The 57,195-nt window shown below is 65.9% G+C and carries 48 protein-coding genes and 2 tRNA genes (2 of these 50 running past the window's edge); 25 read left to right on the plus strand and 25 right to left on the minus strand.

The annotated features are described in order from the left end of the window. Window positions 1-962 carry the start of a polyphosphate kinase 1 gene (ppk1, locus tag F6X37_RS07515; RefSeq protein ID WP_187610852.1) on the minus strand. Its footprint begins 1,102 nt before the window's first position, so the window shows 962 of its 2,064 coding nt (coding positions 1-962); the start codon lies at window positions 960-962; its stop codon lies off the left edge, out of view. 204 nt (window positions 963-1,166) lie between these two features. Between ppk1 and ppx the strand changes: the two genes are divergently transcribed. Then, window positions 1,167-2,819, plus strand: coding sequence for an exopolyphosphatase (gene ppx / locus F6X37_RS07520; protein WP_187610853.1), 1,653 nt, complete (start codon window positions 1,167-1,169; stop codon window positions 2,817-2,819). Window positions 2,820-2,912: 93 nt separating this feature from the next. On the opposite strand, the gene F6X37_RS07525 is transcribed toward ppx, so the two are convergent. The 5 genes from F6X37_RS07525 to F6X37_RS07545 form a co-directional block, all read right to left on the minus strand. Beyond that, complete coding sequence (locus tag F6X37_RS07525) at window positions 2,913-3,725, minus strand: GNAT family N-acetyltransferase (protein WP_184028352.1); 813 nt, start codon at window positions 3,723-3,725, stop codon at window positions 2,913-2,915. A 155-nt stretch (window positions 3,726-3,880) separates the two neighbouring features. Then, a complete protein-coding gene (locus F6X37_RS07530) occupies window positions 3,881-4,339 on the minus strand; it encodes a SixA phosphatase family protein (RefSeq protein WP_018421227.1) in 459 nt (152 codons plus the stop codon). A 212-nt stretch (window positions 4,340-4,551) separates the two neighbouring features. Then, window positions 4,552-4,628 (minus strand) — tRNA-Pro (locus F6X37_RS07535). Window positions 4,629-4,738: 110 nt separating this feature from the next. Further along, the gene (locus tag F6X37_RS07540; protein WP_090801093.1) at window positions 4,739-4,897 is read right to left on the minus strand and encodes a DUF3309 family protein; all 159 of its coding nucleotides are present in this window, start codon (window positions 4,895-4,897) and stop codon (window positions 4,739-4,741) included. 385 nt (window positions 4,898-5,282) lie between these two features. Next, window positions 5,283-5,459 (minus strand): hypothetical protein, encoded by a 177-nt coding sequence (locus F6X37_RS07545; RefSeq protein ID WP_018421224.1) that lies wholly within the window; start codon window positions 5,457-5,459, stop codon window positions 5,283-5,285. 178 nt (window positions 5,460-5,637) lie between these two features. Here F6X37_RS07545 and F6X37_RS07550 point away from each other — a divergent pair, with 178 nt between their 5' ends. Beyond that, window positions 5,638-5,805 carry a hypothetical protein gene (locus F6X37_RS07550; protein WP_167368601.1) on the plus strand — a complete coding sequence of 56 codons (168 nt, stop codon included), beginning with the start codon at window positions 5,638-5,640 and terminating at the stop codon, window positions 5,803-5,805. A gap of 214 nt (window positions 5,806-6,019) precedes the next feature. Here the strand turns inward: F6X37_RS07550 and F6X37_RS07555 are convergent, their stop codons facing one another. From F6X37_RS07555 to F6X37_RS07575, 5 genes are all read right to left on the minus strand, one after another. Continuing rightward, entirely contained in the window at window positions 6,020-7,387 is a 1,368-nt protein-coding gene (locus F6X37_RS07555) for an MATE family efflux transporter (protein ID WP_187610944.1), read from the minus strand. A 26-nt stretch (window positions 7,388-7,413) separates the two neighbouring features. Further along, window positions 7,414-7,722, minus strand: coding sequence for a DUF2288 domain-containing protein (locus F6X37_RS07560; RefSeq protein ID WP_090801091.1), 309 nt, complete (start codon window positions 7,720-7,722; stop codon window positions 7,414-7,416). 997 nt (window positions 7,723-8,719) lie between these two features. After that, window positions 8,720-9,046, minus strand: coding sequence for a hypothetical protein (locus F6X37_RS07565; RefSeq protein WP_090801089.1), 327 nt, complete (start codon window positions 9,044-9,046; stop codon window positions 8,720-8,722). 94 nt (window positions 9,047-9,140) lie between these two features. Continuing rightward, window positions 9,141-9,863 carry a peptidoglycan DD-metalloendopeptidase family protein gene (locus F6X37_RS07570; RefSeq protein WP_187610854.1) on the minus strand — a complete coding sequence of 241 codons (723 nt, stop codon included), beginning with the start codon at window positions 9,861-9,863 and terminating at the stop codon, window positions 9,141-9,143. Window positions 9,864-10,016: 153 nt separating this feature from the next. Further along, window positions 10,017-10,925: an aldose epimerase gene (locus F6X37_RS07575; RefSeq protein ID WP_187610855.1), complete on the minus strand. Its 909-nt coding sequence runs from the start codon at window positions 10,923-10,925 to the stop codon at window positions 10,017-10,019. A 585-nt stretch (window positions 10,926-11,510) separates the two neighbouring features. On the opposite strand from F6X37_RS07575, the gene F6X37_RS07580 reads away from it, so the two are divergent. From F6X37_RS07580 to F6X37_RS07600, 5 genes are all read left to right on the plus strand, one after another. Next, window positions 11,511-12,341 carry an undecaprenyl-diphosphate phosphatase gene (locus tag F6X37_RS07580; protein ID WP_187610856.1) on the plus strand — a complete coding sequence of 277 codons (831 nt, stop codon included), beginning with the start codon at window positions 11,511-11,513 and terminating at the stop codon, window positions 12,339-12,341. A gap of 119 nt (window positions 12,342-12,460) precedes the next feature. Then, a tRNA-Arg gene (locus tag F6X37_RS07585) sits at window positions 12,461-12,537 on the plus strand. A 190-nt stretch (window positions 12,538-12,727) separates the two neighbouring features. Beyond that, entirely contained in the window at window positions 12,728-14,293 is a 1,566-nt protein-coding gene (locus F6X37_RS07590) for a methyl-accepting chemotaxis protein (RefSeq protein ID WP_187610857.1), read from the plus strand. Window positions 14,294-14,407: 114 nt separating this feature from the next. Then, a complete protein-coding gene (locus tag F6X37_RS07595; RefSeq protein ID WP_090801080.1) occupies window positions 14,408-14,791 on the plus strand; it encodes an RT0821/Lpp0805 family surface protein in 384 nt (127 codons plus the stop codon). Window positions 14,792-14,837: 46 nt separating this feature from the next. Continuing rightward, entirely contained in the window at window positions 14,838-15,287 is a 450-nt protein-coding gene (locus tag F6X37_RS07600; protein WP_090801079.1) for an NUDIX hydrolase, read from the plus strand. Window positions 15,288-15,303: 16 nt separating this feature from the next. Here F6X37_RS07600 and F6X37_RS07605 read toward each other — a convergent pair whose 3' ends face one another. Together F6X37_RS07605 and F6X37_RS07610 are read right to left on the minus strand one after the other, a co-directional pair. Next, window positions 15,304-16,293 carry a transporter substrate-binding domain-containing protein gene (locus tag F6X37_RS07605; RefSeq protein ID WP_410451212.1) on the minus strand — a complete coding sequence of 330 codons (990 nt, stop codon included), beginning with the start codon at window positions 16,291-16,293 and terminating at the stop codon, window positions 15,304-15,306. Between the two features lie 105 nt (window positions 16,294-16,398). Continuing rightward, a complete protein-coding gene (locus F6X37_RS07610; RefSeq protein WP_187610858.1) occupies window positions 16,399-18,108 on the minus strand; it encodes a glutamine--tRNA ligase/YqeY domain fusion protein in 1,710 nt (569 codons plus the stop codon). A 350-nt stretch (window positions 18,109-18,458) separates the two neighbouring features. Here F6X37_RS07610 and ggt point away from each other — a divergent pair, with 350 nt between their 5' ends. Next, window positions 18,459-20,255: a gamma-glutamyltransferase gene (gene ggt / locus F6X37_RS07615; RefSeq protein ID WP_187610859.1), complete on the plus strand. Its 1,797-nt coding sequence runs from the start codon at window positions 18,459-18,461 to the stop codon at window positions 20,253-20,255. A gap of 55 nt (window positions 20,256-20,310) precedes the next feature. Next, a complete protein-coding gene (locus tag F6X37_RS07620) occupies window positions 20,311-20,871 on the plus strand; it encodes an RBBP9/YdeN family alpha/beta hydrolase (protein ID WP_184061461.1) in 561 nt (186 codons plus the stop codon). An 18-nt stretch (window positions 20,872-20,889) separates the two neighbouring features. On the opposite strand, the gene F6X37_RS07625 is transcribed toward F6X37_RS07620, so the two are convergent. Next, complete coding sequence (locus F6X37_RS07625; protein ID WP_187610946.1) at window positions 20,890-22,110, minus strand: CaiB/BaiF CoA transferase family protein; 1,221 nt, start codon at window positions 22,108-22,110, stop codon at window positions 20,890-20,892. A 289-nt stretch (window positions 22,111-22,399) separates the two neighbouring features. Between F6X37_RS07625 and alaS the strand changes: the two genes are divergently transcribed. Continuing rightward, the gene (alaS, locus tag F6X37_RS07630) at window positions 22,400-25,036 is read left to right on the plus strand and encodes an alanine--tRNA ligase (protein ID WP_187610860.1); all 2,637 of its coding nucleotides are present in this window, start codon (window positions 22,400-22,402) and stop codon (window positions 25,034-25,036) included. A 160-nt stretch (window positions 25,037-25,196) separates the two neighbouring features. Here alaS and F6X37_RS07635 read toward each other — a convergent pair whose 3' ends face one another. After that, window positions 25,197-26,117: a LysR family transcriptional regulator gene (locus tag F6X37_RS07635; RefSeq protein ID WP_187610861.1), complete on the minus strand. Its 921-nt coding sequence runs from the start codon at window positions 26,115-26,117 to the stop codon at window positions 25,197-25,199. 101 nt (window positions 26,118-26,218) lie between these two features. On the opposite strand from F6X37_RS07635, the gene F6X37_RS07640 reads away from it, so the two are divergent. The 9 genes from F6X37_RS07640 to F6X37_RS07680 all read left to right on the plus strand — a co-directional run bounded on the left by F6X37_RS07640 (window position 26,219) and on the right by F6X37_RS07680 (window position 34,940). Next, window positions 26,219-27,532, plus strand: a complete 1,314-nt coding sequence (locus F6X37_RS07640; RefSeq protein WP_187610862.1) for a YbfB/YjiJ family MFS transporter — start codon at window positions 26,219-26,221, stop codon at window positions 27,530-27,532. A gap of 87 nt (window positions 27,533-27,619) precedes the next feature. Beyond that, window positions 27,620-28,651 (plus strand): threonine aldolase family protein, encoded by a 1,032-nt coding sequence (locus F6X37_RS07645; RefSeq protein WP_187610863.1) that lies wholly within the window; start codon window positions 27,620-27,622, stop codon window positions 28,649-28,651. Window positions 28,652-28,777: 126 nt separating this feature from the next. Further along, on the plus strand, window positions 28,778-29,308 hold the full coding sequence (locus F6X37_RS07650; RefSeq protein ID WP_090801064.1) for an NUDIX domain-containing protein: 531 nt from the start codon (window positions 28,778-28,780) through the stop codon (window positions 29,306-29,308). 183 nt (window positions 29,309-29,491) lie between these two features. Then, window positions 29,492-30,640 (plus strand): iron-containing alcohol dehydrogenase, encoded by a 1,149-nt coding sequence (locus tag F6X37_RS07655; RefSeq protein ID WP_187610864.1) that lies wholly within the window; start codon window positions 29,492-29,494, stop codon window positions 30,638-30,640. A 28-nt stretch (window positions 30,641-30,668) separates the two neighbouring features. Further along, window positions 30,669-31,118, plus strand: a complete 450-nt coding sequence (locus F6X37_RS07660) for an acyl-CoA thioesterase (protein ID WP_187610865.1) — start codon at window positions 30,669-30,671, stop codon at window positions 31,116-31,118. 4 nt (window positions 31,119-31,122) lie between these two features. After that, window positions 31,123-32,067: a branched-chain amino acid ABC transporter permease gene (locus F6X37_RS07665; RefSeq protein WP_187610866.1), complete on the plus strand. Its 945-nt coding sequence runs from the start codon at window positions 31,123-31,125 to the stop codon at window positions 32,065-32,067. Continuing rightward, the gene (locus tag F6X37_RS07670; protein ID WP_262419832.1) at window positions 32,060-33,421 is read left to right on the plus strand and encodes a branched-chain amino acid ABC transporter permease; all 1,362 of its coding nucleotides are present in this window, start codon (window positions 32,060-32,062) and stop codon (window positions 33,419-33,421) included. Before F6X37_RS07665 ends, F6X37_RS07670 begins: the two co-directional genes overlap by 8 nt. Beyond that, on the plus strand, window positions 33,418-34,218 hold the full coding sequence (locus tag F6X37_RS07675) for an ABC transporter ATP-binding protein (protein WP_187610867.1): 801 nt from the start codon (window positions 33,418-33,420) through the stop codon (window positions 34,216-34,218). Before F6X37_RS07670 ends, F6X37_RS07675 begins: the two co-directional genes overlap by 4 nt. Further along, complete coding sequence (locus F6X37_RS07680) at window positions 34,215-34,940, plus strand: ABC transporter ATP-binding protein (protein WP_187610868.1); 726 nt, start codon at window positions 34,215-34,217, stop codon at window positions 34,938-34,940. Before F6X37_RS07675 ends, F6X37_RS07680 begins: the two co-directional genes overlap by 4 nt. A gap of 22 nt (window positions 34,941-34,962) precedes the next feature. On the opposite strand, the gene iolB is transcribed toward F6X37_RS07680, so the two are convergent. The 7 genes from iolB to F6X37_RS07715 all read right to left on the minus strand — a co-directional run bounded on the left by iolB (window position 34,963) and on the right by F6X37_RS07715 (window position 44,008). After that, a complete protein-coding gene (gene iolB, locus F6X37_RS07685; protein ID WP_187610869.1) occupies window positions 34,963-35,763 on the minus strand; it encodes a 5-deoxy-glucuronate isomerase in 801 nt (266 codons plus the stop codon). Continuing rightward, the gene (gene iolE / locus F6X37_RS07690; protein ID WP_187610870.1) at window positions 35,760-36,668 is read right to left on the minus strand and encodes a myo-inosose-2 dehydratase; all 909 of its coding nucleotides are present in this window, start codon (window positions 36,666-36,668) and stop codon (window positions 35,760-35,762) included. Before iolE ends, iolB begins: the two co-directional genes overlap by 4 nt. Before the next feature lie 19 nt (window positions 36,669-36,687). Beyond that, window positions 36,688-38,667 (minus strand): 3D-(3,5/4)-trihydroxycyclohexane-1,2-dione acylhydrolase (decyclizing), encoded by a 1,980-nt coding sequence (gene iolD / locus F6X37_RS07695; RefSeq protein WP_187610871.1) that lies wholly within the window; start codon window positions 38,665-38,667, stop codon window positions 36,688-36,690. Continuing rightward, a complete protein-coding gene (gene iolC / locus F6X37_RS07700; protein WP_187610872.1) occupies window positions 38,664-40,688 on the minus strand; it encodes a bifunctional 5-dehydro-2-deoxygluconokinase/5-dehydro-2-deoxyphosphogluconate aldolase in 2,025 nt (674 codons plus the stop codon). The genes iolD and iolC overlap by 4 nt, the downstream gene beginning before the upstream one ends. 86 nt (window positions 40,689-40,774) lie before the next feature. After that, on the minus strand, window positions 40,775-41,581 hold the full coding sequence (locus F6X37_RS07705) for an ATP-binding cassette domain-containing protein (protein ID WP_090801043.1): 807 nt from the start codon (window positions 41,579-41,581) through the stop codon (window positions 40,775-40,777). A 13-nt stretch (window positions 41,582-41,594) separates the two neighbouring features. Next, window positions 41,595-42,785, minus strand: coding sequence for an ABC transporter permease (locus tag F6X37_RS07710; protein WP_187610873.1), 1,191 nt, complete (start codon window positions 42,783-42,785; stop codon window positions 41,595-41,597). 176 nt (window positions 42,786-42,961) lie between these two features. Further along, window positions 42,962-44,008, minus strand: coding sequence for a sugar ABC transporter substrate-binding protein (locus F6X37_RS07715; protein WP_187610874.1), 1,047 nt, complete (start codon window positions 44,006-44,008; stop codon window positions 42,962-42,964). Window positions 44,009-44,284: 276 nt separating this feature from the next. On the opposite strand from F6X37_RS07715, the gene F6X37_RS07720 reads away from it, so the two are divergent. From F6X37_RS07720 to F6X37_RS07735, 4 genes are all read left to right on the plus strand, one after another. Further along, entirely contained in the window at window positions 44,285-45,169 is an 885-nt protein-coding gene (locus F6X37_RS07720; RefSeq protein ID WP_090801038.1) for a MurR/RpiR family transcriptional regulator, read from the plus strand. Beyond that, window positions 45,162-46,181, plus strand: coding sequence for an inositol 2-dehydrogenase (gene iolG, locus F6X37_RS07725; protein WP_187610875.1), 1,020 nt, complete (start codon window positions 45,162-45,164; stop codon window positions 46,179-46,181). Before F6X37_RS07720 ends, iolG begins: the two co-directional genes overlap by 8 nt. Continuing rightward, window positions 46,178-47,248: a Gfo/Idh/MocA family oxidoreductase gene (locus F6X37_RS07730; RefSeq protein WP_187610876.1), complete on the plus strand. Its 1,071-nt coding sequence runs from the start codon at window positions 46,178-46,180 to the stop codon at window positions 47,246-47,248. The genes iolG and F6X37_RS07730 overlap by 4 nt, the downstream gene beginning before the upstream one ends. Window positions 47,249-47,384: 136 nt before the next feature. Continuing rightward, window positions 47,385-47,612: a sulfurtransferase TusA family protein gene (locus F6X37_RS07735; RefSeq protein WP_026225937.1), complete on the plus strand. Its 228-nt coding sequence runs from the start codon at window positions 47,385-47,387 to the stop codon at window positions 47,610-47,612. 99 nt (window positions 47,613-47,711) lie between these two features. Here F6X37_RS07735 and galU read toward each other — a convergent pair whose 3' ends face one another. Together galU and F6X37_RS07745 are read right to left on the minus strand one after the other, a co-directional pair. After that, the gene (gene galU / locus F6X37_RS07740; RefSeq protein ID WP_090801031.1) at window positions 47,712-48,593 is read right to left on the minus strand and encodes a UTP--glucose-1-phosphate uridylyltransferase GalU; all 882 of its coding nucleotides are present in this window, start codon (window positions 48,591-48,593) and stop codon (window positions 47,712-47,714) included. Between the two features lie 62 nt (window positions 48,594-48,655). Further along, the gene (locus F6X37_RS07745; RefSeq protein ID WP_187610877.1) at window positions 48,656-51,535 is read right to left on the minus strand and encodes a valine--tRNA ligase; all 2,880 of its coding nucleotides are present in this window, start codon (window positions 51,533-51,535) and stop codon (window positions 48,656-48,658) included. Between the two features lie 883 nt (window positions 51,536-52,418). Here F6X37_RS07745 and F6X37_RS07750 point away from each other — a divergent pair. Then, window positions 52,419-54,782, plus strand: a complete 2,364-nt coding sequence (locus tag F6X37_RS07750) for a UvrD-helicase domain-containing protein (protein ID WP_018421183.1) — start codon at window positions 52,419-52,421, stop codon at window positions 54,780-54,782. Further along, window positions 54,779-55,573 carry a 5'-methylthioadenosine/adenosylhomocysteine nucleosidase gene (locus tag F6X37_RS07755; protein ID WP_187610878.1) on the plus strand — a complete coding sequence of 265 codons (795 nt, stop codon included), beginning with the start codon at window positions 54,779-54,781 and terminating at the stop codon, window positions 55,571-55,573. Before F6X37_RS07750 ends, F6X37_RS07755 begins: the two co-directional genes overlap by 4 nt. Before the next feature lie 44 nt (window positions 55,574-55,617). On the opposite strand, the gene F6X37_RS07760 is transcribed toward F6X37_RS07755, so the two are convergent. Further along, window positions 55,618-57,195, minus strand: the 3' portion of a protein-coding gene (locus F6X37_RS07760) for a propionate--CoA ligase (RefSeq protein WP_187610879.1). It continues 327 nt past the right edge of the window; the window shows 1,578 of its 1,905 coding nt (coding positions 328-1,905); its start codon lies off the right edge, out of view — the gene reads right to left on this strand; it ends in the stop codon at window positions 55,618-55,620.

Below are 57,195 nucleotides of genomic sequence, written 5' to 3' on the forward strand. Positions count from 1 at the left end.
GACGGAATGTGCGGCACGAACTTCAGATCCGGCCGGTCGACCATCTCGGGCAGCTGCATCAGCCGCACCAGATTGACGGGGCCGTTCACGTAGTAGCAGTCCTTGTTCGACAGACCGCTTTCGTCGAGCAGGCGCCGCACCACATGCGTGGGCGTTTCCGCCGACACTTCGAGCCGCACCGCATTGCCCAGATGCCGCGCCGGCAGTTCACCCTGCAACGCGACGCGCAGATTGGTGATTTCGTCTTCGTCGACGAACAGCTCGCTGTTGCGCGTGATGCGAAACTGATTGCAGCCGCGCACGAAGAGATTCGGAAACAGCTCGCCGACAAAGTGTTGGAGCAGCGAGCTCAGCAGCACGAAGCCATGCGGATAACCCGACAGCTCCTGCGGCATGCGCACGAGTCGCGGCAGCGCGCGCGGCGCCTGCACGATGCCCATCATCGCCTGACGGCCGAACGCGTCCTTGCCCTCGAGCTCGACGACGAAGTTCAGGCTCTTGTTCAGCACGCGCGGAAACGGATGCGCGGGGTCGAGACCGATCGGCGTGAGCACCGGCAGCAGTTCGTTGAAGAAGTAGTTGCGCGCCCATTCGGTCTGCGCGTCGCTCCAGGCTTCGTTGCCGTGGAAATAGATGCCTTCCTGTTCGAGCGCGGTGAGCACCGTGTCGTGCAGCATCGTGTACTGGCGATGCACGAGCTTCTGCGCACGTTCGACCACGAGGTCGTACATGTGAAGCAGCGACATGCCGTCGGGCGACAATGCGCCGGGGTTGTCGCCCATCTGTTCCTGAAGCCCGGCCATGCGGACTTCGAAGAATTCGTCGAGGTTGCTACTGGTGATGCAGATAAAGCGGAGACGTTCGAGCAAGGGGACGGCGGGATCGGCGGCATGCGCCAACACACGCTCGTTGAAACCCAGAATGCCCAGCTCGCGATTCAATAGGGGATAGCGGACGGACATCGGCGGCGAGATTGGAATGTCTGAAATGGAGACGGAAAGACGCTCGGAAATTCTCACGGTTTGATGACGTGCTGATGACATCGGCGATTTTTTTAACATTTTATGCCGCAATCGTCGTCTGTCGTCAATATGACGCGCTACCTATGCGACGATACCGAACTCCCTGCGCCGCGAGGTGACACCGTGAAGGCTGCTACGCTTAGAATGGCGTCTTTGAACAGTGCGGCTGGCCGCGACGCGCACCATGCGCCGAAGGCGCCGGGCAGGCGCGTGGCGCTGCCGGAGTCCGCCGCCACGCCCTCGGCCGCAGCCGCGGCGCTCGCGCGCATGGAGTACGCTTACCCGATGGTCAATCTTCCTCATCTCCTCGCCGCCGTCGATCTCGGTTCGAACAGCTTCCGGCTCATCGTGGGCCGGGTCGAGGAAACCGACGCGGGCAGCCAGATCTATCAGGTCGACGCCTTGCGCGAGCCGGTGCGGCTCGCGGCCGGACTATCGAGCGACAAGATGCTCGATCGCGCATCGCAGGTGCGTGGCTGGGATGCGCTGAAGCGCTTCGGCGAGCGGTTGCGCGATTTTCATCCGGACCACGTGCGCGCGGTCGCGACCAATACGCTGCGCATCGCGAAGAATGCGGGCGAATTTCTCGGCGAAGCGCAGGCCGCGCTCGGTTTTCCGATCGAAGTGATCGCCGGGCGCGAGGAAGCGCGCCTGATTTATGCGGGCGCCGCGCACTCGGTGCCGGCGAGCGCGGGCAAGCGGCTCGTCGTCGATATCGGCGGTGGCTCGACGGAATTCATCATCGGCTCGCACTACACGCCGATCATGATGGAGAGCTTGTATATCGGCTGCGTGAGCCATAGCCGCGCGTTTTTCCCGGCCGGCAACGTCGACGAGTACACGATGCGCCAGGCCGAGCTCGCCGCGCGCCGCGAAATCCAGATCATTTCCGCCGAATACAAGAAGACCGGCTGGGAGCAGGCGATCGGCTCGTCGGGCACCGCGCGCGCGCTCGCCGAACTGGTCGAGGCGAACAATTTCAACGATGCGGGCGTCACCCACGGCATTTCGCGCGGCGGCCTCGAGCGGCTCAAGCGCGCGCTGATCAAGGCCGAAAACGTCAACCGGCTGAAACTGATTGCGCTGAAGAGCGACCGCGTGCCGGTGCTCGCGGGCGGGCTGTCGATCATGATCGCGGTGTTCGACGAACTGGGCGTCGACTATGTCGACACCACCGACGGCGCGTTGCGCCTCGGCGTCATGTACGACCTGCTCGGCCGTTCGCAGCACGAGGACATGCGTACGGTGACGGTCGAGGGCTTCATGCGCCGCTATGGCATCGATCGCCCGCAGGCGGGGCGCATCCGCGATCTGTCGACGAGCTTCTACGACCAGTTCGTCGAACCGGACGAGGAACGCCGCGCGGAAAACCGCATGTTCATCGGCTGGGCGGCGTCGCTACACGAAATCGGGCTGTCGATCTCGCATAGCGCGTATCACAAACACTCGGCTTATATCGCGAGCAATGCCGACATGCCGGGCTTTTCGCGTACCGACCAGGCGCGCCTCGCCGCGCTCGTGCTCGGCCACGCGGGCAAGCTCGGCAAGCTGTCGCAGACGCGCGACGTCGAATGGCCGCTGCTGTTCTGTCTGCGGCTCGCGGCGTTGCTATGCCGTCGACGCGCGGACGTCGGCCTGCCGGGCATCACGGTTGCTCAGGCGAACGGCGGTTACGAGGTGCGTTTGCCGAACGAGTGGGTCGCCAACAATCCGTTGACGGATTACAGCCTGATCCAGGAGGCGGCGGAGTGGGAGAAAGTCGGGATTCCGTACCGTGTCGTTTATACGGACGATTGACGCGATGCGGATCGACGCACGCGTCGATTCGCGGCGAGTGCACGAACAAAAAAAGCCCTGCAAATGCAGGGCTTTTTCGTATCTCGGCGCAGCTTATCGCGGCAACGCATCGCCGAGGAAGTGCCGCGCATAGCGCGCGTTGATATCGGACAGACGGAACAGCGTCAGGAAATCCGCGGTATTGAAGTCGGGGTCCCACGCCGGTGCGCCGCAAATCTTCGCGCCGAGACGCAAGTAGCCCTTCACGAGCGGCGGCGGCGCGACGGCGGCACCCGTCTGCAGTTCGTCGACCGGCAGCGGCGTATGCGGGAACGCGCGATATTCGGGCGCGGTCAGCGCGTTGTCGCGCAGCGAGCAATACAGGTTCGCCGCATAGTGGCCGCCGTCGGCCATCGCGACGCTCGCGCAGCCGAGCATCGTCTCGTAGCCGTTGTGCTTCATGTACGCGGCGAGCCCAGCCCATAGCGACATGATCACCGAGCCGCTGCGATAGTCGGGATGCACGCACGAGCGGCCGACCTCGACCATCTTCGCGCGCAGATGCGTGAGACGCGACACGTCGAACTCGCTTTCCGCATATAGACGGCCGATGCGCGCGGCCTGATGCGGCGGCAGAGCGCGATACGTGCCGACTACTTTCAACGTGTCGAGATCGCGTACCAGCAAATGGTCGCAGTACGAATCGAAGGCATCGACGTCGAGGCCCGCGGGGCCGCTGAGGCGTGCGCCCATTTCGTCGGCGAAGACGCGATAGCGTAGACGCTGCGCTTCACGCAGCTCTTCGTCGGTACGCGCCCACGACACTTGCAGGCGATGCTGCGCGGTGACCGTTTCCTCGGCGCGCGGCAGACGGCGCGGTTCGAAAAGCGAGGCGAAGGGCAGGGTGGGCGTCGGCAGTTCTCGCATTGGCTGTCCTGGTCGAAAAGAGTGAGGATTTCTTTTTTCGCCAATGTAGTAACGCGCGGTGACGCTCGCATGGCAAAGCCGTGACGATTGGATGACTGCCCGTAAGCCCTCGCGTGGGTGCCTGTAATGTCGGAGGCGTGGCGCGACACGCGCGCTCAGATCAGATCGGGGCTGATGGCGGCGCGCAACACCGCCTCATCTTCGCCGTTGCGCTCGCGGCTCTCGATCCACCAGATGCCGGCTTTTTTCAGTGGCCAGCTCGCGCGGCTGTCGCCGAGCAGTTGCGCGGCGACGTGGCCGAGCGTCGGTTGATGGCCGACGATCACCACGGTTTGCGCGATTCCGCCGGGCCAGCCGGCCGCTTCCAGGACGTCGTTCGCGCTCGCGTTCGGCGCGAGTTCGCGCACGACGCGGTACTGGTCGCTCAACGTCTCGGCGGTCTGGATGGTGCGCACGGCGGGGCTCGCGAGTATGACCGCGTCGTCGGGCAAACGGGCGCGCAGCCATTTCGCGGCGTTCTGCGCCTGCTTGCGGCCGCGCGTGGTGAGCGCGCGGGAGAGATCGCTCGCGGCGACATCTTCTGCTTCGGCGTGACGCCAGAGGATCAGGTCCATGGGAGTCTCCTTTTAGAGCGGCTTGGGATGGCGTTGCGGCGGGCTTGCGCGTCTTCGCAGCGAGGTACCTGCCTCAAGCACTGTCGCATGCGCAGGTGATGATTTGCAAGGCGAGTGCCTGACGGGTCGGCTGTCGGCGTCCACGTGAACGCGAGCCCAAAAAGCAAAAACCCGCGAAGCCGGAGGCTTCGCGGGTTTCGACCTGCTTTTCGTGGTCGGAGCGATAGGATTCGAACCTACGACCCTCTGATCCCAAATCAGATGCGCTACCAGGCTGCGCTACGCTCCGACGAATCCGAGAGTATAGGGGGTGCGGGCAGGAGCGTCAATCCCTTGGCGGCACCAACCGCACGGGCAACGACGTTCACCGTAGCGGGCTCGCGCCGGCCTCGCGGTGGGCTATATACGCCCCATCAACAGCAGAACGATCACGATGATCAGCACGACGCCGACGAGTCCAGTCGGCCGATAGCCCCAGCCGCTGCTATACGGCCAGCTTGGCAACGCGCCGATCAGCAGCAGAATGAGCACGATTAGCAGAATGGTTCCGACGGTCATGGCGTTCTCCTTTTTGAGGGGGCCGCGAAATCGCTGGCCGCATCTTCACGCTGGTTTGGCGCGCGCCCCGCGACAATCGACGCGCGTGTCGCGCGTCTGTTGCTGGATCGGAACCAGCAAGGCATGTGCCCATCACCCGTTAAGCTCGATGCAGTGAGGCCTTGGACGAAAGCGCAGAAGGAGAGAGCGACGCAGGAAGCGTCGTCGTTCGATGTAGGTATGCCCAAAGAACCGGAAAGGCGTTGCGCCACGTCCAGCGGACCTCGATGCGCGCAGGCGCCGCAACGCCGGTCAACGCGTCATCGAGCGGACGCGCGACTGACGCACCGTGGCATGCCGGTGCCGCGGCCAGAGGCCATTCGGTCAGAGTCGAAGATCACCCGCATCAATGCCTTGGACGCCTCCAATGCGGCATATGTAGATGCTGATGCGTCCAGTGATGCAGCATGCCCTCGCCATCGTGTTCACGCCGGTAGGCCCGCGATTCGAAAATCGACAACGCCACCAGCACGATCAGGCCTATTGCGAGCCCGATCAGGCCCGCGATCGATTCACCGTCCATGGCAGTCTCCCGGTAGGTTCAGCCATGAACCCATAGTAGCGCAGGTCCGGCGAAATCTCACGAATTGGAACGGGCGACGCACAAGGTGTGTAATGGCGTCGCCGAACGCGCTTTGCGGTTAGACTCTCGGCGCGCCGGCGGACGTCCGCCATCGCTTTGCCCCGGAGACGATTGCAAAATGACCCGCGTTCTGACTCTTGCCTTGCTGTTGTGCGCCGGCGTCGCCGGCTGTGCGGACAATCCGTCCGCGCATCGCGGCAGCCCACCACATGATCCCGCCGACTACCACGGCGTGCCCACCGACGATCGGCCGCCCGCGATGGTGCCCGCGCCCGTCGCACAGTGAGCGCTCGTTGAAGTGAAAACAATCGGGAAAGGGCGGGGAAAGCGAAGCACCGGCGCGGGCACGCCGGCACTTCTGACCCGTGCCGACGGTTCGCGCGGAGAGCACGGGCTGAGAGCATTCCAGGACGCGCTCGTTATGCGATATGTATGCGCTTGTTTCAAGCCGTAACGGTCTGTCGTCCGCCGAGTAGCCCAACGGTGCGCAGCGCACCGCGCTAGGCAGCCGCAAGCCCCCGCGACACGCCCGGCAGGTAACGCGCGAGCGTTGCGCCACGCGTGGCCATGAAGATCAGCAGCGCGATCCACAGTCCGTGATTGCCGTGCCACGCGAGCAATGCCGACGACGCCGCCACGAACACCGCAAGCGACACCGCCATCGACATCATCAGCTCGCGCGTTCGCGTCGCGCCGATGAACACGCCGTCGAGCAGGAAGCCCCACACCGAAATGACCGGCGACAGCGCCGCCCACGGCAGATAGGTTTCGGCCGCGGCACGCACGGCGGCCTGATCGGTCAGCCGCTCGATGATCCACGCGCCCGCGCCCCAGTACACGCACGAGAAGCCGATCGCGCCGAGCGCCGACCACAGCGCGGTGACCTTGACCGCCTGCGCGAACGCGTGACGATCGCGCGCACCGATCGCCGCGCCGACCAGCGCCTCGGCCGCGTGCGCGAAACCGTCGAGCCCGTACGCCATGAAGGTCTGGAAATTGAGTAGCAATGCATTCGCGGCGAGCGTCGCGTCGCCTTGCCGCGCGCCGAGATGCGCGAACCAGCCGAACGACGACAGCAGGCACAGCGTGCGCACGAAGATGTCGCGATTGAGCACGACGAGCCGCTTCAGCGCGGCGGCGTCGAACAAGGCGGCGCGATTCAGCGCGGGCAGGCCGCGCGGCCTGCCGTGCCATAGCAGGGCGAGCCCGAGCACGAAGCCGAGCGCGTCGGCGGTCGCGGTAGCCGCGCCGATGCCGGCCACGCCCCAATGAAACGCGTACACGTACAGCAGCACCGCGGCGATGTTCACGCTGTTGATGAAGACCTGCGACAGCAATGCGAGCCGCACCTGCTGTGTGCCGAGCAGCCAGCCGAGTATCGCGTAGTTGCCGAGCGCGAGCGGCGCGGCCCAGATGCGCGCGTGGCAATAAATCTGCGCGTGTCGCTGCACGGCGTCGCTGCCGCCGATCGCCCGCAGCGCATAGTCGATCAGCGGTTGCTGCACGACCAGCACCAGCGCGCCGATCGCGGCCGCCATCAGCAGTGCGCGCACGACGGTGTTGCGCAACTCGTCGCTGCGGCCCGCGCCGTGCGCCTGCGCGACGAGGCCGGTCGTGCCCATGCGCAGAAAGCCGAAGCCCCAGAACACGAAGTTGAAGAAGAGCCCGCCGAGCGCGACGCCGCCGAGGTAAGAGGCGCTGTCCAGATGACCAGCGACGGCGGTGTCGACCGCGCCGAGGATCGGTTGCGTCAGATTCGCGAGGACGATCGGCAACGCGAGCGCGAGCACCCGGCGATGCCAGCGCACCGGCAGCGCGGGCGCGCTGGCTGGGTGTGAGGCGGTTTCGGATCGCGCGGCGGGGGGCATACCGGCATCGGGCGTCCTCGCGTCGTTCAAGAGCGCTCCTGCACGCACACCCAAGGAGAGACGACGACGGCCCACAGCTCGGGGTCGCGCGCGGCGAAATCGGCGGCCGTCTCCGACTGAACGCGCACGACGAGGCCGGAGGACAACCATTGGGCGACCCGGGTGGTGTCGTCGTTGGCGATTGCCTCGGCGACGCTCACGAGATCGAGGTCGCGCGCGACGTGCAGCAGTATGCCGCGCGCAAAAAAACGTTCGAGTTCGCTCCAGCCGATCTTGGCGGTTTCGCCGAGCAGCTTCGCATAAAGGGGGCTTTGGGAGGCGTCGTTGGAAGTCATCGTGGACAGGGTCGGACGGGGCCGTCACTATAAACTATTGGCAAGGACCGGCGGGCCGCGTGGCGGCCTTGCGCAACGCGCCGGGCGGCCTTTTATGCAGCGCGGACTGAATCGGATTCTGAACCTGGATGCCGGCGGATTCAACGACGGCGGCACACGAGGCGTGCCGCCCATCAGCACCGGCTATTAATCGTCCGAATATTCAAAACTGAAACGAGTTTGAATGCGGTTTCAATATTGTCGGCGGAATTGTCAATGTTAAAGATTTCACTATTCGCGAATTTGTTGTGAAAACGTATCGGCGCTTATTCGGAAGAGCTGCCGCGACTAATCGATGCGTTACGTGCGTTTGCGCACCAAGTTAATATTCGCAAGCCAAAGCGGCGTTATTGCCGAATGAGTTAGTGTTATTCGGCCAGACGTCTTTCCTCTGCTGGTTCGGCGGGACTTTCCGCCGATAGCCCAGGAGCATTAGCCGGTGCGATACTCCGACATTCCTGGTTTGAATGATTTGGCGTGTGGAGTATCCCAGCTGCGGCGCATTAAGCCGGTCTGATTCCGACATTTCCGATTCACGGATTGCGGAATCCGTACGCCGTGTAACATTGGCCGCAAAATTAATCCATTGCGCTTGGAAATGCAGATTGTTAGATTTCGTTCTGGCGCATGGTGAACCGGTCCTTTGCCGATATGCGCCGAACCCCCGTTAGCCCGGCCTCGTGCCGGGCTTTTTTTTGAATGGATTTACGCGGATGTTTAACCTGCCGCAGCGATCTTCACCGCGAATTCACATGTGCGGCCGATGATGGCGGATTATTTGTTTCGGCGTGAGACTCATGACCGGGGTGATCATTTTTGTCGGCGTGTGGCTAATCGCGCTCGCGTTGCTGGTGCGCTTCGCCGCGCGCATCGATCCGCGCTCCGGGCGCTGGCGACGCCGCTAAGCGGTGACGCTCTGCCGCTCGGCGGCCGCGCGGGCCGCACGGCGCGCGGCCTTTTACTGCTTGCAGCGGATGACCATCGAACGGTTTTTCACATTCGCGCCGAAAATCCCACCGATCGTGCCGCCCGACGTCGCGCCGTTGTCGACGTCTTTCGAAACCACGTCGTAGCCGTAGTTGCCGCAGGTTTCGCCCGCGCGCTTGTAGCACTCGGCCCAGCTCGTGCTGGCATCGCTGCCGCTGCAGTTGATCGCGAAGCCGGTGTCGCCGCTCGGCAGATAGGTCATCGTGGTCGTGGTCGAGCAGCCGCCGAGGCCGCCGAGCGTCAGGAGGCCAAGACTGATCGTCGCAGCCGCCGCGACGCGCGCCAATGGGCTTTTCATTTCAGATTCCTTGCAAATAACGGAAGGGCGTGGCGCGCAGCCACGCCGCTTCGAATTGAGCGTTTATAGCATGGCGGGTTCCCGCGCCCGCCGCCTAGCGCGGTGGCAGTTGTTTCGACGGATCGATCGAACGGCCCTGGTAGCGCAGTTCGAAATGCAGCATTACGCGATCGGTATCGGTGTCGCCCATTTCGGCGATTTTCTGGCCGCGCTTGACCGATTCGCCTTCCTTCACCAACAGCGCGCGGTTATGCGCGTAAGCGGTCAGATAGTCGGCGTTGTGCTTGAGGATCAGCAGATTGCCGTAGCCGCGCAGACCGTTGCCCGCATAGACGACGGTGCCAGGCGCCGCCGCGACGATGGGCGTGCCGGCCGCCGCGGCAATATCGATACCCTTCGAGTTGCCGCCGTCGAAACGGCGGAACACCGTGCCGTCGGCCGGCCATACCAGCGAGATCGGCGCGGGCGCGGTCGCCGGCGCAGTGTCCGCGGGCGCAGGACGCGGCGCGACCGCCGCGCTCGCGCTGCCACTGCTGGTACCGCCACCGCCGCTGCGGATCGCGCCGCTCGTCGACGCCGCGCCGCCCGGTGGCGCGACGCGCAGCACCTGGCCGACCTCGATACTGTCGGGATTGGTCAGGTTGTTCCAGCGTGCGATGTTCTGCACCGATTGCCGGTTGCCGCGCGCGATTTTCGACAGCGTGTCGCCCCGTTCGACCCGGTAGTAGCCCGGCCCCACCGGCGCCGACCCGCACGCGGCGAGCAGCGCGAGCAATGCCGCGCAGCCGAGTCGTTTGATTCTTGTCGTTTCCAGCATTGGACCTCGCAAAGCACTGCCGCGCGCTGATCCCGATCACGCGGCACAGACTGACAAAGCGTTCGATTCTAACGGTTTTGTGTTGCGCCCCCCGGCGAGGGGAGCGAAGTGGCGGGCGGCCGCTTCGAGCGGCTCGCCGCCGGCGCCGGCGTATCAGTTGGTTTTCTCGACGGTAATGCGCAGTGCCGCCGTTTCGGTTTGTCCCGGCTCGAGCCAGCGCAAACCTCGGCCGTTGTGGATCGCATCGGGCAACCCGAGCCACGGCTCCACGCAGTAAAAGTCCGACTGCGGCGTTTCAGTCCACGTCGTCACCGCGTACCAGGGCACCGAGCCGGGCCGCTGCAGATCGATCGTGATCACGCGATCGATGCCCGGCGCCTCGACCCTCACCGGTCGATCGGGCGTGCCGGTCAGGCAATGGAAGCGGTCGTAGATCCGGTCTTCGTCGAGCGTGTAGCTCGCTTCGCCCGGCTCGGCGGGGCTGATCGAGCCGTCCTCGAGCTGACGGCACCGCTCGGTGCGCGGCAGTTCGAGCGTCGTTTGCGCGCGCTGCATGTGCGGCAGCGTGAAGTAGAAGTGATGGCCGGCGTAGTAGGGCAGGCGCGCGTCGCCGGTATTGGTGGTGGTCAGCGTCACGTCGAGCGTGCGCGGATCGATGAGCTCGTAGGCGGCCTCGAAGCGGAAGCCGAACGGATAGGAGCCGCGGGTCGCTTCACTGTCGGTCAGCACCATCCGCAGGCCGGCGCCATGCACGTCGGCGTGAGGCTCGAACGGCAGGTCGCGCGCGAAGCCGTGCATCGGCAGCTCGCGCACGGTGCCCCGCGCGTCACGCCAATAGCCGATCTTGCCGTCGACGCGATGACGGCCGAGAAATGGAAACAGCAGCGGATTGCCGCCGCGAATCCGCGCGGGCACGCTCCAGTCGGCGTGCTCGGGCCAGTGAATCACCTCTTCGCCGTCGATCGTCCACGACAGCAGACGGCCGCCGGCTTGCGGCGAAAAACGGAGCACCGAGGCGTCCTGGGCGATCTCGAGAATGTCCTGTTCCGGGGAGAGGGGCATGGTCAATAGCTAGCCAGATAGAGGTTGAGGGTCGCGCAAAGCGGCCGCGTGGGTCGGCCGTTGCATCTGCATGGAAGCGGCGTTTTGCGCCATTCGCTGCGACTGCGTCTCGCGCGGCGAAACCGCGATTTTGCGCTGCTTTGCGCTACGGGGAAACCCTTCCCGGGAAATTGCGGGTGTCGGAAAAGGGAGAATCCTATTGATAATCCGTCGGAGCGTCCGGTCCATCCGACTCCCGGGCGAATCGGCTCAGGAGGCATCATGGATCTCGCAACGGCAATGGCGGTGGCCTTATTCGGTATATTCACCGCCAGCACGTACTACTTCTTCCACTCTCTCAAACGCTGATCCGCTGGTTTCATTCCCTGCTTTCGCAGCACGCGCGCGACGAATCCGCCGCCCGCTTTCTTGCTCTCGCGTAACAACGGTGTCGAGTTGTGACGCGGCGCGTCAATATCTCTCCGAATGTGGCCTAACCGCTTGGCGCTGGGTGTGTAGCCAGGCATAATCGGTGCGCCTTTGACGCGCCGGCTCCCCTTTTGTGCGGCGCGCAGTTCTCGACACTTTGCTTACAAGGACCGCCGCGTGAACCTGTCGTTTCTCATTTTTCTGAGCGTGCTGCAAGGCGTTACCGAACTGTTTCCGGTGAGCAGCCTTGGCCACACGCTGCTCGTGCCAGCCCTGTTCGACATGCATATCGACAAGCATGCGCCGCAACTGCTGCCGTTCCTCGTCGCCCTGCATCTCGGCACCGCGTTCGCGCTGCTGTGGTACTTCCGCGCGCGCTGGTACGCGCTGGTGCGCGGTTTCTTCGCGTCGCTCGGCGGCCGCCGCAACGACGACGGTCACATGATGTGGGCGCTGATCATCGGTACGATTCCGGCGGGCCTCGTCGGTCTCGTGCTGGAAAAGCGCCTCGAGGCGCTTTTTCATGATCTGCGGATCGTCGCGATTGCGTTGATCGTGAATGGCGTGCTGCTGTGGTTCGGCGATCGTCTGCAACGCGCGCGCGCGCATCAACCGCCGGAAAAGCTGACGTTGCGCCAGGCGTTCTTCGTCGGCCTCGCGCAGATCGGCGCGCTGATTCCGGGCTTCTCGCGCAGTGGCCTGACGATGATCGCCGGCAACGCGGCCGGCCTCACCACCGAGAAAGCCGCCGAGTTTTCGTTCTTGCTCGGCACGCCGATCATTTTCGCGGCTGGCGTACTCGAACTGCCGAAGCTGCTTCACGCGCCGAGCCAGCTTGCCGACGCAGTGCTCGGCGGCGTGCTGACCGCGATCGCAGCGTACCTGAGCGTGCGTTTCCTGATGCGCTATTTCGAAGGCCGCGGACGTCTCGCGTCGTTCGGCGCGTACTGCGCGATCGCGGGGATCCTGTTCCTCGGCTGGTTCATGCTGCATCCGCAGCCGGTCTGAGCGCGCCGGGCGATCGGTTATAATCCGGGCCCGGTTGGTTGCAGGTCAGTTAGAATTTTAGTTTGTGGGAAATCGGGCGGCTCGCCGCGAGTGCCGGTTTCATGCAGATATCGATCCATACGGCAGTAGCTCAGCTGGATAGAGCATCGGCCTTCTAAGCCGAGGGTCGGGGGTTCGAGCCCCTCCTGCCGTACCAGAATCATCGAAGGGTTACAGGTTTCGCGCCTGTAACCCTTTTTTGTTTTTGTGCCATGTTGCGCGCCCGGTGGCTGTCAGGCTGTCGCGTGTTCGTACGGCTCGCTTCGGGTGTTTCCCGACTCAGGAAATCGCGCGCGGCGCCGTTAATCCAACAGAACCGTGTGACGCGCCGCGATGGAGGAATCAGCGTGAACCGACTTAGCCTCAACACCAAACTCTGGCTCGCGCTGCTGATTACGTGGCTCGGCCTGCTCGGCCTCGGCGGCTGGGCCGCATGGCAGTCGCGCGCGACGATGCTGGCCGAGCGCAAGTCGGCGGTGCAGAACGTCGTGGAAAGCGCCTACGGCATCGTCGCCGACTACGCGCAGCGCGCCGACCAGCACGAGCTGACGCCCGAACAGGCGCGGCAGCAGGCGCTGGCGCGGCTCTCCGCGATGCGCTACCCCGGCAGCGGCTACATGATCGTGTCGACTGCCACGCCGGTCGTGATCATGCATCCGATGCTCGCCGATCTGCGCAACAAGGACGTGTCGCACTACGCGGACAGCGACGGCAAGCTGCTGTTCGTCGAAATGGTAAAGGTCGCGCAGGCGCACGGGCAGGGCTTCGTCGATTACATGGGCCGCCTCGCCGGCAACAACGAGCGCGTGCCGAAGATCAGCTTCGTCAAGCGCTTTGCCGCGTGGGACTGGTATCTGATTTCGGGTGTCTACGTCAACGACATCGACGCGGCGTTCCGCGCCGACCTGCTGCGCTATCTGCTGACGATCCTCGCGATCGGCAGCTTCAGCACCGTCGCGCTCGTGCTGATCATCCGCAACGTGAAGCGCAGTCTCGGCGGCGAGCCCGCCTATGCAGCGAGCGTCGCGGAGACGATCGCAGACGGCGATCTGTCGTGCCCGGTCACGCTGGCCGGCGACGATCAGGAAAGCATGCTGTTCGCGATGCAGCGCATGCAAAGCCGCCTCGCCGACGCGATCCGGCGCATTCGCGGCGGCACCGAAACGATCACGGTCGCGGCCGAAGAGATCGCCGCGGGCAATCTCGATCTGTCGGCGCGAACGGAACAGCAGGCGTCGTCGCTCGGCGAAACGGCCGCGAGCATGGAGCAGCTGACGGCGACCGTCAAGCAGAACGCCGACAACGCCCTGCAGGCCAATCGCATGGCGCGCTCGGCGTCGCAGCTCGCGGGCGAGGGCGGCGAGGCCGTGCAGCACGTCGTCGCGAACATGCAGAGCATCGCGGCGAGCTCGGCGCGGGTGGTCGATATCATCGGCGTGATCGAAAGCATCGCGTTTCAAACCAACATCCTCGCGCTGAACGCGGCCGTCGAAGCCGCGCGCGCCGGCGAGGAGGGCCGCGGCTTCGCGGTCGTCGCGGGCGAGGTGCGCAACCTCGCGCGCCGCAGCGCCGACGCGGCCAAGGAGATCAAGACGTTGATCGAGGATTCGGTCGCGCGCGTCGGCAGCGGCAAGACGCTCGTCGAGAAGGCGGGCGGCACGATGGAGTCGCTCGTCGATGCGGTGAAGCGCGTGACCGATATCATCAGCGAGATTTCCGCCGCGTCCGACGAGCAGAGCCGCGGCATCGAGCAGGTCAATCTCGCGATCGCGCAGATGGACGAGACCACGCAGCAGAACGCGGCGATGGTCGAACAGGCGGCGGCCGCCGCGCAGTCGATGCAGGAGCAGGCGCAGATGCTGCGCGACGTCGTCAACACGTTCCGCCTGCAGGGGACGGCCGCCGCCCGTTGATGGCCGCGTCGATGGCGCGCTGCCTGCCGAAGTGTGCATGCTATGCTTTTGAGGTCAGGATCAAAAGCCGCCGTGCGCCCGTGCGCGCCGTGCACACTTCGAGGAGAGTCCTACATGTCGACGCGAACCCGTGTGCTGTTCCACCTCAGTGCCGCGAGCCTCCTGCTCGGTGCGGCGATCGGCGCGCAAGCGGCGAACCTCGGCTTTCTGAGCGACACGCCGATCACCTATATGAGACAGCGTGACAACGCCTCGATCAAGCATGCGGTCATGAGCGCGCTCAATGACAGGAAGGACGGCGAGAGCTTCACGTGGGTCAACGACGGCACCGGCAATAGCGTGAAGATCGACGCGACCATCTCGATGGACAGCACCTCGACCGACGGCGGACGCACCTGCCGCACCCTCGGGGTCGTACTCAATGCGAAAGGGCAATCGATGAACCTGCGTCCGAACTTCTGCAAGGAAGGTGGCGCCTGGCAGCTGCAGAAGCGTTGAGCATGCGTGAGCGCGGCGCGAGAGGTGCATGCAGTGAGGCTGCGCGATGAGCCCGCGAATCGTCTCGTGCGGGATCGTGCTGCTCGATCCCGACGGACGCGTGCTGCTCGCGCACGCCACCGAAACGACGCACTGGGACATCCCGAAAGGCCAGGGCGAGGACGGCGAGGCGCCGCACGTGACGGCGCTGCGCGAGCTGGTCGAGGAAACCGGCATCGCGCTCGAGGCCGATCGGCTGAAGGATCTCGGCCTGTTCGTCTACCGGCGCGACAAGGACCTGCATCTGTTCGCGGCGCGCGCGGGTGCCGGCGAGCTCGATCTGAGCACGTGCACCTGCACGTCGCTGTTTCCGCGCCGCTCGGACGGCACGCTGATCCCCGAAATGGACGACTACCGCTGGGCGTCGATCGAAGAGGTGCCGCGCTATGCGAGCCGTAGTCTGACGCGGCTCTTCGAGACGACGCTGTCGCTCACGGAGTTGCACCGGTCGCTATAGACGGCGCACGCCGCCTTCAATCGAGCGCGTGGTCGTTCGGATGCGCGAACAACGCGCGGTTCTGCTCCGACAGCGGGAAATTGACGTTGATGCCATGCGGCGGAATCGGCTGCGTGAACCACTGCCGATACAGACGCTCGGCGTCGCCGGACGTCTGCGAGCGCACGATCACGCGATTCACGAGCGCGCGGAACGGCTCGTCGCCCTTGCGGAACATGCACGCATAAACCTCGTAGCCAAGCGGCGTGCCCGTCACGATGAAATCGTCGGGATGCGGGTCGGTCGCCTTGAAACCGTAGACGATCGGCTCGTCCATCACGAACGCCACCGCGTGACCGTCCTTCATCTTGTTGAAGGCGTCCTGATGGTCGCGCACGCTCATGATGCGCATGTTCAGCTGCTTGTCGGTGTTGAGGCTGCGCAGCAGGCGCTCGTCGGACGTGCCCGCGGTCGTCACGACCGGCTTGCCGGCCAGATCGGGGAAATCGGTGATGCCGCTGTTCCTGCGCGTGATCATGCGCACCGCGTACTGGAAAAAGCTGTCTGAAAACGCGGCGACGTTTTCGCGCTCGGCCGTGTGCGTGGTCGAGCCGCATTCGAGATCGATCTGGTTGTTCAGCAGCATCGGCATGCGGTTCGACGACGTGACCGTGACTTCGTGAACCCGCAGCTGCGCCATGCCGAGCGTTTTCCTGATTTCGTCGACGATCTGCATCGCGATCGCCTGCGAGTAGCCGACCGTGCGCTTGCCATCGAAGTACGAGAACGGGATCGACGCCTCTCGCACGCCGAGCACGACGACGCCGTCGTCGTGGATCTTTCTCAGCGTGCCGGTCAGTTCATCCGCGCGGGCGGGGCCGGCGAACGCGAGCACGCCGCAGGCGGCCAGCGTAAGCAGCACGCTGTGCATGCCGCGCAGCAGACGCGGGAAGCGTGAGCCGCACGCGCTCCGTGCGACGCGAACCCTACCTTCAGACCCTTCCCCGTGGCGGTCTGCAACCTTCATCGGACCTCCCGGACCGGCGCGCTCAGGCGAGCGCGCAGTGAGTGTCGATCGAAACATCCGGCAACCCGGATGGGCCCGCAACGCCGGGCCCTCGCTGGCGCGGGCTCAGGCCGGCTTGCCCCAACTGTCGCGCAGACTGACGATGCGGTTGAATACGGGCTTACCCGGCTTCGAATCGACGCGGTCGGCGACGAAGTAGCCGTGGCGCTCGAACTGGTAGCGCTGCTCCGGCAGCGCATGGCGCGCGCCGGTTTCGAGGTAGGCCTGGACCACGCGTTTCGAGTCCGGATTCAGCGCTTCGAGGAAGTCGCGGCCGCCGGCGTCCGGTTGCGGTTCCTTGAACAGCCGGTCGTAGATGCGCACTTCGGCCGGGCACGCGGCCGCCGCGCTGACCCAGTGGATGTTGCCCTTGACCTTGTAATTGTTCGCGCCTTCGGTGCCCGATTTGCTGTCCGGGAAGTAGTTGCAGTGCACCGCGACGATATTGCCGTTCTCGTCCTTGTCCGCGTGCGTGCATTCGATCACGTAGCCGTAGCGCAGCCGCACCTTGTTGCCCGGGAACAGGCGGAAGTAGCCCTTCGGCGGCGTCTGCGCGAAGTCCTCGCGCTCGATCCACAGCTCGCGCGAAATCGGAAACTCGCGCAGGCCCTGTTCCGGATGATGCGGATGCACCGGTGCGTGGCACGGCTCGGTGAGGCGTTCGGGGAAGTTGTCGATGATCAGCTTGACCGGATCGAGCACGGCGGCGATGCGCGGCGCCTTCTCGTCGAGATCGTCGCGCAGCGCGCCTTCGAACACGCTCATGTCGATCCACGAGTCGACCTTGGTCACGCCGATGCGCTCGCAGAACAGCTGGATCGACTCGGGCGTGAAGCCACGCCGGCGCAAGCCGACGATGGTCGGCATGCGTGGGTCGTCCCAGCCTTCCACATGGCCTTCGTTGACGAGTTGCAGCAGCTTGCGCTTGCTGGTGATCGCATAGGTCAGGTTCAGGCGCGAAAACTCGATTTGCTGCGGCAGCGGACGCCCGAAGACACCGGCCTCGGCGAGTTCGTTCAGGATCCAGTCGTACAGCGGCCGATGGTCTTCGAATTCGAGCGTGCACAGCGAATGCGTGATGTTTTCGAGCGCGTCCGAGATGCAGTGCGTGTAGTCGTACATCGGGTACACGCACCAGGTGTCGCCGGTACGGTAGTGATGCGCGAAACGGATGCGGTAGATGACCGGGTCGCGCATGTTGAAGTTCGGCGACGACATGTCGATCTTCGCGCGCAGCACGTGCTCGCCTTCCTTGAACTCGCCCGCCTTCATGCGGCGGAACAGGTCGAGGTTTTCCGCGACCGAACGCTCGCGGAAGCGCGACGGCGTGCCGACTTCGGTGGCCGAGCCGCGGTTCGCGCGGATTTCCTCGGCCGACTGGCTATCCACGTAAGCCTTGCCGCGCTGGATCAGCAGCTCCGCGAACTCGTACAGCTTGTCGTAGTAGTCGCTCGCGAAGTACAGATGCTCGGTGCGGTCCTTTTCCCATTCGAAGCCGAGCCAGCGCACCGAGTCGATGATCGACTCGACGTACTCGACGCTTTCCTTCTCCGGATTGGTGTCGTCGAAGCGCAGATGGCACACGCCGCCGTAGCTGCGCGCGACGCCGAAGTTCAGGCAGATGCTCTTTGCGTGACCGATGTGCAGATAGCCGTTCGGCTCCGGCGGGAAGCGCGTTTCGACGCGCTGGCTCCATTTGCCGGTGCGGTTGTCGTCGTCGATGATGTTGCGGATGAAATTGGATGTCGCGGGCGCGTCGTTGCGTTCGGTATTCATGCGAGAAGATGAGAGTCCGTGGGGGCGCGCAATGCGCCCGTGTAGCCGTCAATTCTACCCGACGAGCCCGTTCGCGGCAGGTGGTTGCGGCGCGCAGCCAACGGCGCAGTGGGTTTGGCGCGGCTGCCGGAGTCAGGGAAGCCGGCGCGCGGGGCTGTAACAGGAGGTAAAACGGGTTGGCGACGCGCGACGCGCCGACTTAGGATGCGCTGCTGCGCGCGGCCCGCGCGCCTGTGCTGGGCCTTCGTGCGGGGCGGGCTTGCCCGAGCCGTCCACGCTGTCCTTCATCTTCCTGCACGAGGCTCCGCTGCTCGTGCGCCATGCTCGCCTCGTTGCCGGAGTTTTATCGGATGTCTGTCCCGACGCACGGCGCGTTTCGCGCGCCCTTTGCCCGCGCTTTGGCTAGCGCCCGATTTTCTTGCCGTAACCGTCGTGTGCTCGCTTCGGCCTGGTTTGCCGCGCTTGCCGTGAACGTGGCCGCGCCGCTGTCCGCCGCCGCGAAAACACCGGCGCCGAAGCCGGCGCTCGATGCGTCGGCCGTCGCCGCGCCGGATAGCTACAGCGCTGACACCGCGCAGCAGATCTTCGCCGCAGGCGGCAACGCGGTCGATGCCGCGGTTGCGATGGCCTTCACGCTCGCCGTCACGCGGCCCGATGCGGGCAACCTCGGCGGCGGCGGTTTCATGACGCTGCTGGTCGACGGCAAGCCGTATTTTCTCGACTATCGCGAGCGCGCGCCGCAGCAGGCGACCCGCGACATGTACCTCGACGACAAGGGCAACGTGGCGCCGGGCATCAGCACGGTCGGGCATCGCGCGGCGGCCGTGCCGGGCACTGTCGATGGCATGTGGGAAGCGCAGCGGCGCTTCGGCAAGCTCAAATGGAAGCAGGTGCTCGCGCCCGCGATCCACTACGCGACCGACGGCTTCCAGGTCGACCCGCGGCTGCAACAGCGACGCGACGCGGCCGCGAAGAGTTTCGCCGGCAAAACCAATTTCGACGCCTACTTCGCGAACCTGAAGGCGGGCGCGATGCTGCGCCAACCGGAACTCGCGCAGACGCTGGGGCGGATCGCGAGCGACGGCGGCCGCGAGTTTTACGAGGGCCGCACCGCTCAAATGATCGCCGCGCAGATGTACGGCCACGGCCTGATCACGAGCCAGGATCTGAGCCAGTACAAGGCTCTGTGGCGCGAGCCGCTCGCGGCCGACTGGCACGGCTACCGCGTGATCACCGCGCCGCCGCCGAGCTCGGGCGGCCTCGGGCTGATCCAGATGCTGAAGATGCGGGCCGATCTGCAGCCGGCGTTCGACGGCCTTGCGTTGAATTCAGCGCCGTACATCCATCTGATCGCGCAGATCGAGGATCGCGTGTTCGCGGACCGGCAGCACCATATCGGCGACCCGGACGCATCGCCGGTGCCGGTCGCGAAGCTGATCGACGACGCCTACCTCGCGCAGCGCGCGGCCGAAGTCAAAGCCGACGAAGCGCCGGCCGCCGCGACGGTGAAACCCGGTGTCGACGGCGGCGCGGCGACGGAGAAGGCGCAAACCACGCATTTCTCGGTGGTCGACAAATGGGGCAACGCGGTGTCGAACACCTACACGCTGAACGGCGATTTCGGCTCGGGCGTCGTGGTGGACGGCGGCGGGTTCCTGCTGAACGATGCGATGGACGATTTCGTGATCAAGCCAGCCGTCGCTGGCGCGACCGGCGCGGCGTCGACACCCGGCGCCGCCGATGCCGAGCCGGATGCGATCGCGCCGGGCCGCCGCCCGATTTCGTCGATGACGCCCACGCTGCTGCTGAAGGACGGCAAGATCGCGCTAGCGATCGGCACGCCCGGCGGCTCTCGCATCCTGACGACGATCTTCCAGGTGATGACGAATCTGTACGACTTCGACATGTCACCGACGGACGCGCTCGCCGCGATGCGTTTCCATCATCAACTGCTGCCGCCAAAGACGATCTACTTCGAGCCGTACCGTCCCGCGCCGGATGAGCTCGCCACGCAATTGAAGGCGCTCGGCTTCACGGTCGAGCAGCAGTCGTTCAACGGCGACGTGCAGATGATCCGCGTGGACGGCACGACACCCGAGCCCGCGAGCGATCCCCGTGGTGGCGGCGTGGCACGCGTGATACGGTAGACGGCCCGCCGCGCTATCCCGCGAGCGGGCGATAAGCCGAACACGGGGAAGCACGATGAGCGAACACCAACCAACCACACTCGTACTGCCGGGCTATCTGGACTCCGGCCCAGGCCACTGGCAAACGCGTTGGGAAGCGCTCGATCCCGCGGTCGTCCGCGTGCAGATGCCGGACTGGGACCACCCTTCGCGCGACGCCTGGTGCCGCACGCTGGCCGCCGCGCTTGACGCCGTGGACGCGCCGGTCGTGTTCGCCGCTCACAGCCTCGGCTGTCTGACCACGGCGTTCTGGGCCTCGCAGTACGCAAGCGCGGCGCAGCTCGCGAAGGTGGCCGGCGCGCTGCTGGTCGCCGTGCCCGATCCGGACGAAGCGCACTTCCCGAGGGACGCGGGCGGCTTTGCGCCGGTGCCGCTCACCCGCCTGCCGTTTGCGACGATCGTGGTGGCGAGCAGCGACGATCCTTATGGCGGCGTGCCGTTTTCACAAACCTGCGCGAACGCGTGGGGCAGCCGCTGGATCGGGATCGGCGCGCGCGGCCACATCAACGCCGACAGCGGTCTCGACGATTGGGACGAGGGGCGGGGCTGGCTGGCTTCGCTAACGGCGATGCGCTGAGTCTCGCCGCCTCCTCGATCAGATCACCGCTTTGCGCTTCAACTCGGCAATCGTCTGCGCGTCGTATCCGAGCACATCGCTCAGCACCCGCTCGGTATGCTCGCCAAGCAGCGGCGGATGGCTCAGCGCCTGCGGCGGCGTGCCGGTCATGGTGATCGGATTGCGCACCAGCTTGACCGTGCCGCCCGACGGATGCGGCAGATCGACCTGCAGACCGCGCGCGACCACCTGCTCGTTGTCGAACACTTCGTCGAGGTTGTTGATCGGCCCGCACGGCACGCCGGCCGCTTCGAGCGCCGCGATCCATTGCTGCTTGCCCTGCAGGCGGACCATGTCCGCGAGCATCGGCACGAGCAGTTCGCGGTTGCGCACGCGCGCGGGGTTGGTTGCGAAACGCTCGTCGTCGGCGAGTTCCGGGCTGCCGCCCACTTCGACGAACTTGCGGAACTGTCCGTCGTTGCCGACCGCGACGATGATCCAGCCGTCGCTGGTCTGGAAGGTCTGGTAGGGCACGATGTTCGGATGCGCATTGCCCCAGCGCGCCGGCGGCTGGCCGCTCGCGAGGTAGTTCGAGTTCATGTTGGCGAGCATCGCGACCTGCACGTCGAGCAGCGCCATGTCGATGTATTGGCCAACGCCGGTGCGGTCGCGGTGCGTGAGCGCGGTCAGCACCGCGATCGTCGAGTACATGCCGGTCATCAGGTCGGCGATCGCGACGCCGGCCTTCTGCGGGCCGCCGCCCGGCTGAGCGTCACGCTCGCCGGTGATGCTCATGAAGCCGCCGATCCCCTGCACGATGAAGTCGTAACCGGCGCGTTGCGCATACGGGCCGGTCTGCCCGAAGCCCGTGACCGAGCAGTAGATCAGGTCGGGCTTGACCTCTTTGAGCGAGTCATAGTCGAGGCCGTACTTCTTCAACTGGCCGACCTTGTAGTTCTCGAGCACGACGTCGCTTTGCGCGGCCAGTTCGCGCACGATCCGCTGACCCTCGGGCGACGCGATGTCGAGCGTGACCGAGCGCTTGTTGCGGTTCGCCGCGAGATAGTAGGCGGCCTCGCGCGTGTCCGCGCCGTCCGGCGTTTTCAGATAGGGAGGCCCCCAGTGGCGCGTGTCGTCGCCGACCTCGGGGCGTTCGATCTTGATGACGTCGGCGCCGAAATCGGCGAGCGTCTGCGTGCACCACGGACCCGCGAGCACGCGGGTGAGATCCAGCACGCGGATGTGACTGAGAGCGCCCATGTTCCTGAATGTCTCCTGATGGTTGCAGGCCGCGCGGCGAGCTGCCATGCGTTATTTCGCGCGTAGTTTCGCGGAAGTCATCTTAAGCGATTCGCGCTCGCGGGCGCAGTCAGCCGAACGTCATGGCGCGGATCGGACGAGCGGACACGCGAGCGCCAACCAGGCGGCGCGCAGCGCCGCGCGCGCTTGCCGATCCCGTATAATCAGTCGTTTAAAGAAACCGACAGTTGGCGCATCCCACCGACCGCCAGTCTCCGTCAGGAACCGTCAGGACCGTCCCCCGCCCGCTATGAAAGCCGCTGAAATCCGCGAGAAATTCCTCAAGTTCTTCGAATCGAAGGGCCATACGATCGTCCGTTCGTCGAGCCTCGTGCCCGGCAACGACCCGACACTGCTCTTCACCAATTCGGGGATGGTGCAGTTCAAAGATGTGTTCCTCGGCGCGGAATCGCGTCCGTATTCGCGGGCCACGACAGCGCAGCGCAGCGTGCGCGCCGGCGGCAAGCACAACGACCTCGAGAACGTCGGCTACACCGCGCGTCACCACACGTTCTTCGAGATGCTCGGCAACTTCTCGTTCGGCGACTACTTCAAGCGCGACGCGATCCACTACGCGTGGGAACTGCTGACCGGCGTCTACCAGCTGCCCAAAGACAAGCTCTGGGTCACCGTCTACCAGGAAGACGACGAAGCGCACGACATCTGGGCGAAGGAAGTGGGCGTGCCGGTCGAGCGCATCGTCCGCATCGGCGACAACAAGGGCGCGCGCTACGCATCGGACAACTTCTGGCAGATGGCCGACACCGGCCCGTGCGGCCCGTGCTCGGAAATCTTCTACGACCACGGCGCGGACGTGTGGGGCGGGCCGCCGGGATCGCCCGAGGAAGACGGCGACCGCTACATCGAAATCTGGAACCTCGTGTTCATGCAGTTCAACCGCGACGCTCAGGGCAACATGACGCCGCTGCCGAAGCAATGCGTGGACACCGGCATGGGCCTCGAGCGCATCGCCGCGGTGCTGCAGCACGTGCACAGCAACTACGAGATCGACCTGTTCCAGGCGCTCATTCAAGCCGCTGGCCGCGAAACCGGCGTGACCGATCTGGGCAACAACTCGCTGAAGGTGATCGCCGATCACATCCGCGCGTGCTCGTTCCTGATCGTCGACGGCGTGATTCCGGGCAACGAAGGCCGCGGCTACGTGCTGCGCCGTATCGTGCGCCGCGCGATCCGCCACGGCTACAAGCTCGGCAAGAAGGGTTCGTTCTTCCATCGCCTCGTCGCCGACCTCGTCGCGCAGATGGGCGACGCTTACCCTGAACTGAAGCAGGCCGAGCAGCGCGTGACTGACGTGCTGCGTCAGGAAGAAGAGCGCTTCTTCGAGACGATCGAACACGGCATGTCGATTCTCGAAGCCGCTTTGGCCGATCTCGACGCCGCAGGTGGCAAAACCAGCGGCAAGACGCTCGACGGCGAACTCGCGTTCAAGCTGCACGACACCTACGGCTTCCCGCTCGACCTGACCGCGGACGTCTGCCGCGAGCGCGAAGTGACGGTCGACGAATCCGCGTTCGACGATGCGATGGCGCGTCAGCGCGAGCAGGCTCGCGCGGCGGGCAAGTTCAAGATGGCGCAGGGCCTCGAATACTCGGGTGCGAAGACCACCTTCCACGGCTACGAAGAAATCGTCTTCGACGACGCAAAGGTCGTCGCGCTGTACGTCGATGGAGCGTCGGTGCAGCAGGCGCAGGCCGGCCAGCAGGCGGTCGTCGTGCTCGATCACACGCCGTTCTACGCGGAGTCGGGCGGCCAGGTCGGCGACCAGGGGGTGCTCGCGAACGCCAGCACGCGCTTTGCGGTCGTCGATACGCTGAAGGTTCAGGCCGACGTGGTCGGCCACCACGGCACGCTCGAGCAGGGCACGCTGAAGCTCGGCGACATCGTCAAGGCCGAAATCGACGCGGTGCGCCGCGCCCGCACGGCGCGCAACCACTCGGCCACGCACCTGATGCACAAGGCGTTGCGCGAAGTGCTCGGTTCGCACGTGCAGCAGAAGGGCTCGCTCGTCGACGCCGACAAGACCCGCTTCGACTTCGCCCACAACGCGCCGATGACGGACGAGCAGATCCGCCGCGTCGAGGAAATCGTCAACGCCGAAGTGCTGGCGAACGCGCCCGGCATCGTGCGTGTGATGTCGTACGACGAGGCGGTGAAGGGCGGCGCAATGGCGCTGTTCGGCGAAAAGTACGGCGACGAAGTGCGCGTGCTCGACCTCGGCTTCTCGCGTGAGCTGTGCGGCGGTACGCACGTGAATCGCTCGGGCGACATCGGTTTCTTCAAGATCGTGATGGAAGGCGGCGTCGCGGCCGGTATCCGTCGCGTCGAGGCGATCACCGGCGACAACGCGGTGCGCTACGTGCAGGAGCTCGAAGCGCGCGTCAACGCGGCCGCGGCCGTGCTGAAGGCACAACCGGCGGAACTCACGCAGCGCATCGGCCAGGTGCAAGACCAGGTGAAGGCGCTCGAGAAGGAACTGGGCGCGCTGAAGTCGAAGATGGCGTCGAGCCAGGGCGACGAACTCGCGGGCCAGGCGATCGAAGTCGGCGGCGTGCATGTGCTCGCGGCGACGCTCGAAGGCGCGGACGTGAAGACGCTGCGCGAAACGGTCGACAAGCTCAAGGACAAGCTGAAGAGCGCGGCGATCGTGCTCGCGTCGGTGGAAGGCGGCAAGGTCAGCCTGATCGCGGGTGTGACCGCCGACGCCAGCAAGAAGGTCAAGGCGGGCGAACTGGTCAACTTCGTGGCCCAGCAGGTGGGCGGCAAGGGCGGCGGCCGTCCGGACATGGCGCAGGCCGGCGGTACCGAGCCGGCCAACCTGCCGGCGGCGCTCGCGGGCGTCAAGGGCTGGGTCGAAGGGCAGCTTTGATTCTGATGGTCGGTTGAGTCCGGCTCGACGCGAAGTCGAGCCGGGTTCGACGAAGGGGCCACGCTGTGCGCCAGCAGGATCGGCGCGTTGCGTGGTCCCTTCGCTTTTGCTGAAGCCGACCGGGTTGCGTCGAACCTGGTCGGCGGGGCGGATTCAACGATCAGACCACATTCGCATCCGCGGACGCCACCGCATCCACCTCGGCCGTCCCTTCCTGCGACGCCACCAGCGTGCGTCGCAGCGCATTGAGCGCCGACGAAAAATGCCCGCGTCGCCACACCAGCAGCGTGTCGATCATGCCGATATCGGGCAATTCGTGCACCGCGATATTGCTCGTGTCGGTCTGCAGATCGAGCACCGAGCGCGGTGCGACCGCGACGCCCGCGCCGGCCGCCACGCACGCGACGATCGCGTGATACGAGCCGAGCTCCAGCACCCGTTGCGGCCGCGTGCCGTGCTCCAGATACCACTTCTCGATATACGCGCGATACGCGCAGCCCCGCTCGAACGCGATCAGCGTCGATAGCGCGATGTCGCGCACTTCGCGGATCGGCCGATGACCGCGCGGCGTCAGCATCACGAGTTCCTCGCGGAAGATCGGCACGGTCTCGAACAGATCGCCGAGCGTGGCCGGATCGAGCGGCGTCGCGACCAGCGCCGCATCGACCTCGAACTCGCGCACCCGCTCGATCAGCCTGCCGGTCGTACCGGTCTCCAATTCCAGTTCGACGGCCGGCCATTGCTGGTGATATTGCGCGAGCAGGCCCGGCAGACGCGTCGCCGCGACGCTTTCCATCGTGCCGAGACGCAGACGCCCGCTCGGACGATCCTCGCGCACCGCGTGCCGCGCCTCGTCGGCGAGCGCGAGCAGCCGTTCCGCGTAGGGCAGCAGCGTCTCGCCGGCCGGCGTCAGCACGAGGCGGCGGCCGTCGCGGATGAACAGCTCGGTGCCGAGCTGCTCCTCGAGCTGCTTGATGCGCGTGGTCACGTTCGATTGCACGCGATTGAGCTTCGCCGCGGCGCGCGTCACGCCGTTTTCGCGCACGACCGCGCGAAAGATGGTCAGAGCGGCCAGATCCATGATTCTCTCCGGGCGATGAATAACATCCTAATTATTCACTTTTCGTGATCAAAAGGTCAAGCTAACATGGATTCACACTATCGTCGATTGACCGTCCGATCATGAACGATCTCGCTTCCCACGCGTACCCGCGCTTCCACGAGCCGCACGCCGCCCGGCGCGCGGCGCTCGCCTGCATGGTCACGTTGGCCGTCGCGCTCGGTATCGGGCGCTTCGCATTCACGCCGCTGCTGCCGCTGATGCTGCACGGCGCCGCGCTCGGCCAGCCGCAGATCGATATCCAGCATGGCGGCTGGCTCGCGTCGTTCAATTACGCCGGCTATTTCGCCGGCGCGATGACGTGCGCGGCGCTGCGGATCGAGCCCGCGCGCATGGTGCGCGTCGGACTCGCCGCGACCGTGCTGCTGACGCTCGCGATGGGCGTCACCGGCCAGTTCTGGGTGTGGGCGCTGGTGCGCTTCGTCGCCGGCGCGGTCAGCGCATGGACCTTCGTGTTCGCGTCGCAGTGGGGCTTGCGGCGGCTCGCCGAACTCGGCGCGCAGGCGTGGAGCGGCGTCATCTATACGGGGCCCGGCTTGGGCATCGTCGGCACCGGCTTGCTGGTCAGCGTCGCGGGCGGCTATGGCGCGGTGGTCGGATGGATCGGCTTTGCGGTGATCGGCGCGGTGCTGTCGGTGCTGGTATGGCCGGTGTTTGGCGAAGCGCGGCGTGCGGGAACAGCGAAGCCTGCCGCTGCAAGCTCCGCAACCGCAAAGCCCGCCACCGGATCGCGCGCCAGCGCAAACCAGCCGCCTCGTACGGCCGGCATTCAGACGAGCCATGCCGTCCACCGCGCCGACGCGTTCTGGCTGGTCCTGCTCTACGGTATCCCGGGCTTCGGCTACATCATCACCGCGACCTTTTTGCCGGTCATCGCGCGCCACGCGTTGCCGGGCTCGGCGTGGCCGGACCTGTTCTGGCCGATGTTCGGTGCGGCACTGATCGTCGGCGCGTTGCTCGCCGCGCGTTTGCCCGTGCATTGGGACAACCGCGCGCTGCTCGCGGGCTCGTATGTGCTGCAGGCGCTCGGCATCGCGCTGGGCATCGTATGGCCGACGGCGGGCGGGTTCTCGCTCGGCAGCATCCTGATCGGCCTGCCGTTCACCGCGATCACGCTATTCGCGATGCGCGAGGCGCGGCGTCTGCGCGGCGACGACGCGGCCGGGCTGATGGGTTATGCGACGGCGGCCTATGGCATCGGTCAGATCGCGGGTCCGTTGGTGGCCGCGCCGATTGCCGCGCAAACGGGGTCGTTTTCGCTGGCGCTGTGGCTCGCCGCGGGCGCGCTGCTGGCGGGGGCGGCGGGCCTGATCGCAGTGACGCGCGTGCCGCGTGGCCCGCGCCGTGGCCGCATGCCGGATTGCGGTTGCAGCTAAGACGCGAAAACAAATCTCGCACGAGCGCACTAAAATGACCGCTTTCCGTCATTCAGTCGCGCCTGTCGCCGGGCGCGTCGCTCGACCATGCAACATTTCGCGTCCGACAACTACGCCGGCATCTGTCCCGAAGCGCTCGACGCGCTGATCGCCGCCAACAACAGTGGCCACGAGCCGTCCTACGGCGACGACTCCTGGACCAACCAGGTCTGCGACCGTCTGCGCGACCTGTTTCAGACCGATTGCGAAGTGTTCTTCGTGTTCAACGGCACGGCGGCCAATTCGCTCGCGCTCGCTTCGCTGTGCCAGTCGTACCACTCGGTGATTTGCCACGAACTCGCGCACATCGAGACCGACGAATGCGGCGGTCCCGAGTTCTTTTCGGGCGGCTCGAAACTGCTGACGGCGCCGGGCATCGCCGGCAAGCTCACGCCCGATGCGATCGAGTCCATCGTCACGCGGCGCGCCGATATCCACTATCCGAAGCCCAAGATCGTCACGCTGACGCAGTCCACCGAGGTCGGCACCGTCTACAGCGTCGAGGAAGTGCGCGCCATCGCGGCGATCGCGAAGCGTCGTCATCTGAAGGTGCACATGGACGGCGCGCGCTTCGCGAACGCGGTCGCCGCGCTCGACGTGCATCCGTCGGAGATTACGTGGCGCGCGGGCGTCGACGTGCTGTGTTTCGGCGGCACCAAGAACGGCTTGCCGGTCGGCGAGGCGGTGGTGTTCTTCGACCGCGCGCTCGCCGACGATTTCGCCTATCGGTTGAAGCAGGCGGGACAGCTCGCATCGAAGATGCGCTTCATCTCCGCGCCGTGGCTCGGCCTGCTCGATAACGACGTGTGGTTGCGCAATGCGCGTCACGCGAACGCGATGGCGCGTCTGCTGGAGACGCGGTTGCAGGAAATCCCCGGCGTGAGCATCATGTTTGCGAGCGAATCGAACGCGGTGTTCGCGCAGTTGCCGCCGCATGCCGCGAAGGCGATGCGCGCGCGCGGCTGGAAGTTCTACGAGTTCATCGGCGCGGGCGGTTGCCGGCTGATGTGCGCGTGGGACACGCAGTCCGACACGGTCGAGCGTTTCGCCGCCGACGTGCGTGAGCTGTGCGTCGCGTGATGGAAGACGCGTGAGGTTGCTGGATCCGGAGTTGCCACCGGCGCCTCGATGCACCACTCGGCACACGCGCAAAGCCACCCAACTACGCCCCGCCAGAAAACACGAAACAAAGAGACGTCCCCCGCCATGACCGAGTACCGATTCTGTCCCCGCTGCGCGAAACCCCTGACCGAACGCGCCGACCCCGACCACGAGGGCGGCCGCGTCCGTCAGAGCTGTCCCGATACCGAGTGCGGCTACGTCCATTGGAATAACCCGCTGCCGGTCGTCGCGGCGATCGTCGAGTACGAGGGCAAGATCCTGCTTGCGCGCAATGCCGCGTGGCCCGAGGGCATGTTCGCGCTGATCACCGGCTTCCTCGAAAACGGCGAGACGCCGGAGCAGGGCATCGCGCGCGAAGTAATGGAGGAGACGTCGCTGCACGCCGGGTCGGTCGAGCTGATCGGCGTGTACGAATTCATCCGCAAGAACGAGCTGATCATCGCGTATCACGTGAAGGCGCATGGGACGATCGCGCTGTCGCCCGAGCTGCTCGAATACCGGCTCGTCGAGCCCGCGAAGCTGCGGCCGTGGCGCGCGGGCACCGGCCAGGCGCTCGGCGAATGGATGCGGCGACGCGGGTTGCCGTTCGAATTCGTCGAGCGGCCGGGGCAGTGAGGCGTTCGGCCCATCGAGCCGCAACATTCGCCAGCACACAGACGACGCAGAAATCACAGCCAACATGGAGACAGCCCACAACGCACGCGACACCGCACGACTCGGCACATCCATCGACGCATCACCGAACCGATCATCCACGTCAATCGGCGGTCAATGAGCGCACGCTCAGGGAGAAACGGCATGGCCTACATCTACTACCTGACCCATATTCATCTGGGCTACGACGCCCTGTCGCAACTGTCGTCCGAGTGCACGCGCATCGGCATCGAGCGGCCTCTGGTGATCAGCGACAAGGGCGTCGTCGCGGCCGGCATCGCGCGGCAGGCACTCGACGCGCTGCAGCTCGGCGACGTGCCGCTGTTCGACGACACGCCGTCGAACCCGACCGAGGAAATGGTGCTCGCGGCCGCCCAGGTGTATCGCGACGAGCGCTGCGACGGGCTGATCGCGGTGGGCGGCGGTTCGTCGATCGATCTCGCGAAGGGCGTCGCGATCGCGGCCACGCATCCGGGGCCGCTCACGCAGTACGCGACGATCGAAGGCGGCAGCGCGAAGATCACCGACGTCGTCGCGCCGCTGATCGCGATTCCGACCACGGCCGGCACTGGCAGCGAAGTCGCGCGCGGCGCGATCGTGATTCTGAACGACGGCCGCAAGCTCGGCTTTCACTCGTGGAATCTGCTGCCGAAATCGGCGCTGTGCGATCCCGGTCTCACGCTCGGCTTGCCGCCGGGGCTGACCGCCGCGACCGGCATGGACGCGATCGCGCATTGCGTCGAGACCTTCCTCGCGCCGGCCTTTAATCCGCCCGCCGACGGTATCGCGCTCGACGGCCTCGAACGTGCGTGGCACAGCATCGAGCGCGCGTGCGCGGACGGCCGCGATCGCGAGGCGCGCCTGAACATGATGAGCGCGTCGATGCAGGGCGGGATGGCGTTCCAGAAGGGCCTCGGCTGTGTGCACTCGCTGTCGCATCCGCTGGGCGGCCTGAAGGTGAACGGCCGCACGTCGCTGCATCACGGCACGCTGAACGCGGTCGTGCTGCCCGCGGTGCTGCGCTTCAACGAGCGCGCGCCGAGCGTGGTGGCCGAGCGTCGCTATGCGCGCATGCGTCGCGTGATGGGGGTGCCCGAGCATGCGGATCTCGCGCAGGCGCTGTTCGACATGACGGCGCGGCTTGGACTGCCGACCGGCCTCAGGCAAATGGGCGTCGACGAAAGCATGTTCGACAAGGTCGTGCAGGGCGCGCTGGTCGACCATTGTCATCGCACGAATCCGCGCGAGGCGAGCGCCGACGACTATCGCCGCATGCTGACCGAGTCGCTGTGATCCTCGCCTCCACCCACCGCCACGTCCGATGAACAAACCCGCCCCCGCCGGCCGCGCCGCGTATCCGCATTTCCTGCCGATCACCACGCGCTGGATGGACAACGACGTCTACGGCCACGTGAACAACGTCGTCTACTACAGCTATTTCGACACCGTCGTGAACGAGTATCTGGTCCGCGCGCGCGTACTCGATTTCGAACACGGCACGACGATCGGGCTGGTCGTCGAGACGCAGTGCAACTACTTCGCGCCGCTCGTGTTTCCCGATCGCATCGAGGCGGGCTTGCGCGTCGCGCGGCTCGGCACGTCGAGCGTGCGCTACGAGGTGGGGCTATTTCGTGACGGCGACGCCGAGCCCGCCGCGCAAGGGCACTTCGTGCACGTCTACGTGGATCGCGCGACGCGCCGTCCCGTGAACTTGCCCGCCGAGCTGCGCGCGGCGCTCGAACCGTTGTGCGTCGTCGGGCCGGCGGATTAAACGCGTGCAGTCGTTCATCATCACTCTGCTCAACGGCCTGAGCTACGGGCTGTTGCTGTTCATGCTGTCGGCCGGGCTGACGCTGATCTTCAGCATGCTCGGCGTGCTCAACTTCGCGCACGCGAGCTTCTATATGCTCGGCGCGTACGTCGGCTTTTCGGTGGCGGCGCGCGCCGGCTTCTGGAGCGCGCTGGTGGTTGCGCCGCTCCTCGTCGGGCTGCTCGGCGCGGCGCTCGAACGCTGGCTGCTGCGGCGCGTGCGCGGGCGCGGGCACGGGCATCTGCCCGAACTGCTGCTGACGTTCGGCGCCGCCTATCTGCTCGGCGAATTCGTCAAGCTCGGCTGGGGGCTCGGTTCGCTGTCGGCGAGGATTCCGGCGGTGCTCGACGGTCCGCTGTTCTCGCTGTACGGCGCGGTCTTCACGCGCTACCGCGCGTTCATGATGGCGGTGTCGCTCGCGATGCTCGCGGCGCTCGTCGCGATGCTGCGCGTGTCGAAGACGGGCTTGATCGTGCGCGCCGCGCTCACGCATGCGCAGGCCGTCGAAGCGCTCGGGCACGACGTGCCGCGCGTGTTCACCGGCGTGTTCGCGGCCGGCACCGCGCTCGCCGCGCTGGCCGGCGTGATCGGCGCGCCGCTGTTCGTCATCGAGCCGGCGATGGCGGAGTCGCTCGGCTCGATCGTGTTCGTCGTGGTCGTGATCGGCGGGCTCGGGTCGCTGAGCGGGGCGCTCGTCGCGTCGCTGCTGGTGGGATGCCTGCAAACGCTGGCGGTCGCGAGCGATCTGTCGTTGGGCGACGTGGTGTCGCTCGCCGGCGCGGTGCTGCCGCCCGAATGGGACGCGCTGACGCTCGCGCAACTGGCGCCGCTGCTGCCTTACCTGCTGCTCGTCGCGGTGCTGGCGACGAGGCCGCGCGGGCTGTTCGGACGGCGTGACGATCATGCGTAAGCGGAGCGGGTCGTCAAACGCGCTGGAAAGCGAGGTGCCGCCTCGCGGGGGCGGCCGTGCGCTCGCGCCGTGGCTCGCGCTCGTCGCCTTTCTGGCCGTACCGCCTTTCATCTGGCCGCACAGCTGGCTGCTCGGCTATCTCGCGCAAAGCGCGACGATGATCGTGTTCGCGCTGTCGTACAACCTGCTGCTCGGCGGGACCGGGCTGCTGTCGTTCGGGCACGCCGCTTATGCGGGGCTCGGCGCGTTGATCGCCGCGCGGGTGTTCAACGCGGGCGGCATGCCGCTCGTGCTGCTGCCGTTGGTCGGCGGCATCGGCGGCGCGCTGTGCGGCGTGCTGTTCGGCTTCATCGCGACGCGCCGTGCCGGCACCGCATTCGCGATGATCACGCTCGGTCTCGGCGAGCTCGTCGTCGCGGCCGCGTGGACGCTGCCGGGCTGGTTCGGCGGCGAGGCGGGCGTCGCGATCGATCGCGCGAGCGGGCCACTCTTCGGCGGCTGGAGCTTCGGTCCGGCGCGCGAGGCCTATGCGCTGATCGCGCTGTGGAGCGTCGTCGCCAGTGTCGCGATGTTCGCGCTGTCGCGCACACCGTTCATGCGGCTCGCGAACGCTGTGCGCGACAACCCGGCGCGCGCGGCGGCGATCGGCTGCTATCCGCGGCGGGTTCGCTATGGCGTGATCGTGCTGTCGGCGTTTTTCGCGGGCGTCGCGGGCACGCTCGGGCTGATCAATATCGAGCTCGTATCGACTGAGAGCGTCGGCATGATGCGCTCGGGCGCGGTGCTGATCGCGACCGTGATCGGCGGCACGGCGGCGTTCTTCGGGCCGGTCGCGGGGGCGATCGTGCTGACGTTTTTCAGCGTGGTGATCGCCAGTGTCACGCGGGCGTGGCTGTTCTATCTCGGGCTGTTTTTCGTCGTCGTCGTGCTGGCCGCGCCGGATGGGCTCGCCGGCTTTGCCTCGCGGCAGACGGCGCGGATTGCCGCCAACGGCTGGCGACGTTGCCGCGCCGCGTATTGCTGGAGCGCGGCGGCGGGGTTGCTGTGGCTCGCGGCCATCGTGTTCGCGGTGCAGTGGGCCTATGCGGCGCAGTTCGGCGCGGACGAAGGTGCGGTTTCAGGTGGGTTGTTCGGCGCATGGTTCGGCGCCGGTGCAGGTGCGGGCGCTGGCGCGGGTACCGATGTCACCGTCGCGCCGCCGCTGTCGGCGCTTGCCGCCTCGCCGCTTCCTCTTGCGCTGGCGCTCGTTGCGCTCGCCGCTCTGGCTGCGCTGACCACGCGCCATGCGCTGCGCGCGCACGCGCGCGTCACGGCCCACGCACGCGCGGCACGATTCCCCGGAGCCGCACGATGATCCCCGCACTCGCGCTCCACGGCATCGAAAAGCGTTTCGGCTCGACGCAAATCCTGCGCGGCGTCGATCTCGCGATCGAGCCAGGCGAGCGGCACGCGCTGATCGGCCCGAACGGCGCGGGCAAGTCCACGCTGTTCAACCTGATCGGGGGCGGCGCACGGCCGAGCGCGGGGCGTATCCACCTGTTCGGCGCGGACATCACGCGGCTCGCGCCGGCCGCGATCGCGCGCCGTGGCCTCGCGCGCAGCTTTCAGAGCACCAGCGTGTTCGCGCGGCTGTCCGTGTTCGACAACCTGCGCTGCGCGGCGCAGCTTGCCGAGCGCGATCGCACGCGCTGGTGGCAGCGTCTGACCGGCACGGCCGCGGTCGATGCGCGCGCCGCCGACGTGCTCGACGCGGTCGGCCTCGGCGCGCGCCGCGACGTCGCGGCCGGCACGCTCAGCTACGCGGAGCAGCGCGCGCTCGACCTCGGCATCGCGCTCGCGGGCGGCGCGCACACGCTGCTGCTCGACGAACCGACGGCGGGCATGAACCGCGCGGAAGCGGCACGCGCGATCGAGCTGATCCGCGACACCACCGCCGGCCGCACGCTGCTGATGGTCGAGCACGATATGGATGCGGTGTTCGCGATCGCCGATCGCATTTCGGTGCTGGTGCAAGGGCGCATCATCGCAAGTGGATCGCCGGCCGCGATTCGCGCCGACGCGGCGGTACGGGCCGCGTATCTGGGTGAACGCTTCGACGTCGGCTCAGGCGCGCGGGCGGGTGATGAACCGGACCACGGAGCAGGCCGATGAGCGCGCTGCTCGACATTTGCGACCTGAGTGCGTGGTACGGCGCGAGCCAGGCGTTGCACGGCGTCACGCTGAGCATCGAGCCCGGCGAAGTGGTCGCGCTGGTCGGCCGCAACGGCTCGGGCCGCTCGACGCTCGCACGCGCGATCATGGGCCTCGTGCGCTGCGAGGGCGAACTGCGTTTCGCGGGGCGTTCGCTCGCCGGTCGGCGCACGTTCGAGATCGCGCGGCTCGGGCTCGGCTATGTGGCCGAGCATCGCGACGTGTTCGCCGCGCTGAGCGTGCATGAAAACCTGCTGCTCGGCATTGCGCCGGCTGCCGCATCGCGTGCGCGCGGCCGCGCGCCGCGCTTCACGCTCGACGACGCGTACGCGCTGTTCCCGGTGCTCGCCGGGCGCAAGCGCACGCGCGCGGGCGTGCTGTCGGGCGGCGAGCAACAGATGCTCGCGCTCGCGCGGGCGCTGCTCGGAGATCCCGATCTGCTGTTGATCGACGAGCCCGGCGAAGGGCTCGCGAGTCTCGTGATGCAGCAGGTCGCCGCCTGTCTGCACGCGCTGCGCGAGCGTGGCGTCGCGATGTTGCTGATCGAGCAGCGGCTCGTGATCGCGCGGGACATCGCGTGCCGCGTCGCGGTGATGGGGCACGGCGAGATCGTGTTCGACGGCGCGCTGGCGTCGTTTATGTCGCGCGACGACGTGATGCGCGAATGGCTCGGGGTTGGCTGACGCGCGACTACGGACAAGTTAGTCAAGCATCCTTGTTGATGATCCATTCGTGCACCGGATCGTTATGGAAATGCCAGACCCGCTGGCTGCCCGCCATCACGTTCAGATAATACGAGTCGTAGCCGTACGGCACGATGACCGGGTGATAGCCGCGCGGCACCATCACGACGTCGTGATCCTCGACGGCCATCGATTCGTCGATATCGCGTGAGTCGGTGTACACGCGTTGGAATGCGAAGCCTTGCGGCGGATCGAGCCGGTGGTAATAGGTTTCTTCGAGCGAGCTTTCGAGCGGGATATTGTCGGTGTCGTGCTTGTGCGGCGGGTAGCTCGACGCGTGACCGCCCGGCGTTCTCACTTCGACCACCAGCAGCGATTCCGCCGGCTCGGTGTGCGGAAGAATGTCGCACACGTAACGCGTATTCAGCGACTTACCGCGCGTCGAGCGCTTCATCGACGCTGGCTCGATCAGCCGCGCCGGATACTCGCCCTTGGCCGGCGCGCTCGCGACACCGATCTCCGCGTCGCGGCACGCGCGCACCGTCGCGCGCACCTTCGGCGGCACATACACCGCGTACGGCGCCGCGTCTTCGAACACGCTGTCGCGTGAACCGAGCGAGCTCCACGTCGTGCCCGGCGTTTCGATATCGACCGCGCCGCTCAGCACGACGATGCAAGCTTCACGCGCCGGCTCGAACACGTAGACGAGTTCGTTCGCGCCGAGCCGGTACGCGGCGAATCCCACATAGCGCCAGCAGGCCGACTGCGGCGTCACGCGCGCGATCGTCTGGCCTTCGCGCTCTGCCTTCACCAATAAGCTCATGCTACCTCCTTGCCGAGCGGCGCATCGACGAGCACCCGCAAAGTTCCATATCCCTTCTGCGCGTAGTCGAACGGCGGCGCGACCACCGGGTCCTGCTCCGCCTCGACGACGAGCCAGCCGCAATAACCGTGCCGCTTCAACCGGTCGATCAGCGCCGGAAAATCGACCGCGCCGTCGCCGGGCACCGTGAACGCACCGGCGATCACCGCATCGAGAAAACTCCAGTTGCGATTGCGGGCGAGCTTCATCACGGCGGGGCGCACGTCCTTGCAGTGCACGTGGCAAACGCGCGCGACGTGTTTATCGAGCACGGCCAACGGATCGCCGCCCGCCAACGTGATGTGCCCGGCGTCGAACAGCAGGCCGACCGCGTCGCCTGTGCGCGCCATCAACTGATCGACGTCGGCAGGCGTTTCGACGTACGCGCCCATATGATGATGATAGGCGAGCCGCACGCCGCGACTCAGCGTATAACGCGCGAATTCATCGACGCGTGCCGCGTAGCCGGCCCATTGCGCGTCGCCGAAAAAGCGCGGCCGTTGATACAGCGGGCGCGGCGCGCCCTGGATCGAATCGGCGACTTCGCCATACACCATCACGGTCGCGCCGTTCTGCGCGAGCAGTTCCAGATGCGGGCCGACCGCGTCGATTTCTTCGGCGACGCTGCGCCGGGCCAGTTGTCCCGAGTACCAGCCGGACACGAGCGCGAGGTCGTATTGCGCGAGCAGCGTTTTCAGCGCTTGCGGCTCGCGAGGAAACTTGTTGCCGAGTTCGAAGCCCTGATAGCCGATCTGGCGACCCTCGGTCAGCGCGACTTCGAGCGGCGTCTCGCCGCCGAGCGACGGCAGGTCGTCGTTCATCCACGACAGCGGGTTGATGCCGATGCGTACGTCGAAAGCAGTCATGCCGGAGTCCTCATGGTTCTCAGTCGTGATCGGCGCCCTGTGACGGCGCAGGCGTCGCGGGCGGCGCCGCGCGCGCGGCGAGCTGCGCGTCGTACTTCGCGCGGGCCTCGCGCACCTCGGTGCGCGTCGATACTTCGGGCACCGCGACTTCCCACCACCAGCCACCGTCTTCGGTGGTGCGAGCCGGGTCGGTGTCGATGCTGATCACGTACGTGCCTCGCGCCGCGCGCGCGCGTTGCAGTGCCGCTTCGAACTCGGCGAGATTGCGCGCATGCTCGGCTTGCGCGCCGAGCGCGCGCGCATGCGCGGCGAAGTCGATGCGCGGCGCGCCTTCCGGTGCGTGCACGCAATCGTCGAGCAGATTGTTGAACGGTGCGCCACCGCAAGCCTGTTGCAGTCGATTGATGCAGCCGAAGCCGCGATTGTCGAGCACGACGACGATCAGCTTCGCGCCGAGCATCACCGAGCTCGCGATCTCGCTGTTCATCATCAGATAGCTGCCGTCGCCGAGAATCACGATCACCTCGCGCTCGGGCCGCGCGAGCTTGACGCCGAGGCCGCCCGCGATCTCGTAGCCCATGCACGAATAGCCGTATTCGACGTGATACGCGCCGGGCCGGCCCGCGCGCCATAGCTTGTGCAGATCGGCGGGCAGCGTGCCGGCCGCGCAGACGACGATGTCGTCGGTCGGCGAGTGCGCGCTCGAACGCTGCACCGCGCCGATCACGTCGCCCTCGTAGGGCAGTACCGCGTCGCGTTGGGGCGCATGGGTGAGCGTTTGCACGGTGTCGCGCCAGCTCGCCGCGAGCTTGTGTGCGCGCGCGGTCCAGCTGCGCTCGGCGTGCCAGCCATGCAGCGGCCCCGTTAGCGCATCGAGCGCGAGTTTCACATCGGCTTCGACGACGAAGCCGCGATGCTTGAGCGCGTCGAATCCGTTCGCGTTGATCGCGATCACGTCGGCTTGCGTGAACAGCGTGTTCGAGCCGGTCGTGAAGTCCTGCAGCCGCGTGCCGAGCGCGAGCACGCAGTCGGCGTCATGCGCAAGCGCGTTGGCAGCCACTGAGCCGGTCACCCCGAGCGCGCCGGCATTCAGCGGATCGTTCCACGCGAGCGAGCTTTTGCCGGCCTGCGTTTCCGCGATCGGCACGCCATGCGCGCTCGCGAAGCGGTGCAGCGCATCGGCCGCGCGGCTGTACAGCACGCCGCCGCCCGCGACGATCAACGGACGCTTCGCGTGCCGCAAGCGCGCGCACGCGGCGTCGATCTCGTCGCTACGCGGCGCGGGTGCATGAAAGCGCACGACACGCGGCGTGAAAAAGTCCTCCGGGAAGTCCCACGCCTGCGCCTGCACGTCCTGCGGCAGCGCCAGCGTGACGGGGCCGCACAACGCGGCATCGGTGAGCACGCGGATCGCGCGCGGCAGCGCGCTCAGCAATTGCGCAGGATGCACGATGCGGTCGAAGTAGCGCGACAGCGGCTTGAACGCGTCATTCGCGGACACGCCGCCATCGTTGAAATCCTCGACCTGCTGCAAGACCGGATCGGGCGCGCGCGACACGAAGATGTCGCCGGGCAACAGCAGCACCGGCAAACGGTTCACGTGCGCGAGCGCGGCCGCGGTCAGCAGATTGGTGGCACCTGGGCCGATCGACGTCGTCACGGCCATCATGCGGCGGCGAAAGTGCGCCTTCGCGTAGGCGATCGCACTGTGCGCCATCGCCTGCTCGTTGTGCGCGCGCAAGGTCGGCAGCGCGTCGCGATGCTGATACAGCGCCTCGCCGATGCCCGCGACGTTGCCGTGACCGAAAATCGCGAACACGCCGCCGAACAGCGGTTCGACGTTGGTGCCGTCTTCGCTGGCGACGCGTTGCGCGGCCAGATAGCGCACGAGCGCCTGCGCCATCGTCAGGCGAATCGTGCCGCCGGTGCGCGCAGGCGCGTGCGCTTGCGTCGCGCCGCTGGCGGATGGGGTGTCGTCATGCATGATGCGCTCGTTCATGCGGCCTGCTCCTGATGAGCGTGATGAGGTGTGCCGTGCGCCGCCGGTTCGCCGCGCGCACCGCGCCACGCGGCGATCAGCGTTTCGAACGTGAGGCGCACGCGCGCGATCAGTTCGTCGTCGCCAATTTCACCGGCGAGCCACGCATGGCTCGGTTCGTGAAAGATCGTGCGGCCGACCGTGAAGCCGCGGCACGTCGCCGCTTGCGCGGCCGCGCGAAAGCCCTCGCTCAATTGCTCGACCGCCGCCGATAAACCGAGCAGCACGACGCCACGGCAATACGGATCGCGCCCGGCGATCAGCGCGTCGATGGCCTGCCATTGCGCGGCGTCCATCGGTTCGAGCTTCCACCACTCGGGGTAGATGCCGAGGTTGTAGATGCGCTTCAACGCGCGATACACGATGTCCGGTCCCTGCGGCAGCGACGCATGCTTCGGAGGAATCACTTCGAGCAGCAGTTCGTGGCCGCTTGCCTGGGTCGCGTCATACAGCGCGCGCAGTTGCGCCTCCTGTTCGAGCCGCTGCTCGATCGGTTCGTCGGGATGAAACTGCACGAGGCATTTCACGACGTGTTCCTGCGGCCACGCGATCAACGTGGTGCCGATCGAACGACCATGATCGAACACGAGCGGCACGGAGCCGGGCAGTTCGACCGGGCGGCCGATCCACCAGCCGCGACCGGTCGCGGCATTCAGCGCGTCCTGACCATAGCGGTCGTCGATCAGTACGCCGATGCGTCCCTGCAAGTTCAATGCACGTTCGGTTTGCGCGACCGCTTCGACGAACAGGCCCTTCAACCGGGCAATGCGCGCTTCGTCGGCACCGGTCTGCTGCGCGAGTTCGAAGAACGGGTTGCGATGATCGAAAGCGAAGCCGAGCACCTCGTGCCACGCTTTGCGCGCCGGCGACACGCGATGCAGTCTTGCGAGCTTGGCATCGCGATCGGGGCGGCGCATGCGTTGCGGATCGGCCTGCGCTTCGCGCAGGAAGTAGTCGAGTTCGGCCGGTGTCGGCATCGCCGGGGCGCAGCCGTGCCGAGACACGACCAGCGCGCCGCTCGCATTCGCGGCGCGCGCGCAGGCGTCGAGCGGCTGATCGCGCAGCCAGCCGGACAGAAAGCCGGAGGCGAACGCGTCGCCCGCGCCGAGCACGTTCAGCACTTCGACTTCGACGCCGCCATGAATCGGCGCATCGTCGAGCGACGCAGGCACCTCGCCGTCGATGATCTGACAGCCGAGCGGCCCGCGTTTCAGCACGAGTGTGGCCGGCGTCACCGCGCGCACCATCGCGAGCGCGCCGGCAAGGTCGGCGTTGCCGCCGGCGATGCGAAACTCTTCCTCGGTGCCGATCACCAGATCGAACAGCGGCAGAATCCGCTGCAAATGCGCGCTGACGCCTTCGCTCGCGACGAAACGCGTCTCGCCGTCGGCCTTGCCCGTGAGTCCCCACAGCACCGGGCGGTAGTCGATGTCGAGCACGGTGCGCACGTCGTTGCGGCGCGCGTAGTCGAGCGCGCGACGGCTCGTGCGATTGACCTGCTCGGTCGAGAAATGCGTGCCGGTGATCAGCAGCGCTTTCGACGACGCGATGAACGCCTCGTCGAAATCGGCCTCGTCGACCGCCATGTCCGCGCAGTTCTCGCGGTAGAAGATCAGCGGAAAGGTGTCACGGTCCTTCAGGCCGAGCAGCACGAGCGCGGTCAGCCGATCGTGATCGATGCGCACGTGACTCACGTCGCAGCCTTCCTTCGTGAGCGTCTCCGTCAGGAAGCGCCCCATGTGATCGTTGCCGACGCGCGCCAGCATGGCCGCGGCAAGCCCGAGCCGCGCGCAGCCGAACGCGATGTTCGCCGACGAGCCGCCGAGATACTTCGCGAAGCTCGACACGTCTTCGAGCCGTGCGCCGACCTGCTGGGCGTACAGATCGACGGCCAGCCGGCCGAGGCACACGATGTCGCGGGCGCGCCCCGGCGCGAACCGGCTGTCCGCTGCGTTACCGCTGGAGGTGCTGGAGTGAGCCATGAATAGTCCTGAGTAACAGTGCGCGGTAGGTGCGCGTCGGCCAGCCGGGCGAAACGCGCCGAGGCTGGCCGTGCCGCGCGAATCGGTCAGATCGTCGCGCCTTCGAGTTCGCCGATCATCTTCTGCATCTCGGCGCCGCCGGCCATCATGTCGAGCACTTCGTTCTTGCTGATCGTCTGTTTGGTGAACGTGCCGAGCGAGCGGCCGCGATTGAGCAGCGTGAACGAATCGCCGATCGGATACGCGTGGTGCACGTTGTGCGTGATGAAGATCACCGAGATGCCTTTGGCGCGCGCCTTGTGGATCAGCTTCAGCACGTTGAAGCTCTGCTTGACGCCGAGCGCGGCGGTCGGTTCGTCGAGAATCAGCACGCGCGCGCCGAAGTGGATCGCACGCGCAATCGCCAGACATTGACGCTCGCCGCCCGACATCGTGCCGATCGGCTGATGCGGGTCGCGCACGTTGATGCCCATTTCGGCGAGCTTGTCGCGCGCGGTGGTTGCGCAGGTTTCGAGGTCCATCACGTTCAGAAGGCCGAACAGCTTTTTCTGCGGCTCGCGGCCCATGAAAAAATTGCGCGCGACCGATAGCAGCGGCACCAGCGCGAGATCCTGGTAGACGGTTGCGATACCGAGATCGAGCGCGTCTTTCGGCGACGTGAAGTGCACCGGTTTGCCGTCCACCCGGTAGGTGCCTTTGCTCGGCTGATACACGCCCGCGAGCGTCTTGATCAGCGTCGACTTGCCGGCGCCGTTGTCGCCGAGCAGGCAATGCACTTCGCCGCGTATGAGGCGCAGCGTGATGTCGTTCAGCGCGATGATGTTGCCGAAATAACGGCTGACGTTTTCCAGCGACAAAATGATGTCGTCGGTGTTCTGTTCCGGGGTGCTCATCGTGAACCTCCGTCTAGCGCGATGCCGCGACGCGGCCGCGCACGTAGTGGTTGAACAGCACGGCGAACAGCAGCATCACGCCGAGGAACACGCGGAACCAGTCGGAATCGACGTTGGTGTACGTGATGCCGATCTGCACGACGCCGAAGATCAGCGCACCGAAGCATGCGCCGATCACCGAGCCGTAGCCGCCTGTCAGCAGCGTGCCGCCGATCACCGCGGCGATGATCGCCTCGAACTCCGCCTGCAAACCGCGGTCGGCCGCGGCCGAACCGATGTCGCACACCTGAAGTACCGCATACAGGGCCGAGCAGAACGCGGTCAGCACGAACAGCGAAATCTTCACGCGACGCACCGGCACGCCGACGTTCTTGGCCGCGTTGGCATCGCCGCCGACCGCGAAAATCCAGTTGCCGAAGCGCGTCCTGGCGAGCGTGAACGCGCAGACCACGGCGAGCACGAGCCACCACAGCAGCACCTTCGGAATGCCCGGCACGAGCGGCGTGCCGTTGTCGAGCAGCTTCACGAGGCCGAGGTGGCCGAGCCACACGAACAGACCTTTGAACGCGACGCCCTGGAAGAGCGTGTGCGCGAACCAGTCCTGACGCGCGACGTCGCCGACGCCGGAGATGATGGTGCGATCGGCGAACATCACCGATAGCGCGAGCGTGAGACCGCGCAGTATGAACAGGAACGCGAGCGTGACGATGAACGACGGCAGGCGCGTGCGTATCACCAGATAGCCGTTGAGCGCGCCGAGCAGCATCGAGCCGACGAACGCGAACACGATCGCCAGCCAGATCGGCCAGTGGAAGTACATGGTCGGCAGCGCGACCATCATGCCGGCAAAGCCGATCATCGAACCGATCGACAGATCGAACTCGCCGGCGATCATCAGCAGGCACGCGCCGACCGAGATCAGACCGAGATAGGCGGCGACCTGCGACCAGTTCATCACGCCGTCGAGGTTGAACATCCCCGAGTTGCCGGCCGCCACGCCGAACACGATGAACACCATCACGGTGCCGGCGAGCGCCGCGAATTCCGGTCGGCCGAGCAGATGGCGGAACCAGGATTCCTCGCGCACGCGTTCGTCGACGGCAGCGGATTGCGAGGCGGTCGTCGCAGCAGACTTCGCCGAGTCCTGCGGATCAGGCGGCGGTTGCTTGCGGTGATGGGGATGAAACAGGTCGGCGACACCCATTGAAGCTCTCCTTGATACGCCCGCGACCGGCGGGTCGGCGCAATGCCGTGGGCGTTTGCGAATCCGCTGAGCGGGCGGGCGCCGGCAAGACGCCATGCGTCCCGCCGGTCACTGCCTTTTCAACCTTGCCGCCGGCGCGGCGGCTCAGGCGCGCGATGCGATGCGTTGCCGTGCGTTCAGCGGTACTGGCCGGCGTACTTCAGCACCTTGTCGACGTTGGCCTTCGTGATGAAGCCCGGGCCCGAGCCGATATTGCGCGGCCCGTAGGACGGCGTGAGCCCATAAGTGGCAAGACGCTCCTTGAACTTCGGATTCGCCTGCAGGATCTCGCGGATTTTGGCCGGATCGGTGGTGTGGTCCTTCTTCACGATCGCGAGCACGGCAACCGGGATATAGCCCTGCAAGTACGGTTGCTGGTCGATCGCGAACTGGATCGTGCCGTCCTGGATGCCCTTCGCGATGTCGCTGTCGAAGTCGAACGTCGCGAACCAGATCTTCCCGGCGAGGCCCATCTGCTGCAGCGCCTTCAGCGTCGGATCGGCCGACAGCGGACCGAGCGTCAGCACCGCCTGGGTATCCGGATGATTGCGCAGGAACGCGCTGACCTTCGACTGCACGCCGGTCGGGTCCTGACCCGTGTCGAGCGTCGAGGTTTTGAAGTTGGCGCCGATCGCTTCGGCGAAACCGCGGCAGCGTTCGAACGAAGCCGGGTTCGTCGCGTAGTGGTTCACGCACAGGAACGACTTGATGCCGGCGGCCTTGGCCTTTTCTCCGGCGGCTTTGCCGGCCGCGAACTCGGGCTGGCCGACGTGCATGATCGCGCCGAGCTTCGCGCTTTGCTCCTCGGTGCCCGAATTGATCGTGACGAGCGGAATGTGCTTCTCGGTGACCTTCGCGATCGAGCTCTTCAGCACGTCGAAGTCGGCGATCGACACGATCACGCCGTCGTAGTTGCGCGCGGCCGCCTGTTCGATGAGACGCGCCATGTCGGCGATGTCGCCGTTCGGCGGGTTGCGGTAGTCGGTCTGAACGTTGAAGTCCTCGTCGGCCTGCTTGATCGCGTTCTTGATCGTGTTCCACCATGAGTCCGAATCCGGCGCGTGGCTGATCAGCACGAAGTGCGCGTCCGCCGCGCGGGCGGCCGAGGTCGCGCCGAATCCCGTCGCCAACGTCAACGCCGTCACCAGAATCCTGAGCGTTGCCTTGCCTCTGCAAAGTCTCATTGTCTCCACCTTTCTCGGTCTGTCGTTCGTTATTGAGGGAGCGACTGGCGGGCGGCTTTCCATTCCGATGACCCACACAACGAGGCCGAAGCGCCATCGCTCACGACCAAGAGTAGGTCATCTTCCGAAGCCTTGCAAAGAAAATTTCACGACAAATAAAAATGGAAAATACGTTCCATTTGACGGGGCGGCCGCCTATACTCGGCAACGTCGGATGCACGTTGCGGCGGGCCGCGGGCGCGTCTGCCGCATTGCAGGAAACCCCGAGAGGCTGTCATGGCGGAACAGATCACCGAAGAAACGGTGCCGAGCGTCGACGAATTGATGCAGCGCATCGCGGATACCTACGAGTCGCTGCCGCGGCAGTTGAAAAGCGTCGCGACGTACATCGAGCAGCATCGCGCGAGCGTGATGATGGATCGCACGAGCGATATCGCCGCGAGCTGCGGCGTGCATCCGTCGGCGGTCGTGCGCTTTGCGCAGCGCTTCGGCTTTTCCGGGTTTTCGGATCTGCAGGCGGTGTTTCGTCAGGCGTATACGGGGCAGGGCGTGTCGTCGTCGAGCTATCAGCAGCGCATCCGCAAGCTGATCGACGAGAAGCCCGGCACCTTGTCGGGCGGCGCGGTCGCGCGCGAGTTCATCGCCGCGTCGCGCGGCGGCCTCGAAGAACTCGAAGCGGGCCTCGACGACAAGCAGTTCGACGCCGCCGTGAAGATGCTGCAGCAGGCCGACAACATCTACGTGATCGGCGTGCGGCGCTCGTTTCCGGTCGCGAGCTACATCGTCTATGCGTTGCAGCACACGCATAAGCGCGTGCATCTGGTGTCCGGTTTCGGCGGCATGTATCGCGAGCAGATCCGCAGCGTCAGGAAGGGCGACGTGGTGATTGCGATCAGCTTCGCGCCATACGGCAAGGAGACGCAGTACTGTCTGCGCGTCGCGCATCATCATCAGGCGAAGACGCTCGTCATTACGGATAGCCAACTATCGCCGCTCGCACGCTACGCCAGCACGCAGTTGTACGTGAAAGAGGGCAGCGCGTTCGCGTTCCGCTCGCTGACCAGCACCATCTGCCTGTGCCAGGCGCTCTTCATCGCGCTCGCGTACAAGCTCGAACTGAACGTTGAAGAATCCAACGACACTGGAGGCTACGATGACTGACGCGGTAAACACGATCGACGTCGCCGTATTCGGCGCGGGGCGCATCGGCAAGATCCATGCGGCGAATCTCGCGCGGCAGCCCGGCGTGCGGCTCAAATACGTGGTCGATGTGAATCGCGAGGCGGCCGCCGCGCTCGCCGCGCAGCATGGCGCGCAGGTTGCGGATAGCGACGGCGCGATCGGCGATGCGTCGATCGGCGCGACCGTGATCTGTTCGAGCACCGACACGCATGCGGACCTGATCGTCAAATCGGCCGCGCAGAACAAGCACGTGTTCTGCGAGAAGCCGGTCGATCTCACGTTGGAGCGCGCGCGGATGTGCGCAGAAGCGGTGGAGCGCGCCGGTGTCGTGTGCATGATCGGTTTTCAGCGGCGCTTCGATCCGACGTTTTCCGCGTTGAAAGCGCGTCTCGACGCGGGCGAGATCGGCACGCCGGAAATGCTCGTCGTCACGAGCCGCGATCCGGGCGCGCCGCCGCTCGAGTACATCCGGCACTCGGGCGGCATCTTCAAGGACATGCTGATTCACGACTTCGACATCTGTCGCTGGATTCTCGACGACGAAGCCGACACGCTGTATGCCACCGGCAGTTGCCTCACCGACCCCGCGATCGCCGACGCGGGCGACATCGATTCGACCGCGGTGACGATCCGCACGAAGCGCGGGCGGCTGTGCCAGATCAACACCGCGCGGCGCGCTGCCTACGGCTACGACCAACGCTTCGAAGTGCTCGGCAGCACCGGCATGCTGCAAGCAGGCAACGTTCGGCCCACCGAAATCACCGCGTACTCGAAGACGGAAGTATCGACCGACGTGCCCGAGGCGTTTTTTCTCGAACGCTATCGCGCGGCATACGCGCTCGAAATCGCGCATTTCTTCGACGCGGTCACGCATGGCAAGCCGGTGCGCACGACCGTCGCGGATGGCCTGAAAGCGCTCGAACTCGCGGAAGCCGCGACGCGGTCGTGGCGCGAGGGCCGCGCGGTCAAACTCGGCGAGGCAGCGCAATGAAGCGCGCCACGGAGCGCTTGCGGATCGGCGTGGTCGGCCTTGGGCGGCTTGGCAAGCGGCATGCGGAGAATCTCGCGTATCGCGTGCCGGGCGCGACGCTCACGGCCGCGTGCAGTCCGCTCGAAGATGAACTGGCATGGGCGCGTGATGCGATGCATGGGGCAATGCATGGGTCGCTGCATGAGCCGCGTCTCTACACCGATTACGCGGACCTGCTCGTTGATCCGCACGTCGACGCGGTATGGCTCGTCACGCCGTCGTCGCTGCATGCGCAGCAGATCGTCGACGCATTGCGCGCCGGCAAGCATGTGTTCTGCGAAAAGCCGCTGTCGCTCGATGTCGCCGAATGCGAGCGCGTGCTGGCCGAAGCGGCGCGCTATCCGCACCTGCAGGCGACGATCGGCTTCATGCGCCGCTTCGATCCGAGCTACCGCGACGCGTTCGATAAAATCGCCGCCGGCCAGATCGGCCGGCCGTTCCTCGTGCGCTCGCAAACCACCGATAAAAACGACGACGACGGTTTCTTCGTGCGCTTCGCGGCGACCTCGGGCGGCATCTTTCTCGACTGCACGGTGCACGACATCGACGTCGCCCGCTGGCTGCTCGGCGAGCCGCGCGCGACGCGCGTGTTCGCGGCGGGCACGGTCGCGCTGCACGAGGGTCTGCGCGAATTCGGCGACGTCGACAACGGTGTCGCGATCTGCGAATTCGAGGGCGGCAAGCTCGCGACGTTCTACGCGTCGCGCACGCAGGCGCACGGCAACGATACGCACAGCGAAGTGATCGGCACGGCGGGCGCGCTGACGATCGGCCGCAATCCGCGCGCGAACCGCGTCGAGATCTACGACGCGACCGGCATTCGCAACGAGTGCACGCCGAACTTTTTCGACCGGTTCGAGGACGCGTTTCTGCACGAGGCACGCGCGTTCGTCGCATCGGTGCAAAAAGGGCCGGGGAAGGGCGATGCGGCACAGCGTGGCGCGACGCTCGCCGATGCGCTCGAAGCGACGCGTATCGGCGTGGCGCTGCGCGAGTCGCTGCAAAGCGGTGAGGCGGTGACGCTGTAACGGCGCGCGGCACGGCTCGCGCGTGGAAATGGGCGTCGTGGCGATGCCCGGCGCCGCTGCTCCGCCTGCTGTAAAATTTGACCCTCTGTCCGGCGTCGTCAGCGACGCCCCGTCCCGAAGGTCATCGTCGATGCAAATTCAGATTCACAAGGAAGTCGATGCGCGCGGGCTCATGTGCCCGCTGCCCATCCTGCGCGCCAAAAAGGCACTCGCCGACATGGAAAGCGGCCAGATTCTCAAGGTGCTCGCCACCGATCCCGGCTCGCAGCGCGATTTCGCCGCGTTCGCGAAGCAGACCGGCAACGAGATCGTCGAAAGCTCGGCGCATGACAAGGTGTTTACGTTTCTGATGCGGCGTCGTTGAGCTGCGTTCGGTAAAACTGTCGGTCCGATGTAAAAAAGAAGGCGCTGTCCCCATTATTCGGGGTACAGCGCCTTCTTCGTTTCAGCCGGACTTTCGACGTCAGCCTTCGAGAACCGGCGAGCGGGTACGCAGATATTCTTCGAAATCGGCGGCTACTTCCGGGTGACGCAGGGCAAACTCGACGGTCGCCTTCAGGTAGCCCAGCTTGCTGCCGCAGTCGAAACGTGTGCCGTGATACTTGTACGCGAGCACCTGTTCGTCGGCGAGCAGCGACTGGATCGCGTCCGTCAGTTGCAATTCACCGCCCGCGCCCGGCTTGATGGAGCGCAGGTGATCGAAGATGCGCGGCTTCAGCACATAACGGCCCACCACGCCGAGGTTCGACGGCGCCACGCCCGGCTCCGGCTTTTCGACGATGCCCGACATCTTGATGATCGAGTCTTCCCATTCCTTGCCGTCGACGATGCCGTACGATTTCGTATCTTGCGGCGGGATCTCTTCGACGCCGATCACCGAGCTGTGATAGTGATCGAACACCTCGATCATCTGCGTCATCACGGGCGGCGTGCCGTACAACAGGTCGTCCGCGAGAATCACGGCGAAAGGGTTGTCGCCGACCAGCTTCTCGGCGCACAGCACGGCGTGGCCGAGGCCCAGCGCCTCGGCCTGGCGCACGTAGAAGCAGTCGACGTGGCTCGGCTTGATGCTGCGCACGAGTTCGAGCAGCTTGTCCTTGCCGCGCGCCTCGAGTTCGGCCTCGATCTCATAGGACTTGTCGAAATGGTCTTCGATCGCGCGCTTGCTGCGGCCCGTGACGAAGATCATTTCGGTGATGCCGGCCGCCATCGCCTCTTCGACCGCGTACTGAATCAGCGGCTTGTCGACGATCGGCAGCATCTCCTTCGGGCTAGCCTTCGTGGCGGGGAGGAAGCGGGTGCCAAGACCGGCTACCGGAAAGACCGCCTTCGTAACTTTTAGCATGTGAATACCCTGAGTCCTCTGGTTAAATCCTTGCCCGCCGTTGAGGGGGGCGGGCGCGTCGGTCAGGCCGGCAAGCGGGCCAGTTGGGCTTTCAGCTTGCCGACGGTGGCTTCGAAATCGGCCAGCCGCTTCTGCTCCTGTTCCACGACCGCCGCCGGCGCCTTCGCAACGAAGGCCTGATTCTGTAGCTTACCGTTGCACTTGACGATTTCGGCGCTCAACCGCGTGATCTCTTTCGACAGGCGTTCGCGTTCGACCGCTGCGTCGATTTCGACCTTCAACACGAGCTTGTCCGTTCCTACGATAGCAATCGGCGCGCCATCCGCCTGGGCGTCGAGCGCGGCCTCGTCGGCGATGATCTGCACCTCCGACAGACGCGCAAGTGCCTGAGCGTAAGGCGCGAAAGTACGAAGACGCTCCGCATTGCCGGTGGCGAGCAACGGCACCTTCACCGCCGGCGACAGGTTCATTTCACCGCGCAGATTACGGCATGCATCGATCACCGCTTTGAGGTCGGTCGCCCACCGCTCGGCGTCTTCATCGAGCTTCGACGGCTCCGCGACGGGGTACTGCTGCACCATGATGGACGCCTCGCCCTCGGCCTTGCCTTCCGGGTAGCGTCCCGCGAGCGGCGCCACTTTCTGCCACAGCGCTTCGGTGATGAACGGGATCACCGGATGCGCGAGGCGCAGCACCGTTTCGAGCACACGCAAAAGCGTCCGCCGCGTGGCACGCTGCTGGTTCGGCTGCCCCGTCTGGATCTGCACTTTGGCGAGTTCGACGTACCAGTCACAATATTCGTCCCATACGAACTTGTATATGGCGTTGGCCACATTGTCAAAACGATAGTCGGAAAAACCCTTGACGACTTCCGCTTCCACGCGCTGCAGTTGCGACACGATCCAGCGGTCGGCCTGCGAGAAATGCAGATTGCCTTCTGGCCCGCATTCGCCACATTGCGCCGGCTGGCCGAAACCGCAGTCGTGGCCTTCGCAGTTCATCAGCACGAAGCGCGTGGCGTTCCACAGCTTGTTGCAGAAGTTGCGATAGCCTTCGCAGCGCGCGAGGTCGAAATTGACGTTGCGGCCGAGCGTGGCCATCGACGCCATCGTGAAGCGCAGCGCGTCGGTGCCGAACGCCGCAATGCCGTCCGGAAACTCCTTGCGGGTCTTCTTCTCGATCGACGCGGCCAGCTTCGGATTCATCAAGCCGGTGGTGCGCTTCGCGACGAGCGCGTCGAGGTCGATGCCATCGACGATGTCGATCGGGTCGAGCGTGTTGCCCTTGCTCTTCGACATCTTCTGGCCTTCGGCGTCGCGCACGAGACCGTGCATATAGACCGTTTCGAACGGCACCTTGCCCGTGAAGTGCGTGGTCATCATGACCATGCGCGCGACCCAGAAGAAGATGATGTCGAAGCCGGTGACGAGCACCGACGACGGCATGAAGTGCTTGAGCTCTTCGGTTTCGTTCGGCCAGCCGAGCGACGAGAACGGCACCAGAGCGGACGAGAACCACGTGTCGAGCACGTCTTCGTCGCGCTTCAACGCCCCCGTGTAGCCGGCCGCGACGGCCTTTGCGCGCGCGTCCTCTTCGGTCTTGGCGACGAACACTTCGCCGTTCTCGCCGTACCACGCCGGAATCTGATGACCCCACCACAGCTGACGCGAGATGCACCAGTCCTGGATGTTTTCGAGCCACTGGTAGTACGTGGTGGTCCAGTTTTCCGGCACGAATTTGATCTGGCCGTTGCGCACGACGTCGAGCGCGGTTTCGGTGATCGACTTGCCCGGATTGAACGTGCCTTCGGGCGCCGGCTTGCTCATCGCGACGAACCACTGGTCGGTCAGCATCGGCTCGATCACGACGCCGGTGCGGTCGCCGCGCGGCACCATCAGCTTGTGCGGCTTGACCGATTCGAGCGCACCGAGCGCCTCGAGATCGGCGACCACCAGCTTGCGGGCTTCGAAACGGTCGAGGCCGCGGTATTTTTCGGGCGCGTTGTCGTTGATCTTCGCGTCGAGCGTGAGGATTTCGATTTGCGGCAGCTTGTGGCGCAGGCCGACCTGATAATCGTTGAAATCATGCGCGGGCGTGACCTTGACGACGCCTGTGCCGAATTCGCGGTCGACGTAATCGTCGGCGATGATCGGCACTTCGCGGTTCGACAGCGGCAGCGTGATGGTCTTGCCGATCAGGTGGGCGTAGCGCTCGTCTTCCGGGTGCACCATCACGGCGGTGTCGCCGAGCATGGTTTCCGGACGGGTGGTGGCGACGGTCAGATGGCCCGAGCCGTCGGTCAACGGATAGTGGATGTGCCACAGGTGGCCGTTTTCTTCTTCGCTGACCACTTCGAGGTCGGATACGGCGGTGAGCAGTACCGGGTCCCAGTTCACGAGGCGCTTGCCGCGATAGATCAGGCCCTGTTCATACAGACGCACGAACACGTCGCGCACGGTGGCCGACGTCTTGTCGTCCATCGTGAAGTATTCGCGCGACCAGTCGATCGATGCACCGAGACGACGCACCTGATTCGTGATCGTGGAGCCGGATTGCTGCTTCCACTCCCACACGCGCTCGACGAACTTCTCGCGGCCGAGGTCGTGGCGCGACACGCCCTGCGCGTCGAGCTGGCGTTCGACGACGATCTGCGTGGCGATGCCCGCATGGTCGGTGCCCGGCACCCACAGCGTGTTCTCGCCGAGCATGCGGTGATAGCGGGTCAGGCCGTCCATGATGGTCTGGTTGAACGCGTGGCCCATGTGCAGCGTGCCCGTGACGTTCGGCGGCGGCAGCTGGATCGAGAAATCCTTGCGGTTCGCGTCGAAGGAGGGCGCGGCGTAGGTGCGCTTTTCCCATTCAGGGCCCCAGTGGGCTTCGATGGTGTGGGGTTCGAAGCTTTTTGCAAGCGTCGAGGTCGGGTCGCTCGGGGTGTCGCTCATGTTTCTGTTAAAGGGAGGATTTTGGAGGCGGGGAAGGGTTGATTATAGCTGGACGAGGTTTTTTGCCGGCCGGCGGCCGGTGTGGACAGGGGTTATGCTTTTTTTCGTTGTTCTGGCTTTGTTGGCCTTTCCTTGCTGACTTATCGGTCTATTAGCGTTGCCCCTGTGCGGGGCGGGGCTTTTTTCGTTGTTCTGGCTTTGTTGGCCTTTCCTTGTTGTCTTGTCGGTCTATTAGCGTTGCCCCTGTGCGGGGCGGCACCTACTTTCTTTGCTGCTGCAAAGAAAGTAGGCAAAGAAGACAGCTAAAACCGCAAACTCTCAAGCGGGTCCCCTTGCTTGGAGGGGGTAGTGGTGCATCTGGAATCCGGGCCCCCGCACATTCCCCCGTTCGTGACAAAGCCATCATCCCTCCCGCTCCGCACTGCGTGCGTCGCGGTCGGGTCTGCCAGGGAAACCAATGGTTTGGCCCGCGCAGCGGGGACCCTCGGCTGCGCCTCGGCGACGCGCCGAAACAACCAGTGGTTTTTGAGCGGGGATTCGGCGCGCGTAGCGCCGCCGGAAGAATGACTGCCTTGTCACTAGCGCGGAATGTGCGGGAGCACGGATTCCAGATGCACCACTACCTCACGCGGACCGAGGGACCCGCTGAAGAGTTGGCGGTTTGAGCTGTCTTCTTTGCCTACTTTCTTTGCAGCAGCAAAGAAAGTAGGTGCCGCCCCGCACAGGGGCAACGCTAATAGACCGACAAGACAACAAGGAAAGGCCAACCAAGCCAGAACAACGAAAAAACCCCAACCCATATCCAGAAGAACAAAAAAAACCAAAAAAAGCGCCGCCCCCGCCGGGGCATATAATGTCCCCCGAACTGCGCCTAAGCAAAAAAATGCCCGACCTCCTCTCGAATCTAAACCCCGAACAACACGCCGCCGTAACGCTCCCGAATGAGCCCGCCCTGATCCTGGCGGGCGCCGGCAGCGGCAAAACCCGCGTCCTGATCACCCGCATCGCGTGGCTGATTCAGCAAGGCCTCGCGTCCCCCGCGACCGTCCTCGCGGTGACCTTCACGAACAAAGCCGCCCGCGAAATGATGGCGCGCCTCTCGGCGCTATTGCCGATCGACACGCGCGGCATGTGGATCGGCACGTTCCACGGCCTGTGCAACCGTATGCTGCGCGCGCATCACCGCGACGCCGGGCTGCCCGCCACGTTCCAGATTCTCGATACCGCGGACCAGCTGTCGGCGATCAAGCGCCTGATGAAGGGCCTCAACATCGACGACGAAAAATACCCCGCGAAAAATCTCCAGTACTTCATCAACAACGCGAAAGAGCAGGGCCTGCGCCCCAAAGACGTCGACGCCACCGACAACTTCAACCGCAAGTTCGTCGAACTCTACGAAGCCTACGATCAGCAATGCCAGCGCGAAGGCGTCGTCGACTTCCCCGAGCTGCTGCTGCGCTGCTACGAACTGCTCGCGCACAATCCGCCGCTGCGCGCGCATTACCAGGCGCGCTTCAGGCACATCCTCGTCGACGAGTTTCAGGACACCAACAAGCTGCAATACGCGTGGCTGAAGCTGCTCGCGGGCCAGCACAACGCAATCTTCGCGGTCGGCGACGACGACCAGTCGATCTACGCGTTCCGCGGCGCGAACGTCGGCAACATGCGCGACTTCGAGCACGAGTTCAACGTGCGCAATCTGATCAAGCTCGAGCAGAACTATCGTTCGCACGGCCATATTCTCGATGCCGCCAACCAGCTGATCGCGAACAACTCGCGACGCCTCGGCAAGAATCTGCGTACCGACGCGGGTCACGGCGAACCGGTGCGCGTCTACGAATCGGCGACCGATTCGCAGGAGGCCGGCTGGATCGTCGAAGAGATTCGCGCGCTGATCAACACCGGCCTGTCGCGCAGCGAAATCGCGGTGCTCTACCGCAGCAATGCGCAGTCGCGCACGATCGAGCACACGCTCGTCAACGCGGGCATCGCGTATCGCGTGTATGGCGGCCTGCGCTTTTTCGAACGTCAGGAAGTCAAGCACGCGCTCGCATACCTGCGCCTGATCGACAACCCGAACGACGACACCGCGTTCGGCCGCGTCGTCAATTTCCCGACTCGCGGCATCGGCGCGCGTTCGATCGAACAGCTCGCCGACGCGGCGCGTCTGTACAACTGCTCGATGGCCGCGGCGATTCCGTACGTCGCCGGCAAGGCCGGCTCGAGCCTCGCCGCGTTCGCGAACCTCGTCGGCAAGATGCGCGCCGACACGCAGCAGATGAGCCTGCCGGAGACCGTCGAGTACGTGGTCCGCGCGAGCGGTCTCGCCGACTTCTATCAGAACGAGCGCGAAGGCCAGGAGCGGCTCGAGAACCTGCAGGAACTCGTCAACGCGGCCGCCGCGTTCGTCAGCGAGGAAGGCTACGGGCTCGATACGCCCGCGCGCTCGATTCCGCTGCGCCCAGGAGCCAGCGCCGCGCCCGAACTCGCGGTCGCGACCGACGATCCGACCACGGTGGTCCTCGACGCACCGGGCATCGCCGATCCGGCGCAAAACCCCGACACGATGACGCCGCTCGCGGGCTTTCTGTCGCACGCATCGCTCGAAGCGGGCGACAACCAGGCGCAGGCCGGCCAGGAAGCGGTGCAGCTGATGACGGTGCACGCGGCAAAGGGGCTCGAATTCACCGCGGTGTTCATCACCGGCCTCGAAGAGGGGCTGTTCCCGCACGAGAACAGCGCGATGGAGGCCGACGGCCTCGAAGAAGAGCGGCGTCTGATGTACGTCGCGATCACGCGCGCGAAGGAGCGGCTGTACCTGTCTTTCGCGCAGAGCCGGATGCTGCACGGCCAGACCCGCTACAACATCCGCTCGCGTTTCTTCGACGAATTGCCGCACGAAACGCTGAAGTGGCTGACGCCGAAGGTCGAGGCGGGCTCGCGCTGGGGCGGCCGCTCGGACAACGCCGGCTACGGGCGCGACTGGTTCGCGCGGCCGGGGTACGGCGGCGGTTCGGCGTCGACGGCGGCGGTGACCTCCGCGCCGGCGCCCGCGTTCGCGAACGAGCAACGCGCGGCCGACACGGGCTTCCGCGTCGGCCAGCAGGTGTTCCATACCAAGTTCGGCGAAGGCACGATCACCGCACTCGAAGGCAACGGCACCGACGCGAAAGCGCAGGTCCGCTTCAAGCGGCACGGCGAAAAGTGGCTGGCGCTGGCGGTGGCTAAATTGCAGGCGGTCGAATGAGCACGCCCTTGAATCTCAGCCACGATGCGCGGCGGCCGCTCGGCGTTCTGGCCGCGTTGCCGCAGGAACTCGGCGACCTGATCGAAGCGATGCGCGCCGAGTCCGGCGTGCGCACGGTCACGCACGGCCAGCGTGACTACCACGTCGGCACCGTGCACGGCACGCCGTGCGTCGTCACGCTCGCGCGCGTCGGCAAGGTCGCGGCGGCCGCGACGGTCAGTGCGCTGATCCACGCGTTCGATGTCGAGGCGATCGTGTTCACCGGTGTCGCGGGCGGTGTCGGCGGCGACGTGCATGTCGGCGATATCGTCGTTGCGAGCGCGCTGATGCAGCACGATGTCGACGCGTCGCCGCTTTTTCCGCGCTTCGAGGTGCCGCTGCTCGGCATGTCGCGCTTCACCACCGATGCGGCGCTCGCCGACCGTCTGATGGCCGCATGCGAGCAGTTCGTCGCCGAGGAAGGCGCGGCCTGCGCGGCGCGCTTCGGCACGCGCGCGCCGCGCGTGCATCGCGGCTTGATCGTCAGCGGCGATCAGTTCGTCGCGAGCGTGGCGGCCCTCGCGGCGTTGCGCGACGCGCTGCCCGACGCGCTCGCGGTCGAGATGGAAGGCGCGGCGATCGCGCAGGTCTGCTACGAGTACGGCGTGCCGTGCGCGGTCGTGCGCACGATCTCCGATACCGCCGACGACCACGCGCCCGGATCGTTCATGTCGTTCCTGACCGGGATCGCGGGCACGTATTCGAACGCGATTCTCGCGCGCTTTCTCGGCACGCGAGACACCGCGGGCTGAGCGCCCGCCTGTTCGTCCGCCCGGTCGCCCGCTGCTTGGCCCGCTTATTCCTTCCTGCCGTCGCCGAGCGCGTCGCGCACCTGCTGCAGCGCGGCCGGATCTTCGATCGTCGGCAAATCGCCCGGCTCGCGCCCTTCGGCGAGCGCCGCGATAGCGCGGCGCAATAGCTTGCCGGAGCGCGTCTTCGGCAGCATCGATACCATCACCACGCGCGCGGGCCGCGCAATCGAGCCGAGATGGCGGTCCACCGTCATCGCCAGCTCGGCTTCGAGCCGCGCGCGCTCGCTCGGGTCGCCTTCTCCCTGCGCGCCGCGCAGCACGACGAAGGCCATCGCCGCCTGACCCTTGACCGGATCGGTCACACCGACCACCGCGACTTCCGCGACAGCCGCATGGCTCGACAGCGCCTCCTCGATCTCGCGCGTGCCGAGGCGATGGCCCGCGACGTTGATGACGTCGTCGGTGCGGCCGAGGATCGTCACGTAGCCGTCCTCGTCCTGCACGCCCCAGTCGAACGTCGAATACACCTGCTGGTTCGGCACGCTCGACCAGTAGGTGCCGACGAAGCGCTTGTCGTCGCCCCATACCGTCGACATGCAGCCCGGCGGCAGCGGATAGTCGAGCGTCAGCACGCCTTTCTCGCCGGGCGCGCAGGGCTCGCCGGTCAGCTCGTCGCGCACGGTCAGGCTATAGCCGATCGAGGGCACGCCCGGCGAACCGAGCTTGGTCGGCAGTGCCTCGATGCCGCGCGGAATCGCGAGCATCGGCCAGCCGGTTTCGGTCTGCCAGTAGTTGTCGATCACCGGCTTGTTCAACGCGTTGGAGATCCATTCGGCGGTCGGTTCGTCGAGTGGTTCGCCGGCGAGAAACAGCGTGCGCAGGCTCGACAGATCGGCTGCCTTCATCAGCGCCGGGTCCTGCTTCTTCAGCACGCGTATCGCGGTCGGCGCGGTGAACATCAGGTTGATCTTGTGCTGTTCGACGAGCCGCCACCAGATGCCGCCGTCCGGGCGAATCGGCGTGCCTTCGTACATCACGGTGGTCAGCCCCGCGATCAGCGGCGCGTACACGATGTAGCTGTGGCCGACCACCCAGCCGACGTCGGACGCGGTGAACATGGTGTCGCCGGGTTTGCCCTCGAAGATGTATTCCATCGATGCCGCGAGCGCGACCGCATAGCCGCCGACATCGCGCTGCACGCCCTTCGGTTTGCCGGTCGTGCCCGACGTATACAGCACGTACGACGCCTCGTTCGATTCGAGCCATTCGCACGGGACGTGGGCGTCGAAGAACTGTTCGCGCAGCGGCTCGTAGGCGACGAGGTAGGGTGCGTTCAGTCGCGCGGGCGCGAGCTGCCGGTCGATCAGCAGCACATGCGGTGTCTTGTGCATGGCGCGCGCGAGCGCTTCGTCGACGAGCGGCGTGTAGTCGACCACCTTGCCGCCGCGCGCGCCGGCGTCGGCCGTGACGATCAGCACGGGCTTCGCGTCGTCGATACGCGTGGCGAGGTTCGGCGCCGCGAAGCCGCCGAACACGACCGAGTGGATCGCGCCGAGCCGCGCGCAGGCGAGCATCGCGAACAGCGCCTCGGGGATCATCGGCAGATAGATCAGCACGACATC

It is taken from the genome of Paraburkholderia sp. 31.1 (genome assembly GCF_014397645.1).
Classification (GTDB): Bacteria; Pseudomonadota; Gammaproteobacteria; order Burkholderiales; family Burkholderiaceae; genus Paraburkholderia; species Paraburkholderia tuberum.

What these genes read in the sequence shown, in the direction of transcription:
- ppx (WP_187610853.1), top strand. Translation starts at nt 1,167, where the DNA reads ATGGCGTCTTTGAACAGTGCGGCTGGCCGCGACGCGCACCATGCGCCG.
- F6X37_RS07525 (WP_184028352.1), bottom strand. Translation starts at nt 3,725, where the DNA reads ATGCGAGAACTGCCGACGCCCACCCTGCCCTTCGCCTCGCTTTTCGAA.
- F6X37_RS07530 (WP_018421227.1), bottom strand. Translation starts at nt 4,339, where the DNA reads ATGGACCTGATCCTCTGGCGTCACGCCGAAGCAGAAGATGTCGCCGCG.
- F6X37_RS07540 (WP_090801093.1), bottom strand. Translation starts at nt 4,897, where the DNA reads ATGACCGTCGGAACCATTCTGCTAATCGTGCTCATTCTGCTGCTGATC.
- F6X37_RS07545 (WP_018421224.1), bottom strand. Translation starts at nt 5,459, where the DNA reads ATGGACGGTGAATCGATCGCGGGCCTGATCGGGCTCGCAATAGGCCTG.
- F6X37_RS07550 (WP_167368601.1), top strand. Translation starts at nt 5,638, where the DNA reads ATGACCCGCGTTCTGACTCTTGCCTTGCTGTTGTGCGCCGGCGTCGCC.
- F6X37_RS07555 (WP_187610944.1), bottom strand. Translation starts at nt 7,387, where the DNA reads ATGCCCCCCGCCGCGCGATCCGAAACCGCCTCACACCCAGCCAGCGCG.
- F6X37_RS07560 (WP_090801091.1), bottom strand. Translation starts at nt 7,722, where the DNA reads ATGACTTCCAACGACGCCTCCCAAAGCCCCCTTTATGCGAAGCTGCTC.
- F6X37_RS07565 (WP_090801089.1), bottom strand. Translation starts at nt 9,046, where the DNA reads ATGAAAAGCCCATTGGCGCGCGTCGCGGCGGCTGCGACGATCAGTCTT.
- F6X37_RS07570 (WP_187610854.1), bottom strand. Translation starts at nt 9,863, where the DNA reads ATGCTGGAAACGACAAGAATCAAACGACTCGGCTGCGCGGCATTGCTC.
- F6X37_RS07575 (WP_187610855.1), bottom strand. Translation starts at nt 10,925, where the DNA reads ATGCCCCTCTCCCCGGAACAGGACATTCTCGAGATCGCCCAGGACGCC.
- F6X37_RS07595 (WP_090801080.1), top strand. Translation starts at nt 14,408, where the DNA reads ATGTCGACGCGAACCCGTGTGCTGTTCCACCTCAGTGCCGCGAGCCTC.
- F6X37_RS07600 (WP_090801079.1), top strand. Translation starts at nt 14,838, where the DNA reads ATGAGCCCGCGAATCGTCTCGTGCGGGATCGTGCTGCTCGATCCCGAC.
- F6X37_RS07605 (WP_410451212.1), bottom strand. Translation starts at nt 16,293, where the DNA reads ATGAAGGTTGCAGACCGCCACGGGGAAGGGTCTGAAGGTAGGGTTCGC.
- F6X37_RS07610 (WP_187610858.1), bottom strand. Translation starts at nt 18,108, where the DNA reads ATGAATACCGAACGCAACGACGCGCCCGCGACATCCAATTTCATCCGC.
- ggt (WP_187610859.1), top strand. Translation starts at nt 18,459, where the DNA reads ATGTCTGTCCCGACGCACGGCGCGTTTCGCGCGCCCTTTGCCCGCGCT.
- F6X37_RS07620 (WP_184061461.1), top strand. Translation starts at nt 20,311, where the DNA reads ATGAGCGAACACCAACCAACCACACTCGTACTGCCGGGCTATCTGGAC.
- F6X37_RS07625 (WP_187610946.1), bottom strand. Translation starts at nt 22,110, where the DNA reads ATGGGCGCTCTCAGTCACATCCGCGTGCTGGATCTCACCCGCGTGCTC.
- alaS (WP_187610860.1), top strand. Translation starts at nt 22,400, where the DNA reads ATGAAAGCCGCTGAAATCCGCGAGAAATTCCTCAAGTTCTTCGAATCG.
- F6X37_RS07635 (WP_187610861.1), bottom strand. Translation starts at nt 26,117, where the DNA reads ATGGATCTGGCCGCTCTGACCATCTTTCGCGCGGTCGTGCGCGAAAAC.
- F6X37_RS07640 (WP_187610862.1), top strand. Translation starts at nt 26,219, where the DNA reads ATGAACGATCTCGCTTCCCACGCGTACCCGCGCTTCCACGAGCCGCAC.
- F6X37_RS07645 (WP_187610863.1), top strand. Translation starts at nt 27,620, where the DNA reads ATGCAACATTTCGCGTCCGACAACTACGCCGGCATCTGTCCCGAAGCG.
- F6X37_RS07650 (WP_090801064.1), top strand. Translation starts at nt 28,778, where the DNA reads ATGACCGAGTACCGATTCTGTCCCCGCTGCGCGAAACCCCTGACCGAA.
- F6X37_RS07655 (WP_187610864.1), top strand. Translation starts at nt 29,492, where the DNA reads ATGGCCTACATCTACTACCTGACCCATATTCATCTGGGCTACGACGCC.
- F6X37_RS07660 (WP_187610865.1), top strand. Translation starts at nt 30,669, where the DNA reads ATGAACAAACCCGCCCCCGCCGGCCGCGCCGCGTATCCGCATTTCCTG.
- F6X37_RS07670 (WP_262419832.1), top strand. Translation starts at nt 32,060, where the DNA reads ATGCGTAAGCGGAGCGGGTCGTCAAACGCGCTGGAAAGCGAGGTGCCG.
- F6X37_RS07675 (WP_187610867.1), top strand. Translation starts at nt 33,418, where the DNA reads ATGATCCCCGCACTCGCGCTCCACGGCATCGAAAAGCGTTTCGGCTCG.
- F6X37_RS07680 (WP_187610868.1), top strand. Translation starts at nt 34,215, where the DNA reads ATGAGCGCGCTGCTCGACATTTGCGACCTGAGTGCGTGGTACGGCGCG.
- iolB (WP_187610869.1), bottom strand. Translation starts at nt 35,763, where the DNA reads ATGAGCTTATTGGTGAAGGCAGAGCGCGAAGGCCAGACGATCGCGCGC.
- iolE (WP_187610870.1), bottom strand. Translation starts at nt 36,668, where the DNA reads ATGACTGCTTTCGACGTACGCATCGGCATCAACCCGCTGTCGTGGATG.
- iolD (WP_187610871.1), bottom strand. Translation starts at nt 38,667, where the DNA reads ATGAACGAGCGCATCATGCATGACGACACCCCATCCGCCAGCGGCGCG.
- iolC (WP_187610872.1), bottom strand. Translation starts at nt 40,688, where the DNA reads ATGGCTCACTCCAGCACCTCCAGCGGTAACGCAGCGGACAGCCGGTTC.
- F6X37_RS07705 (WP_090801043.1), bottom strand. Translation starts at nt 41,581, where the DNA reads ATGAGCACCCCGGAACAGAACACCGACGACATCATTTTGTCGCTGGAA.
- F6X37_RS07710 (WP_187610873.1), bottom strand. Translation starts at nt 42,785, where the DNA reads ATGGGTGTCGCCGACCTGTTTCATCCCCATCACCGCAAGCAACCGCCG.
- F6X37_RS07715 (WP_187610874.1), bottom strand. Translation starts at nt 44,008, where the DNA reads ATGAGACTTTGCAGAGGCAAGGCAACGCTCAGGATTCTGGTGACGGCG.
- F6X37_RS07720 (WP_090801038.1), top strand. Translation starts at nt 44,285, where the DNA reads ATGGCGGAACAGATCACCGAAGAAACGGTGCCGAGCGTCGACGAATTG.
- iolG (WP_187610875.1), top strand. Translation starts at nt 45,162, where the DNA reads ATGACTGACGCGGTAAACACGATCGACGTCGCCGTATTCGGCGCGGGG.
- F6X37_RS07730 (WP_187610876.1), top strand. Translation starts at nt 46,178, where the DNA reads ATGAAGCGCGCCACGGAGCGCTTGCGGATCGGCGTGGTCGGCCTTGGG.
- galU (WP_090801031.1), bottom strand. Translation starts at nt 48,593, where the DNA reads ATGCTAAAAGTTACGAAGGCGGTCTTTCCGGTAGCCGGTCTTGGCACC.
- F6X37_RS07745 (WP_187610877.1), bottom strand. Translation starts at nt 51,535, where the DNA reads ATGAGCGACACCCCGAGCGACCCGACCTCGACGCTTGCAAAAAGCTTC.
- F6X37_RS07750 (WP_018421183.1), top strand. Translation starts at nt 52,419, where the DNA reads ATGCCCGACCTCCTCTCGAATCTAAACCCCGAACAACACGCCGCCGTA.
- F6X37_RS07755 (WP_187610878.1), top strand. Translation starts at nt 54,779, where the DNA reads ATGAGCACGCCCTTGAATCTCAGCCACGATGCGCGGCGGCCGCTCGGC.